This is a genomic window from Enterobacter sp. BWH64 (assembly GCF_001037645.1).
GTDB lineage: Bacteria > Pseudomonadota > Gammaproteobacteria > Enterobacterales > Enterobacteriaceae > Enterobacter > Enterobacter hormaechei_C.
Window position 1 is genome coordinate 2109119 of the sequence record NZ_KQ089922.1, and the last position, 57083, is coordinate 2166201.

Genomic DNA, 57083 nt, shown 5'->3' on the forward strand with positions numbered 1-57083 from the left:
TCATGTGGCTGATGTCGAAAAGTGAGAAACTGGAAGATCTGCTCGAAGGGAAGCCGGTGGTGATTGTCGAAGATGGTCAACTGGCCTGGGAGAATGTGCAAAGCGCCAATATGACGGAGTTTGAGTTCTTTATGGAACTCCGTTTGAGCAGCGTTGAGCAACTGGGGCAGGTGCGTCTGGCGATTATGGAAACGAATGGTCAAATCAGCGTCTATTACTATTTCGACGATGAGGTGAAGCCCGGCCTGTGCATCCTGCCGGATATGCTCATCGAGCGATACAAAACTGTACCTGAAGCGGGCGAGTACGCCTGCATAAAATGTAGTCATGTCGTGGTTATGCAGGCGGGCGATCATCAATTATGCCCCCGCTGTACGAATCCAGAATGGACGAAGGTTAGCCGGGCTAAACGTAACACCTGACAGCGATTTTGTCGGTTTTGTGACAACGGTACGGCAGATTGTATTGTGTGACGAGGGGCACATTTCTTCGGCCATCAGTTTTAGACATTGCGGCGCGTGTCACTGAATGATAAAACCGATATCCACAGTTATAACTTATGGCTTTTAGCGTGGTGAGGGGAAATGGCTCAAGTCTTTAATTTCAGTTCAGGTCCGGCAATGTTACCGGCAGACGTGCTCAAACAGGCTCAACAGGAGCTGTGTGACTGGAACGGTCTGGGTACGTCGGTGATGGAAGTCAGCCACCGGGGTAAAGCGTTTATTCAGGTGGCGGAAGAAGCAGAAAAGGATTTTCGCGATCTGCTGAACATTCCCTCGAACTACAAAGTATTGTTCTGTCATGGCGGTGGACGCGGCCAGTTTGCGGGTATCCCGCTCAATCTACTGGGCGACAAAACCACCGCTGATTACGTTGATGCCGGCTACTGGGCGGCCAGTGCGGTAAAAGAAGCGCACAAATATTGCACGCCGAATGTCATCGATGCCAAAGTGACCGTTGACGGTCTGCGCGCCGTGAAGCCGATGAGTGAGTGGCAGCTTTCTGACAACGCCGCGTATCTTCACTACTGCCCGAACGAAACCATCGACGGTATTGCCATTCACGAAGAGCCAGACTTTGGCGAAAATGTCATTGTGACGGCGGATCTCTCTTCAACCATTCTGTCCACCCCGCTGGATGTCAGCCGCTACGGCGTCATCTACGCGGGTGCCCAGAAAAACATCGGTCCTGCGGGTCTGACTATCGTTATTGTGCGTGAAGACCTGCTGGGGAAAGCCCATAAGTCTTGCCCGTCAATTCTGGATTACACCGTCCTGAACGACAACGATTCCATGTTCAACACCCCACCAACGTTTGCCTGGTATCTCTCCGGCCTGGTCTTCAAATGGCTGAAGCAAAAAGGCGGTGTGGCGCAGATGGATAAGATCAATCAGCAAAAGGCTGAACTGCTGTACGGCGTGATCGACAAGAGCGATTTCTACCGTAACGATGTCGCCAAAACTAACCGTTCGCGCATGAACGTGCCGTTCCAGCTGGCGGACAGCAACCTGGATAATGTGTTCCTGGAAGAGTCCTTCGCGGCGGGTCTGCATGCGCTGAAAGGCCACCGTGTGGTAGGCGGAATGCGCGCCTCTATCTATAACGCCATGCCGCTGGAGGGCGTTAAAGCCCTGACTGATTTCATGATCGACTTCGAACGTCGTCACGGTTAATTGGCTGTTTTTCACCCCCGCAGCGTTCCTGCGGGGTTTTTATTATGTTGAGTTGAGAGTTGAGTTTCATGGAATCCCTGACGTTACAACCTATCGCGCGGGTAGATGGCACCATTAATCTGCCTGGTTCAAAAAGTGTCTCGAACCGCGCTCTGCTGCTGGCAGCTCTGGCAAACGGCACCACCGTCCTCACTAATCTGCTGGACAGCGATGACGTGCGCCATATGCTCAATGCACTGAAAGCGTTGGGCGTTCAGTACGCGCTGTCTGACGATCGTACCCGTTGTGAAGTCACCGGTAACGGCGGCGCGTTACATTCTGCTGAAGCGCTGAAGCTTTTCCTGGGTAACGCCGGTACCGCGATGCGTCCTCTGGCCGCTGCGCTGTGTCTGGGGAGTAACGATATTGTGCTGACCGGTGAGCCGCGAATGAAAGAGCGTCCGATCGGCCATCTGGTGGATGCCCTGCGTCAGGGCGGCGCGCAGATTGATTATCTTGAGCAGGAAAATTACCCGCCCCTGCGTCTGCGCGGGGGATTCACTGGCGGCAATGTTGAGGTTGACGGTAGCGTTTCCAGCCAGTTCCTGACCGCGCTGCTGATGACCGCACCGCTGGCACCACAGGACACCGTCATCAGCATTAAAGGCGACCTGGTTTCTAAGCCGTACATTGATATCACCCTGCACCTGATGAACACCTTTGGTGTTGAGGTGGAAAACCAGTCTTATCAGCGTTTCGTGGTTCGCGGTGGGCAGCAGTACCAGTCGCCGGGCCACTACCTGGTTGAAGGCGATGCTTCATCCGCCTCCTATTTCCTTGCCGCAGGCGCGATTAAAGGCGGTACGGTTAAAGTGACGGGCATTGGCCGCAACAGCGTGCAGGGCGATATCCGTTTTGCTGACGTGCTGGAAAAAATGGGCGCGGTGGTGACCTGGGGCGATGACTTCATCTCCTGCACCCACGGTGAGCTGAACGCCATCGATATGGATATGAACCATATTCCGGATGCGGCGATGACCATTGCCACCGCTGCGCTGTTTGCGAAAGGCACCACCACGCTGCGAAACATTTACAACTGGCGTGTGAAAGAGACGGACCGCCTGTTCGCGATGGCAACCGAGCTGCGTAAAGTGGGGGCCGAGGTAGAAGAGGGCGAAGACTACATTCGCGTCACGCCGCCGGCAAAACTGCAATTTGCAGAAATTGGTACCTACAACGATCACCGCATGGCGATGTGTTTCTCGCTGGTGGCGTTGTCAGATACGCCAGTCACTATCCTTGATCCGAAGTGTACGGCAAAAACGTTCCCGGACTACTTCGAACAGCTGGCGCGCATTAGCACCCTGGCCTGATGATCGTATGCCGCATCACCTGATGCGGCATTTCCTTACGCTTTCTGACACTCATCCTCTTTCATTTCTTCTACACTCTGCTTCAATCATTCCGTAATTTGCACGCAAAGGTAACAGTTGCGCACGTTGGCGCGTATAATGCGCGGCGTTCATGTAAACGGTATGCCTTAATTAAGGAGAAAAAGATGACGGCAATTGCCCCGGTAATCACCATTGATGGGCCAAGTGGCGCAGGGAAAGGTACTCTGTGCAAAGCGATGGCGGAAGCATTGCAATGGCATCTTTTAGATTCGGGAGCAATCTATCGCGTGCTGGCGCTGGCTGCGCTGCATCATCATGTGGATGTTGCGTCTGAAGAAGCGCTGGTACCGCTGGCTGCGCATCTGGATGTGCGCTTTGTCTCGACCGATGGCAACCTTGAAGTGATCCTGGAAGGGGAAGATGTCAGCGGTGAAATCCGTACGCAAGAAGTGGCCAATGCGGCCTCTCAGGTGGCGGCTTTCCCACGCGTTCGTGAAGCGCTGTTACGTCGCCAGCGCGGTTTCCGTGAAGCGCCGGGGCTGATCGCCGACGGCCGCGACATGGGAACCGTGGTATTCCCCGATGCGCCAGTGAAAATTTTCCTTGACGCCTCTTCAGAAGAACGTGCTCAACGCCGCATGCTTCAGTTGCAGGAAAAGGGGTTTAGTGTTAACTTTGATCGCCTTTTATCCGAGATAAAAGAGCGCGATGACCGCGATCGTAACCGCGCCGTCGCACCACTTGTTCCCGCGCAAGACGCATTAGTGCTGGATTCAACCAGTTTAACTATTGAGCAAGTGATTGAAAAAGCGCTACAATATGCGCGCCAAAAACTGGCACTCGCGTAATCGCGACCGATTTAGCAGTACCCCCGCTGCAATGGATTGACGGCGGGTATGTGAAACAACCCCATCCGGCACGGAGCCAGGTGGACGTTAATATTAACCTGAAGATTAAACATGACTGAATCTTTTGCTCAACTGTTTGAAGAATCCTTAAAAGAAATCGAAACCCGTCCGGGTTCCATCGTTCGTGGCGTTGTTGTTGCTATCGACAAAGACGTTGTACTGGTTGACGCCGGTCTGAAATCTGAGTCTGCCATCCCGGCTGAGCAGTTCAAAAACGCCCAGGGCGAGCTGGAAATCCAGGTTGGTGACGAAGTTGACGTTGCTCTGGACGCAGTAGAAGACGGCTTCGGCGAAACCCTGCTGTCTCGTGAGAAAGCTAAACGTCACGAAGCATGGATCACGCTGGAAAAAGCTTACGAAGAAGCTGAAACTGTGGTCGGTGTTATCAACGGCAAAGTTAAAGGTGGCTTCACTGTTGAGCTGAATGGTATTCGTGCGTTCCTGCCAGGTTCTCTGGTAGACGTTCGTCCAGTCCGTGACACCCTGCACCTCGAAGGCAAAGAGCTTGAGTTCAAAGTAATCAAGCTGGACCAGAAGCGTAACAACGTTGTTGTTTCCCGTCGTGCCGTTATCGAATCCGAAAACAGCGCAGAACGCGATCAGCTGCTGGAAAACCTGCAGGAAGGCATGGAAGTCAAAGGTATCGTTAAGAACCTCACTGACTACGGCGCATTCGTTGACCTGGGCGGCGTTGATGGCCTGCTGCACATCACCGACATGGCGTGGAAACGCGTTAAGCACCCAAGCGAAATCGTGAACGTGGGCGACGAAATCACTGTTAAAGTGCTGAAGTTCGACCGCGAGCGTACTCGTGTATCCCTCGGCCTGAAACAGCTGGGCGAAGATCCATGGGTAGCTATCGCTAAGCGTTACCCAGAAGGTACTAAACTGACTGGTCGCGTTACCAACCTGACTGACTACGGCTGCTTCGTTGAAATCGAAGAAGGCGTTGAAGGTCTGGTGCACGTTTCCGAAATGGACTGGACCAACAAAAACATCCACCCATCCAAAGTTGTTAACGTTGGTGATGTAGTGGAAGTGATGGTTCTGGATATCGACGAAGAACGTCGTCGTATCTCCCTGGGCCTGAAGCAGTGCAAAAACAACCCATGGCAGCAGTTCGCGGAAACCCACAACAAGGGCGACCGTGTTGAAGGTAAAATCAAGTCTATCACTGACTTCGGTATCTTCATCGGCCTGGACGGCGGCATCGATGGCCTGGTTCACCTGTCTGACATCTCCTGGAACGTTGCAGGCGAAGAAGCAGTTCGTGAATACAAAAAAGGCGACGAAATCGCAGCAGTTGTTCTGCAAGTTGACGCAGAGCGTGAGCGTATCTCCCTGGGCGTTAAACAGCTCGCAGAAGATCCGTTCAACAACTGGGTTGCACTGAACAAGAAAGGCGCAATCGTAAACGGTAAAGTGACTGCTGTTGACGCTAAAGGCGCAACCGTAGAACTGGCTGACGGCGTTGAAGGTTACCTGCGCGCTTCCGAAGCTTCACGTGACCGCGTTGAAGATGCAACTCTGGTTCTGAGCGTTGGTGACGACGTTGAAGCTAAGTTCACCGGTGTTGACCGTAAGAACCGTGCAATCAGCCTGTCTGTTCGTGCTAAAGACGAAGCTGATGAGAAAGATGCAATCGCAACTGTGAACAAACAGGAAGATGCAAACTTCTCTAACAACGCAATGGCTGAAGCTTTCAAAGCAGCTAAAGGCGAGTAAGTTCAGGTTCGCACCATCATTTGAGCTGTAACGCATTTACAGCGCGAAGGATGGAGAGCAGACTTGACAGATTGCAGGATTCGTCCTGTAATCAATAACAAAGGGCGGCTACGGCCGCCCTTGTTTAATAAGCTGTTCAGCTAATGGGTTTGAAAGGAACCGGAGGAATCATGACCAAGTCAGAATTGATTGAAAGACTTGCCAGTCAGCAACCGCATATCCCTGCCAAGGCTGTGGAAGATGCCGTTAAAGAGATGCTGGAGCATATGGCTACCACTCTTGCCCAGGGCGAGCGCATTGAAATCCGCGGTTTCGGTAGTTTTTCTCTGCACTATCGTGCACCACGTACCGGGCGTAACCCGAAGACTGGCGATAAAGTGGAGCTGGAAGGAAAGTATGTTCCGCACTTTAAGCCGGGTAAAGAACTGCGCGATCGCGCCAATATTTACGGTAACTGAGTTTAATCATCAGGGTTAAACTGAGTTTAAAGAAAGCACCTTAGGGTGCTTTTTTTGTATCCCGCCCCTGCATTTCTGAATACGCGCCGCATTTAAATTTTCTCCTTGCTGTAAACGCTTAAAAAGGTTGCAGCGCCCGCTGTAAATCACGTTTTTTCTGTCTGACGATGCATCAGTCCCGCCGCATAATCGCCTGAAACATGGAGGTGAAGATGGAGATCCACGTTATCAGTATGTGCGCCATTCTGGCCATAATCCCGCTCTATTGGTTACCCGTTTTGCCAGATTTGCATCTTGTCTGGTTGCTGATTGCCGCAGGAATTGCGTTATCCGTACAGCAGAGAAAATGGCTCAGGTTTTCAGGACTCGCATTGCTTTTTATGTGCTGGGGGATCCTGGCCGCTCAGGAAAGCGTGTGGCCGATGAACTATTTAACGCAAGCACCGCAGCAGGCCGAGGTGGTCATTACCGCAACGGACGGCGCAACGATGCATCAGGGAAGGATTGTCAGCCTCAATGGAGAACGCGTGTGGGCTGCCATGGGCGTGGCGCTGTATGGCAACTATCTGCCGCAAAACGTCTGCGTGGGTCAACGCTGGGCAATGACCCTGCGGTTCAGGGCGGTACACGGAGAACTCAACGATGGCGGCTATGATTCACAGAAAAATGCCTTTGCCCGACACCAGACGCTGAGTGGACGGTTTACCCATGCGGCGCTCGTTGACGAAGGCTGTAGTCTGCGTGCGCAATACCTGACATCACTACAGAATACTCTTTCAGCATATCAGTGGGGATCCGTGATCCTGGGGCTGGGGATGGGAGAGCGGCTGTCGGTCTCGCGGGAGATAAAAATCCTGATGCGTGATACCGGAACGATGCATCTGATGGCAATCTCGGGATTACATATTGCGCTGGCCGCTTCTGTCATCTGGTTTCTGGCGCGGGGCATTCAGTTCTTCCTGCCGGGCCGCTGGATTATCTGGCAAATCCCCTTGCTGGCAGGGCTGATTTTTGCCGCGTTTTACGCATGGCTAACGGGCTTGCAGCCGCCCGCGCTGCGCACGGTTATCGCGCTTGTGGTACTGGCTGCATTAAAAATGAGTGGTCGCCAGTGGTCGCCCTGGCAGGTATGGCTTACCTGCGTGGCGGCGATCCTGATTTTCGACCCACTGGCGGTACTGTCACAAAGCCTGGCGTTGTCAGCGTTTGCGGTCGCCGCGCTTATTTTTTGGTATCAGTGGTTGCCTCTCCCGCACTGGCAACGTGGCCGGTGCCTGCGGCCGCTGGCGACGCTAGTGTATTTGCAGGTTGGAATGCTGCTGCTTCTGTTGCCGCTTCAGGTCCTGATTTTCCATGGTTTCAGCCTCTCCTCGCTGGTGGCGAACCTGTTTGCCGTTCCTCTGGTCACGTTTATCTCAGTTCCGCTGATCCTGCTCGGCATGTTTCTGCATCTGTTTCCGGTCGCTGCGCTGGAAAGTATTGTCTGGCTGGCTACTGATAAATCTCTGGCAGGGCTTTTCTGGCTATTGATGCGTTTACCGAATGGCTGGCAGGACGTTGATGAACGCTGGCAATACCTGACGTTACTGCCGTGGCTGCTGGTCATTGGCTGGCGATTCAGGGCCTTCAGCGCAGCACCCGCAGTCTGTCTGGCAGGCAGCGTGGTGCTGGCCTTTCCCCTCTGGCACAGGGTTAAAACAGACAGCTGGTCCCTGCATATGCTGGATGTAGGGCAGGGGATGGCGATGGTCATTGAGCGTCACGGGAAGGCCATTCTGTATGACACCGGGCTGGCATGGCCCGGTGGGGACAGTGCGCAGCAGCTGATTATCCCCTGGCTACGCTGGCATCATCTGAAACCGGAAGGGGCGATCCTGAGCCATGAACATCTCGACCACGCGGGGGGACTGGCATCGCTAAAAGCTGCCTGGCCCGCAATGTGGATCAGGAGCCCCTTATCCTGGTCCGGACATCTTCCGTGCTTTCGAGGACAGCGATGGCAGTGGCAGGGTTTAACGTTCTCCGTGCACTGGCCACCCGAAAACACCTCGGCGAAAGGTAACAACCGCTCCTGTGTGGTAAAAATCGATGACGGCGAACAGAGCGTGTTACTGACCGGAGACATTGAAGCGCAGGCAGAACTGGCAATGCTAAGCCATCGCTGGCGTCAGCTTGCGTCTACACTGATCCAGGTGCCGCATCATGGAAGTAACACGTCATCTTCAACACCGTTGCTACAGCGCGTAGAGGGGCAGGTTTCGTTGGCCTCGATGGCTCGCTATAACGCGTGGCGTTTCCCTTCTATTAAAGTGGTCCGGCGCTATCGAACGGAGGGATATCTCTGGCTTGATACCCCGCATTCCGGGCAGATATCTGTGACCTTTTCGCACCATAGTCGGCAAATTCGTCGCTTACGCGAACACTATTTACCGCGTTGGTATCATCAGTGGTTTGGCGCGCCCGTAGATAACGGGTAGAATATGCGGCTATTTCAACAAATGCTGGTTTTTTGAATGCATAACGACAAAGATCTCTCCACGTGGCAAACGTTCCGCCGGCTCTGGCCGATGATTGCTCCTTTCAAAACAGGCTTGATCGTGGCGGGCGTAGCGTTAATCCTCAACGCAGCCAGCGATACGTTTATGTTATCGCTTCTCAAACCGTTACTGGATGACGGTTTCGGTAAAACGGATCGTTCAGTGCTGCTATGGATGCCGCTGGTGGTTATTGGGCTGATGATCTTACGCGGAATCTCCAGCTATGTATCCAGCTACTGCATCTCCTGGGTATCCGGTAAAGTGGTGATGACCATGCGCCGTCGATTATTCAGTCATATGATGGGGATGCCGGTCTCATTCTTTGACAAACAGTCAACCGGCACCCTGCTGTCGCGTATTACCTACGATTCAGAGCAGGTGGCGTCGTCCTCTTCCAGCGCACTGATTACCGTTGTGCGTGAAGGCGCATCCATCATCGGCCTGTTCGCGATGATGTTCTATTACAGCTGGCAACTGTCGCTGATCCTTATTGTGCTGGCGCCGATTGTCTCCATCGCGATCCGCGTGGTATCAAAGCGTTTTCGCAACATCAGTAAAAATATGCAGAATACGATGGGGCAGGTGACTACCAGCGCCGAGCAGATGCTGAAAGGCCATAAGGAAGTGTTGATTTTCGGCGGTCAGGAAGTCGAAACCAAACGCTTTGACAAGGTCAGCAACAGAATGCGCCTGCAAGGAATGAAAATGGTATCGGCCTCGTCGATTTCCGATCCGATCATTCAGCTGATTGCCTCTCTGGCCCTGGCCTTCGTCCTGTATGCCGCCAGTTTCCCGAGCGTCATGGAAACCCTGACTGCGGGTACCATTACGGTGGTGTTCTCATCCATGATTGCGCTGATGCGTCCGCTGAAATCGCTGACTAACGTCAACGCCCAGTTCCAGCGCGGGATGGCAGCCTGTCAGACGCTGTTCAGCATCCTCGATTCCGAACAGGAAAAAGATGAAGGTACACGCGTGATCGAGCGCGCTAAAGGCGACCTGGAATTCCGTAACGTCACCTTTACCTATCCAGGCCGCGAAGTGCCGGCGCTGCGTGATATCAGCCTGTCCATCCCGGCGGGTAAAACCGTTGCGCTGGTCGGTCGTTCCGGTTCGGGCAAGTCGACCATTGCCAGCCTGATTACCCGTTTCTACGATATCGACCAGGGCGAGATCCTGCTTGATGGTCACGACCTGCGGGAATATACCCTCCAGTCGCTGCGTAACCAGGTCGCGCTGGTCTCGCAGAACGTGCATCTGTTCAACGATACAGTGGCGAACAACATTGCGTATGCCCGTACCGAAGAGTACAGCCGTGAAGAGATTGAGAATGCGGCGCGTATGGCCTATGCGATGGACTTCATTAACAAAATGGATAACGGTCTGGATACGATCATTGGCGAAAACGGGGTGCTGCTCTCAGGTGGTCAGCGTCAGCGTATCGCGATTGCCCGTGCGCTGCTGCGCAACAGCCCGATTCTGATCCTCGATGAAGCAACGTCCGCACTGGATACGGAATCTGAACGAGCTATCCAGTCGGCTCTGGATGAATTACAGAAAAACCGTACCTCGCTGGTTATTGCGCACCGTCTGTCGACCATCGAACAGGCTGACGAAATCGTGGTGGTGGAAGATGGCGTGATCGTTGAACGCGGCAGCCATGCGGACCTGCTGGAACAGCGTGGTGTTTACGCGCAGCTTCATAAAATGCAGTTCGGTCAATGATTGCACGCATCTGGTCGGGGGAATCCCCTCTGTGGGTGCTGCTTCTCCCGCTCTCCTGGCTGTATGGCCTGGTGAGCGGTGCTATTCGTCTGCTTTATCGCCTCGGGATCAAGCGCGCCTGGCGCGCACCGGTACCGGTGGTGGTGGTCGGCAACCTGACGGCGGGTGGAAACGGCAAAACCCCGGTGGTGATCTGGCTGGTAGAACAGCTCCAGAGGCGCGGTATCCGCCCGGGAGTTGTCTCACGCGGTTACGGTGGTAAAGCGGCGCAGTATCCACTGGTGCTGAGCCCAGCTACGACAACCGCTGAAGCCGGCGATGAGCCGGTACTGATTTACCAGCGTACAGGCGCGCCGGTTGCGGTATCGCCGGTGCGCAGTGATGCCGTAAAGGCACTGCTTGCGGAGCATGACGTACAAATCGTTATTACCGATGATGGTTTGCAGCATTACGCGCTGGCGCGTGACAAAGAGATCGTGGTCATTGACGGCGTGCGGCGTTTTGGCAACGGCTGCTGGCTGCCAGCCGGTCCAATGCGTGAGCGTGCGTCGCGCCTGAAGAGCGTCGATGCTGTGATTGTAAACGGTGGTGAAGCCAGAGCGGGCGAAATCCCGATGCATCTTCGTCCCGGACAGGCCGTGAATATGTTGACCGGCGTGCGTAAAGACGTCGCGCAACTGGAACATCTGGTTGCGATGGCCGGTATAGGTCATCCGCCGCGTTTCTTCGCAACGCTGGAGCAGTGCGGCGCAAAGCTTGATAAACGGGTGCCGCTCGCCGATCACCAGGCGTTAGTTGCCGAAGAGGTTGAAAGGCTGGCAACGCCGGGACAGACGCTGATCATGACGGAAAAAGACGCGGTAAAATGCCGGGCCTTTGCGAAAGAAAACTGGTGGTATCTGCCGGTTGACGCTGAACTCAGCGGCGAACAGCCGGAACATTTGCTCAAGGAACTGCTCGCGTTAGTGCAGTAACTTCTACGCGGTTCCGGTGGCGCTTTGACTGACAGGAAAACGCATGTCTCTACCGCAACTCTCACTTGCAGCCGCACGAAACTTGCATCTTGCCGCCCAGGGGCTTCTGAAAAAGCCCCGTCGCCGCGCGCAGCCAGCGGATATCCTCTCTACCGTGCAACGCATGTCGTTGCTGCAAATCGACACCATTAACATCGTGGCGCGTAGCCCGTATCTGGTCCTGTTTAGCCGCCTGGGAAACTATCCTCCGCAGTGGCTGGATAATGCGCTAAGTCAGGGCGAACTGATGGAATACTGGGCGCACGAAGCCTGTTTTCTCCCGCGCAGCGATTTTGCACTGGTGCGTCACCGCATGCTCGCCCCGGACAAAATGGGCTGGAAATACCGTCAGGAGTGGATGGTGGAACACGCGGATGAAATAGAGCAACTGATTGCCCATATTCAGGAAAACGGGCCGGTACGCTCCGCGGATTTTGAACACCCGCGAAAAGGCGCAAGCGGATGGTGGGAGTGGAAACCGCACAAACGCCATCTTGAAGGGCTGTTTACGTCGGGCAAAGTGATGGTGGTCGAGCGTCGCAACTTTCAGCGCGTCTATGACCTCACACACCGCGTTATGCCTCACTGGGACGATACGCGTGACCTGCTGTCTCAGGACGCTGCCGAAGCCATCATGCTCGGGAATAGCGCCCGCAGCCTTGGCATCTTCCGTCCACAGTGGCTGGCGGATTATTATCGTCTGCGTCAGCCGCAGCTAAAACCACTGCTGGAATCGTGGCAGCGCGAACAGCGCGTCATGCCGGTCTCGGTAGAGTCGTTAGGTGAAATGTGGTTGCATGCGGATTTGTTCCCTCTGCTGGCGCAGGCGCAGGAGGGCAAACTCCAGGCGACCCACAGTGCCGTGCTGTCGCCGTTCGACCCCGTTGTCTGGGACAGAAAGCGGGCCGGGCAGTTGTTTAATTTCAGCTACCGTCTGGAATGCTACACTCCGGCGCCCAGGCGGCAGTATGGTTATTTTGTTTTGCCGCTGCTGCACAAAGGCCAGCTAGTCGGGCGCATGGACGCTAAAATGCACCGTAAAACCGGCATGCTTGAAATTATCGCGCTCTGGCTTGAAGAGGGCATAAAGGTGACGGCTGGCCTGGAAAAAGGGTTAACGACTGCGCTCAGTGAATTTGCCCGCTGGCAGGGGGCGCATGAAATTGTACTCGGTCGCGTGCCTGCGGGGCTGTTTACGACCTGTCGAGGTGGCTGGGAAACAGGCACTCCCTGAAAAGGGAATGTGATAAGCTTTAGCGATTACCCATACGGAGGAACTATGGATCACCGTTTACTTGAAATTATTGCCTGCCCGGTGTGCAACGGCAAACTGTATTACAGCCAGGATAAACAAGAGCTGATTTGCAAACTGGACAGCCTGGCGTTCCCGCTGCGTGACGGTATTCCGGTCCTGCTGGAAAATGAAGCCCGTTCCCTGGTGGCAGAAGAGATCAAACCATGAGTTTTGTTGTCATTATCCCTGCGCGTTATGCTTCAACGCGCCTGCCAGGTAAACCGCTGGTGGATATCAATGGCAAACCGATGATTGTGCATGTCCTTGAACGGGCACGCGAATCGGGCGCCGGACGCGTCATCGTCGCCACCGATCACCCGGATGTTGCGCGCGCGGTTGAGGCCGCGGGTGGGGAAGTGTGCATGACCCGTGCCGATCATCAGTCAGGCACCGAGCGCCTGGCGGAAGTCGTCGAAAAATGCGGTTTCAGCGACGAGACGGTGATTGTGAACGTGCAGGGCGATGAGCCGATGATCCCGGCGGCGATTATCCGTCAGGTGGCCGACAACCTGGCTCAGCGTCAGGTCGGGATGGCGACCCTCGCGGTGCCGATTCACCACGCTGAAGAGGCGTTCAATCCGAATGCGGTGAAAGTGGTCATGGACGCAGAGGGCTACGCGCTCTATTTCTCCCGCGCCACCATTCCGTGGGATCGCGATCGTTTCGCGCAATCGAAAGAGACAATCGGCGAAACCTTCCTGCGCCACATCGGTATTTACGGCTACCGCGCCGGCTTTATTCGTCGCTACGTCGTCTGGGCACCAAGCCCGCTGGAGCATATTGAAATGCTCGAACAGCTTCGCGTGCTGTGGTACGGCGAGAAAATTCACGTTGCGGTTGCCCAGGAAATCCCAGGCACCGGCGTGGATACCCCTGAAGATCTCGAGCGCGTACGCGTCGAAATGCGTTAATTCGCTGGCATCCCCTCGTCTGGGGGGATGCTCTCCCGCCAGGCTATTTTCCTTTTCTTTTTCATTATTGATCTCTACCGGGTGACATCCGGGTTTCGCGCGCTCATTATAAAAGCAGTAGTCTTAATGAGGGTAATCTCATATGGAACAGCTGCGTGCTGAACTCAGCCATCTCCTTGGCGAAAAGCTAAGCCGGGTGGAATGCGTGAATGAAAAGGCCGACACCGCACTCTGGTCGTTGTACGACAGTCAGGGAAACCCCATGCCGCTGATGGCCAGAAGTTTTACCTCGCCGGGCGTCGCCAGACAGCTGGCCTGGAAAATGTCGATGCTGGCGCGGGAAGGGACTGTCCGCATGCCGACGGTCTACGGCGTGATGACCCATGAGGAGCATCCCGGCCCGGATGTTCTGCTTATCGAGCGTTTACGCGGGGTTTCTGTTGAAGCCCCGACGCGTACACCGGAGCGCTGGGAACAGCTGAAAGATCAGATTGTCGAGGCTCTGCTTGCCTGGCATCGGCAGGACAGCCGGGGTCTTGTTGGCGCGGTGGACAGCACGCAGGAAAACCTGTGGCCGCTGTGGTATCGCCAGCGTGTTGAAGTGCTGTGGGGCACGCTGAACCAGTTCAACAACACCGGTTTAACGATGCAGGACAAACGTATTTTATTCCGCACCCGGGAGTGTCTGCCGACGCTGTTTGAGGGCTTTAACGACAACTGCGTGCTGGTTCACGGCAATTTCACGCTGCGCAGTATGCTTAAAGACTCGCGCAGCGACCAGCTGCTGGCGATGGTCGGGCCGGGGATCATGCTCTGGGCGCCGCGCGAGTACGAACTGTTCAGGCTGAGCGAGGGCGGGGCGGCGGAAGATTTGCTCTGGCACTATCTTCAGCGCGCCCCTGTTGCGGAGGCCTTTCTCTGGCGACGCTGGCTCTATCTTCTCTGGGATGAGGTGGCGCAGCTGGTCAACACCGGGCGCTTTAATCGCGCCAGTTTCGATCTGGCCGCAAAATCACTCCTGCCCTGGCTTGCCTGACGAACCTTTGAGCCACTGCCAGAGGCGGCCAAGCGTCTCGTAGCCGACGCGATCGCTGTGCATCAGCCATACCGGGGACGGGATTATCCGTTCCCACGGATTGAGCGGGGCGTCAATAGCCATCTGGTTTGCCGGAGCAGGAAGCGGATGCAGGCCCTGCTTCTCAAAGAAAATCATTGCGCGCGGCAGGTGTGAAGCAGAGGTCACCAGCAGGAACGGTACATCACCGATGGCCTGTTTCACCGCCGCCGCCTCTTCTTCGGTATCTTTTGGGCTATCCAGCGTGATGATGGCGGAACGTGGTACGCCAAGCGATTCAGCCACTCTTGCTCCTGCTTCAGCGGTACTGACCGGGTTGGTTTTTGCCGCAGCGCCCGTGAAGATCATCTTCGATCCAGGATTGGCCAGCCACAGGCGGATCCCCTCGTTCAGGCGCGGCAGGCTGTTGTTGATCAGGTTCGAGCTGGGCGCCCAGTTCGGATCCCAGGTATACCCGCCGCCCAGCACGACGATATAGTCCACCTTCTGATTTCCCTGCCATGTCGGGTAGGTGTTTTCAATCGGACGTAATAAACCGTCAGCGACCGGTTGCAGGCTGAGTAACAGCAGCGCCAGCCAGCCCACGGTAACGAGGGATTTACCGCTTTTCTGAAAGCGGCTAAACCATATCAATGCCAGCCCCAGCGCGATGAGAAGCAACAGCAGGGGAAGGGGAAGCATCATGCCTCCGATATATTTTTTTAGGGTAAAAAGCATCCTTTTTGGTTCCTTTTTTAACCATACAGCAGGCGATTGTCGGTGATATTACACCAGAGTGGTTCATTCTCCGCGCGGGTGTGACAAAATAGCGGTTTTGCAGTGAGTGGAACCCTCCCAATGCGGGATCGCAATTTTGATGACATCGCGGAAAAGTTTTCGCGCAACATTTATGGCACCACCAAAGGTCAGCTTCGTCAGACGATCCTCTGGCAGGATCTGGACAAGCTGCTGGCTGAATTCGGTGACCGACCGTTGCGCGTGCTGGATGCCGGCGGTGGGGAAGGTCAGACTGCAATTCTGATGGCGCAGCGGGGACATCACGTCACGCTTTGCGATCTTTCTGCCGAGATGGTTGCGCGCGCAGGGCGAGCGGCAGAAGAGAAAGGTGTGAGCGACAACATGCATTTTATACATTGCGCCGCTCAGGACATTCCGCAGCATTTGGAAACGCAGGTTGATCTGATATTGTTTCATGCTGTGCTCGAATGGATCGCCGAACCACAAGCGATGTTAAAAACGCTGTGGTCGATGTTGCGCCCGGGCGGTGCGTTATCGCTGATGTTTTACAATGCCAACGGCCTGCTAATGCGAAACGTGCTGGTCGGCAATTTTGGCTATGTACAGCAGGGCATGTATAAAAAGAAACGACGCACGCTTTCACCGGATTTCCCCCGTGAACCGCAGCAGGTCTATGGCTGGCTGGAGGAGATCGGTTGGGAAATTACCGGCAAAACCGGCGTGAGGGTGTTTCATGATTATCTGCGTGATAAACAAAAACAGGATGACTGTTTAGACGCCTTAACAGAAATAGAGACGCGGTACTGCCGCCAGGAGCCTTATCTGAGCCTTGGCCGCTATATACACGTCACCGCGCGCAAGCCGCAGATGCAAGGATAATCTATGAGTGAATTTTCCCAGACAGTCCCCGAACTGGTTGCCTGGGCCAGGAAAAACGATTTCTCCATCTCGCTGCCGGTAGACAGACTCTCATTCCTGCTGGCGGTTGCGACGCTAAACGGCGAACGCCTGGATGGCGAAATGAGTGAAGGCGAACTGGTGGATGCGTTCCGCCACGTCAGTGATGCGTTTGAGCAAACCAGCGAAACCATTAGCGTGCGTGCCAACAACGCAATCAATGATATGGTGCGTCAACGTCTGCTGAACCGCTTTACCAGCGAGCAGGCGGAAGGAAACGCCATCTATCGTCTTACGCCACTGGGTATTGGCATTACCGACTATTACATCCGCCAGCGCGAATTTTCCACGCTGCGTCTCTCCATGCAGCTCTCTATTGTTGCAGGCGAGCTGAAGCGTGCCGCTGACGCGGCTGATGAAAACGGTGACGAATTCCACTGGCATCGCAACGTTTACGCGCCGCTGAAATATTCGGTTGCCGAGATTTTCGACAGTATCGATCTGACTCAACGTCTGATGGACGAACAGCAGCAGCAGGTGAAAGACGATATCGCTCAACTGCTTAATAAAGACTGGCGTGCGGCCATCTCCAGCTGTGAACTCTTGCTGTCAGAAACGTCCGGTACGCTGCGTGAGTTGCAGGATACGCTGGAGGCGGCGGGAGATAAGCTACAGGCTAATCTGCTACGCATTCAGGACGCGACGATGGCGCACGACGATCTGCATTTTATCGACCGTCTGGTGTTTGATTTGCAGAGCAAGCTTGACCGCATTATCAGCTGGGGCCAGCAGTCGATCGACCTGTGGATCGGTTACGACCGCCACGTGCATAAATTTATCCGTACCGCCATCGATATGGATAAGAATCGCGTCTTTGCTCAACGTCTGCGCCAGTCGGTACAGACCTATTTCGATGCGCCGTGGGCGCTGACCTACGCCAACGCCGATCGTCTGCTGGATATGCGCGACGAAGAGATGGCGCTGCGTGATGAAGAGGTCACCGGTGAACTGCCGCCGGATCTGGAATACGAAGAATTTAACGAAATTCGCGAGCAGCTTGCGGCGATGATCGAAGAACAGCTCGCTGTCTACAAAACCAGACAAGCACCGCTGGATCTTGGCCTCGTGGTACGCGACTATCTGGCGCAGTATCCGCGCGCGCGCCACTTCGATGTTGCCCGCATTGTTGTAGACCAGGCGGTGCGCCTGGGCATCGCACAAGCCGATTTCACCGGACTGCCGCCGAAGTGGCAGCCGATTAACGATTACGGAGCCAAGGTACAGGCGCATGTCATTGACAAATATTGAACACGTGATGCCAGTTAAGCTGGCACAGGCGCTGGCGAATCCGTTGTTTCCGGCGCTGGATAGCCAGCTGCGTGCCGGTCGTCACATTGGCCTTGACGAGCTGGATAATCACGCCTTTTTGATGGACTTTCAGGAGTACCTGGAAGAGTTTTACGCTCGCTATAACGTTGAGCTGATCCGCGCGCCGGAAGGTTTTTTCTACCTGCGTCCGCGCTCTACCACGCTTATTCCGCGCTCGGTGCTTTCCGAACTGGATATGATGGTCGGCAAAATTCTCTGCTACCTCTATCTCAGCCCGGAACGTCTGGCGAATGAAGGGATCTTCACCCAGCAGGAGCTTTACGATGAGCTGCTGTCGCTGGCGGATGAAAGCAAGCTGCTCAAGCTGGTGAATAACCGCTCAACGGGGTCCGATCTGGACCGTCAGAAATTACAGGAAAAAGTTCGCTCTTCCCTGAACCGTCTGCGCCGTCTGGGAATGGTCTGGTTCATGGGTCACGACAGCAGCAAGTTCCGTATTACCGAATCGGTCTTCCGTTTTGGCGCCGACGTGCGTGCGGGTGACGATGCGCGTGAAGCGCAGCTGCGCATGATCCGTGACGGTGAAGCGATGCCGGTGGAAAACCATTTGCAGCTCAATGACGAGCACGAAGAGAATCAGCCGGATAGCGGGGAGGAAGAGTAATGATTGAACGCGGTAAATTTCGCTCACTAACGCTGATCAACTGGAACGGCTTCTTTGCCCGAACATTCGATCTGGATGAGCTGGTGACAACGCTCTCCGGCGGTAACGGGGCGGGTAAATCCACCACCATGGCGGCCTTCGTGACGGCGCTGATCCCTGACCTGACCCTGCTGCACTTCCGTAACACCACTGAAGCGGGCGCCACGAGCGGCTCTCGTGATAAAGGTCTGCACGGTAAGCTGAAAGCGGGCGTCTGTTATTCAGTGCTGGACGTGATCAACTCCCGCCATCAGCGCGTGGTTGTAGGCGTGCGTCTGCAACAGGTTGCTGGCCGCGACCGTAAAGTAGATATCAAACCGTTTGCGATCCAGGGACTACCAACCTCCGTACAGCCGACCGCGCTGCTGACGGAAACCCTGAATGAACGTCAGGCGCGCGTCCTCACGCTCCAGGAGCTGAAAGACAAGCTGGAAGCTATCGAAGGCGTGCAGTTTAAGCAGTTTAACTCCATTACCGACTATCACTCTCTGATGTTCGATCTCGGCGTGGTAGCCCGTCGTCTGCGCAGCGCGTCAGATCGTAGTAAATACTACCGTCTGATTGAAGCCTCCCTGTACGGCGGTATCTCCAGCGCCATTACTCGCTCCCTGCGCGACTACCTGCTGCCGGAAAACAGCGGCGTGCGTAAGGCCTTCCAGGATATGGAAGCCGCGCTGCGTGAAAACCGCATGACGCTGGAAGCGATTCGCGTCACACAGTCTGACCGCGACCTGTTTAAGCACCTGATCAGCGAAGCCACCAACTACGTGGCGGCGGACTATATGCGCCACGCCAACGAGCGCCGTATTCATCTCGACCAGGCGCTGGAGTATCGCCGCGAGCTGTTTACCTCCCGCAAACAGCTGGTGGCTGAGCAGTATAAGCATGTCGAAATGGCGCGCGAACTGGGCGAGCACAACGGTGCGGAAGGGGATCTGGAAGCCGATTACCAGGCGGCCAGCGATCACCTGAACCTGGTGCAGACCGCGCTGCGTCAGCAGGAAAAAATCGAGCGCTATGAAGCCGATCTGGATGAGCTGCAAATTCGTCTTGAAGAGCAAAATGAAGTGGTGGCCGAAGCTGCCGAATTGCAGGAAGAGAACGAAGCCCGCGCGGAAGCCGCCGAGCTGGAAGTGGATGAGCTGAAAAGCCAGCTTGCTGATTACCAGCAGGCGCTGGACGTGCAGCAGACGCGTGCGATTCAGTACAACCAGGCGTTGCAGGCGTTGCAGCGTGCCAAAGAGCTGTGCCATCTGCCGGACCTGACCCCGGAAAGCGCTGACGAATGGCTGGATACCTTCCAGGCCAAAGAGCAGGAAGCCACTGAGAAACTGCTTTCTCTCGATCAGAAAATGAGCGTGGCGCAAACGGCGCATAGCCAGTTTGAGCAGGCGTACCAGCTGGTGGTGGCGATCAACGGTCCGCTGGCGCGTAACGAAGCGTGGGACGTTGCCCGTGAGCTGCTGCGCGACGGCGTCAATCAACGCCATCTGGCCGAACAGGTGCAGCCGCTGCGCATGCGCCTGAACGAGCTGGAACAGCGTCTGCGTGAACAGCAGGAAGCCGAGCGTCTGCTGGCGGAATTCTGCAAGCGTCAGGGTAAAAATTACGATTTCGACGAGCTTGAGGCCCTGCACCAGGAGCTGGAAGCGCGTATTGCGGCCCTGTCGGATACCGTATCGAACGCCAGCGAACAGCGCATGACGCTGCGTCAGGAGCTGGAACAGCTTCAGTCGCGTTCGAAGACGCTCTTACAGCGTGCGCCGATCTGGCTGGCTGCACAAAGCAGCCTGAACCAGCTCAGCGAACAGTGTGGCCAGGAGTTTGCCTCCAGCCAGGACGTCACCGAGTACATGCAACAGCTGCTGGAGCGCGAGCGTGAAGCGATTGTTGAGCGTGACGAAGTGGGTGCGCGCAAGCGTGACGTCGATGAAGAGATCGAGCGTTTAAGCCAGCCTGGCGGCTCAGAAGATCCGCGCCTGAATGCCTTAGCCGAGCGTTTCGGCGGCGTGCTGCTGTCTGAAATTTACGACGATGTCGGCCTGGACGATGCGCCGTACTTCTCCGCGCTGTACGGTCCATCCCGTAACGCGATTGTGGTGCCGGATCTGTCGCTGATTTCGGACCAGCTTGCAGGGCTGGAAGACTGCCCGGAAGATCTCTACCTCATCGAAGGGGATCCGCAGTCGTTTGATGACAGCGTATTCAGCGTCGACGAGCTGGAAAAAGCGGTGGTGGTGAAAATCGCCGATCGCCAGTGGCGCTATTCGCGCTTCCCGGAACTGCCGCTGTTTGGCCGCGCCGCGCGTGAAAACCGTATTGAAAGCCTGCACGCTGAGCGCGAAACGCTTTCTGAACGTTTTGCAACCCTGTCGTTTGATGTTCAAAAAACGCAGCGTCTGCATCAGGCGTTCAGCCGCTTTATCGGCAGCCACCTGGGCGTTGCCTTTGAGCCCGATCCGGAAGCTGAAATCCGCAAGCTCAACACCCGCCGTGGTGAGCTGGAGCGTGCGCTTGCCAGCCATGAAAATGACAACCAGCAAAGCCGCGTGCAGTTCGAGCAGGCGAAAGAGGGCGTTGCGGCCCTTAACCGCATCCTGCCGCGCCTGAACCTGCTGGCGGACGATACGCTCGCCGACCGCGTGGACGAAATTCAGGAACGTCTGGACGAAGCGCAGGAAGCGGCGCGCTTTGTGCAGCAGCACGGCAATCAGCTGGCAAAACTGGAGCCGATGGTTTCCGTTCTCCAGAGCGACCCGGAACAGTTTGAGCAGTTAAAAGAAGATTACGCCTGGTCACAGCAGGTGCAGCGCGAAGCGCGTCAGCAGGCGTTTGCCCTGACGGAAGTGGTGCAACGTCGCGCACACTTCGGCTACTCCGATTCAGCAGAAATGCTGAGCGGGAACAGTGATCTTAATGAAAAGCTGCGCGAGCGTCTTGAGCAGGCCGAAGCAGAGCGTACGCGCGCCCGTGAAGCGATGCGTACTCACGCCGCACAGCTGAGCCAGTACAGCCAGGTCATGGCCTCGCTGAAAAGCTCCTTCGACACCAAGAAAGAGCTGTTAAACGATCTGCATAAAGAGTTGCAGGACATCGGCGTGCGCGCCGACAGCGGTGCAGAAGAGCGGGCGCGTATTCGCCGCGATGAGCTGCATGCTCAGCTCAGTAACAACCGCGCGCGTCGTAATCAGCTGGAAAAAGCGCTGACCTTCTGTGAAGCAGAGATGGACAACCTGACGCGACGCCTGCGCAAGCTGGAGCGTGACTATCATGAGATGCGTGAACAGGTTGTGACCGCGAAGGCGGGGTGGTGCGCGGTGATGCGCATGGTGAAAGATAACAACGTGGAGCGTCGTCTGCATCGTCGCGAGCTGGCGTACCTGTCAGCCGATGAACTGCGCTCTATGTCGGATAAGGCGCTGGGGGCGCTGCGTCTGGCGGTGGCGGATAACGAACACCTGCGCGACGTGCTGCGTATGTCCGAAGATCCGAAGCGTCCTGAGCGCAAAATTCAGTTCTTCGTGGCGGTTTATCAGCACTTACGCGAGCGTATTCGTCAGGACATCATCCGTACCGACGATCCGGTGGAAGCGATCGAACAGATGGAGATCGAGCTGGGCCGACTGACGGAGGAGCTGACCTCCCGCGAGCAGAAGCTGGCAATCAGCTCCCGCAGCGTGGCGAATATTATTCGTAAAACCATTCAGCGCGAGCAGAACCGTATCCGTCAGCTGAACCAGGGCCTGCAAAGCGTGTCGTTTGGCCAGGTCAACAGCGTGCGGCTGAACGTGAACGTGCGTGAGGCGCACTCCACGCTGCTGGACGTGTTGTCTGAACAGCAAGAACAGCATCAGGATCTGTTCAACAGTAACCGCCTGACCTTCTCCGAAGCGCTGGCGAAGCTATATCAGCGTCTGAATCCGCAGATTGACATGGGCCAGCGTACGCCGCAAACCATCGGCGAGGAGCTGCTGGACTACCGCAACTATCTGGAAATGGAAGTTGAGGTTAACCGTGGCTCAGACGGCTGGCTGCGCGCGGAATCCGGTGCGCTCTCTACCGGTGAAGCCATCGGTACCGGTATGTCGATTCTGGTGATGGTGGTGCAGAGCTGGGAAGATGAAGCGCGTCGTCTGCGCGGCAAAGACATCTCGCCATGCCGTCTGCTGTTCCTCGATGAAGCCGCGCGTCTCGACGCCCGCTCCATCGCCACGCTGTTTGAGCTTTGCGAGCGACTCGATATGCAGCTCATCATCGCGGCGCCGGAAAACATCAGTCCGGAAAAAGGGACAACCTATAAGCTGGTGCGTAAGGTGTTTCAGAACAGTGAACACGTACACGTCGTGGGCCTGCGTGGTTTCGCCCCGCAGCCACCGGAGTCATTACCGGGCACGGCTGACGCCTCTTAACCCGGGGTGCGACAAATAGCGGCGCTCATGCGCCGCTTTTTTTATTCACTTAACTTGTGTTCAGGGCTGCGTTATCTTTAAACTTCTTTACATAAGGTAAGGCAGCAGCGAGTATGCCTTTCTATACTGAAGGAAAGCTCCAGAATAATGGGCATGTCGTGAAAAACAGGGGGCAAGGGATGTTGCTTAAGAAAAATCGTGGTCGTCAGCTGTCTGCGCTGAGTTTGTGCCTGACAGTGATGTTTGCTCCACTGTTTACCGCTCAGGCCGATGAGCCTGAAATTGTACCGACTGACAGCTCCGCGACGATGGGCGCGCAGCCGACGTCGCTGTCACAACCGCTGGATCAGTCTCCGGCGACGGCCATCATGGCCGGCATTAAACCGCTGCCGGAAGGCATCGATACTGAATCATTACGCCAGCAGCTTATGACCGGCCTGCCCTCGGGCTATACTCCCGCTTATATTAACCAGCTCACGCTGCTTTACGCTGCGCGCGATATGAAACCGATGTGGGAAAATCGCGAGGCGGTACGTGCCTTCCAGCAGCAACTGGCTGAAGTGGCGATTGCAGGTTTTCAGCCGCAGTTCACGACCTGGGTTGAGCTCCTGACCGACCCTGCCGTTACCGGACAGGCGCGTGACGTGGTGCTGTCTGATGCCATGATGGGCTACTTACAGTTTGTGGCGGGGATTTCGGTGAACGGCAACCGCTGGTTATACAGCAGTAAACCGTACAAGCTGGCGACGCCTGCGCTGTCCGTCATTAATCAGTGGCAGCTGTCGCTGGATAACGGCGAACTGCCGCGCTTTATCGCAAGCCTTGCGCCTGCCCATCCGCAATATGCCACGATGCATCAGTCGCTTCTTGAGCTGGTTGCGGATTCCCGCCCGTGGCCTCAGCTGCGTGGCACCACAACGCTGCGTCCGGGGCAGTGGAGCAGCGATGTGCCTGCGATCCGCGAAATTATGAAACGCTCCGGCATTCTCGACAGCGGCCCTAAAATTGCGCTGCCCGGTGACGAGACGCAAAATGCGGTCGTCAGCCCGTCGGCGCCGGTAAAAGAGAAAACGGCCGTTGCGTTGAGCAATAAGCCCGCCGCTTACGATCGCGAGCTGGTCGCCGCAGTGAAGCAGTTCCAGGCTGGGCAGGGGCTTGGCGCTGACGGCGTGATTGGTCCATCTACTCGCGACTGGCTGAACGTCTCTCCGGCCCAGCGGGCAGGGGTGCTGGCGTTGAATATCCAGCGCTTGCGCTTGCTGCCGGGCACGTTATCCACCGGCATTATGGTCAACATTCCGGCGTACTCCCTGGTCTACTATCAGGACGGTAGCGAAGTGCTGGCGTCCCGCGTGATTGTCGGCCGACCTGACCGTAAAACGCCAATGATGAGCAGCGCGCTGAATAACGTGGTGGTTAACCCGCCGTGGAACGTGCCGCCGACGCTGGCGCGCAAAGATATCCTGCCTAAGGTATGGAATGACCCGGGTTATCTGGAGCGACATAACTATACGGTGATGCGGGGCTGGAACAGCAAAGAAGCGATTGATCCCTGGATGGTCGACTGGTCAACGATTACGCCATCGAACCTGCCGTTCCGTTTCCAGCAGGCACCGGGCGCCCATAACTCGCTGGGACGTTACAAATTCAATATGCCAAGTTCGGACGCTATCTACCTGCATGATACCCCGAACCATAATCTGTTCCAGAAAGATGCACGCGCGCTCAGCTCGGGCTGTGTTCGGGTGAACAAGGCCTCCGAGCTGGCGAATATGCTGTTGCAGGATGCAGGCTGGAACGATGCGCGGATATCAGATGCCCTGAAGCAGGGGGATACGCGTTACGTCAATATTCGCCACAATATTCCGGTCAATCTTTACTATCTGACGGCGTTTGTAGGCGCGGACGGACGCACCCAGTATCGCACAGATATTTACAATTATGATCTGACAGCGCGATCCGGCGCACAAATTTTGCCAAAAGCGGAACAATTAATCAGGTAAATGAAGTAGTTCGGTAAAAATGATTGTCGTAAGTTATGGTGAATATGAGGCGATCTGTCTGCAAGCCGCGTATTCACTGGGGTTGGGTGCCTTGACGTAGCAGGCTTTGCCAGTTATGGTGCCCTTCGTGCGCTAAGCATATTGACAATTTCTTTTACCTGTAGACCTGATTATCATGGACAAATTTGACGCTAATCGCCGCAAATTGCTGGCGTTAGGTGGCGTTGCGCTGGGCGCAGCAGCCATCCTTCCGACGCCAGCATTTGCCACCCTCTCGACACCTCGTCCGCGTATTTTAACGCTCAACAATCTGCATACTGGTGAGACGCTTAAAGCGGAATTTTTCGATGGCAGAGGCTATATTCAGGATGAATTAGCAAGACTCAACCATTTTTTCCGTGATTTCCGCGCGAATAAAATCAAAGCCATCGACCCTGGATTATTCGATCAGCTTTACCGCTTGCAGGGACTGCTGGGGACCAAAAGGCCGGTGCAACTCATTTCTGGCTATCGCTCTCTGGATACCAACAATGAACTGCGCGCCCACAGCCGTGGGGTAGCGAAAAAAAGCTATCACACTAAAGGGCAGGCGATGGATTTCCATATTGAAGGCGTTTCGTTAGCCAATATTCGCAAAGCGGCGTTATCTATGCGCGCAGGTGGTGTAGGATACTACCCACGTAGCAACTTTGTGCATATTGATACCGGGCCGGTTCGGCACTGGTAATAACGAAACACAGGAGCAGTATGAACTATCGTATTATTCCGGTTACCGCGTTCTCACAGAACTGTTCATTGATCTGGTGTGAACAAACTAAACTGGCCGCGCTTGTCGATCCCGGTGGAGACGCAGGGACAATCAAGCAAGAAGTCGCTGCCAGCGGTGTAACGCTGATGCAGATTTTACTCACCCATGGCCATCTCGACCATGTGGGTGCAGCGGCAGAACTGGCTGAACACTACGGTGTGCCGATTATCGGCCCGGAAAAAGAAGATGAGTTCTGGCTTCAGGGGCTACCTGCCCAAAGCCGCATGTTTGGTCTGGATGACTGTCAGCCACTGACACCGGACCGCTGGCTGAACGAAGGCGATCGCGTTAACGTAGGGAATGTAACTTTACAGGTGTTGCATTGCCCAGGGCATACGCCCGGCCATATCGTCTTCTTTGATGACGTGTCGCGCCTGCTGATTTCCGGTGACGTGATTTTCAAAGGGGGCGTAGGACGCAGCGATTTCCCACGCGGCGATCACGGTCAACTGATTCAGTCGATTAAGCAGAAGTTATTGCCGTTAGGTGATGATGTGACGTTTATCCCTGGACACGGACCAATGTCGACGCTGGGCGATGAGCGGTTGCATAACCCGTTCCTTCAGGATGAAATGCCTGTCTGGTAAACCCGGTAAAATAAAAAAGCCTGCGCGATGCAGGCTTTTTTTATGGGTGCAGGTTACAGCACCGCGACAATGGCTTCGCACAGCGGCGCCATGTTGTCAGGCGTCATACCTGCAACGTTCACGCGGCCAGAGGCAACGGCATACACGCCAAACTCTTCACGCAGGCGCAGCACCTGCTCTTTGGTCAGGCCGCTGAAGGAGAACATGCCGTTCTGCTTGATGATGAAGCTGAAGTCACGGTCAGCGCCTTTCTCAGCCAGCGTGTTCACAAACAGCAGACGCATGCGCTGAATGCGCTGACGCATATCGTTCAGCTCTTGTTCCCAGATTGCGCGCAGCGCATCGTTGCTCAGGATCGTCGCGACCACAGACGCACCGTGTGCCGGTGGGTTAGAGTAGTTAGCGCGGATCACGGACTTCATCTGGCTGAATGCGCGATCGACGGTTGCTTCGTCAGCAGCCACCAGCGTACAGGCGCCGACACGCTCGTTATACAGACCAAAGTTCTTGGAATAGGAGCTTGCGACAATCAGCTCCTGATGCACGGCGGCGAATGCGCGCAGACCTTCTGCATCTTCTTCCAGACCACGGGCAAAGCCCTGGTAAGCGAAGTCGAACAGCGGCAGCCAGCCTTTATCAACGGACAGCTTAGCCAGCTGTTCCCACTGCTCAAGCGTAGGATCGATACCGGTTGGGTTATGGCAGCAGCCGTGGAACAGCACCACATCGCCCGCCTGGGCTTCGCTCAGGCTGGCCAGCAGACCGTCGAAATCCAGCGCGTGGTTTGCCGCGTCGTAGTAGGCGTATTCACGCACTTCCAGACCCGCAGAATTAAAAACGCTCTTGTGGTTCGGCCAGCTTGGATTGCTTACCCACACACGCTTCACAGAGGTGTTTTTCGCCAGGAAATCTGCCGCCACGCGCAGTGCGCCGGTACCGCCTGGGGTCTGCGCCGTGCGGGCGCGTTTTTCGCTCACAATGGTGCTGCCTTTGCCGAACAGCAGCTCCTGGGTGCAGCGACCAAATTCAGGGATACCATCAATACCGAGGTAGTTTTTGGTGGTTTCGTTTTCCAGCAGATACTGCTCAGCTTTTTTGACGCTGGTCAGTACCGGAGTTTTGCCGGTTTCATCTTTATATACACCAATACCCAGGTTGATTTTGCCAGGGCGGTCGTCGGCACGAAACAGATCGGCCAGGCCCAGAATTGGGTCGGCAGGAGCGGCAGTAATGTTCTCAAACATGACGAAGTTCCATTGTGATTACAGAAGTGAAATCCGCTATCAGGTTAACGGTAGATTTACAAAATGCCAACCGTTTGCGACGAAAAGCGTGCGGCTTTTCAAAAGTCGCTATTATTTTCTCTCAGGAATAAAAAAACAGGGCCGAAGCCCTGTTCATTAAGCATATAACAACGAGGTGTGCTGATTAGAACTGGTAAACCAGACCCAGAGCCACGATATCGTCATTGTTGATGCCCAGCTTGTTATCGTCTTTCAGCTGGTTGATCTGATAGTCAACATAGGTAGACATGTTTTTGTTGAAGTAGTATGTCGCACCAACGTCGATGTAGTTGATGTAGTCTTCGTCACCGATACCTTCTACGTCTTTCGCTTTAGATTTGTAGTAAGCGATGGATGGACGCAGACCGAAGTCGAACTGGTACTGAGCGACGACAGAGAAGTCCTGAGACTTGTTAGCGAAACCACGGCTGCCCAGACGCGCTGCGTTACGCATTTCGCCATAAATAGCTGCCAGGTAGATGTTGTTCGCGTCATATTTCAGGCCGGTTGCCCACTGTTCAGCTTTGTCACCTTTACCCCATTCCAGCGTCTGTTGGTTGTTGGTACGGTCAGCTGCACCATAAGCACCCACAATGCCGAAACCGTCGAAATCATAGCTCAGAGAGGTTGCCCAGCCGTCACCGTTGGAACGTACTGCGTCATCACGTTCATTTTTGCCCAGGTACTGAACACCAAAGTTCAGACCGTCAACCAGGCCGAAGAAGTTGCTGTTACGGTAAGTCGCCAGACCACCCGTACGGCCTGCGAAGAAGTTATCGCTCGCGCCGGTGTCGCCGCCGAACTCAGGCAGCATATCGGTGATGCCGATTGCGTCATAGACCAGACCGTAGTTACGACCGTAGTCGAAGGAGCCTGCGTCACCAAATTTCAGACCTGCGAATGCCAGACGGGTTTTGTTGCCGTTCTGTGCATCGCCACCTTCAGAGTTGTTACCCTGGAAGTTGTATTCCCACTGACCGTAGCCAGTCAGCTGATCGTTGATCTGAGTTTCACCTTTGAAGCCCAGACGCGCGTAAGTGTTGTCGCCATCGTTGCCCGCGTAATCAGAGAAGTAATGCAGGCCAACTGCTTTCCCGTAAAGATCTAATTTGTTGCCGTCTTTGTTATAGATTTCAGCAGCGTTTGCTGCACCGGCTACCAGCAGGGCAGGGACTACCACTGCCAGGATATTGCGCTTCATCATTATTTATTACCCTCATTGGTTTTTTTATGACACTCGCCACTGCCGCCAATAAATTCTGTCAATAAATATTTCCGGAACTATTGATGAGAGTTAGGTGTCTTTATGTGTCTGACAGGCATCTTTCCATTCATAGAACCGTTTCGCTACACTGAAAGTGCTACAATCTTCAAGATTCAGTTACCAAAAGAAAATATGTGTAACTAAATATGTATTTTTGGGAACTTTGTGAAGCACCTCAAATTTCAGTGCCGCCTGGCGAATTAAACATCCGCTTTATTCTTATATATATGATTTCCTTATGTTTAATTTAGCTAAAGGCCTTTCGTATAAACAGAAGTTAAACGGCTCATTTTTTCTTATGATCGACAAAAGCCATCCAGATGGCTGTGAAATTGGTTGTTTTTTATGCTAATGCGTAAGAATTGTTTTAAGCGCAATAAGAATGGGGTTATTTTTTTGTCTCAGGATATTTCGTGGAAACAAAACGTAACAGGTAGAGGTAATAGCGGGGTTGTGGTTTAAAGACGCTTACTTCTGACTGACGAAAACTGACATTGCAGGATAAAATAATGGCCAGCATTTGCTGGCCATTAATGATTTGGTCGGTTAGAAACTTGCGTTACGCGGTGTGCGTGGGAACGGAATCACATCACGTACGTTCTGAACACCTGTTACGTAAGCAATCAGACGTTCGAAGCCCAGGCCAAAGCCGGAGTGTGGAACGGTGCCGTAGCGACGGAGATCGCGATACCAGCTGTAGTCCGCCGGGTTAAGGCCCATCTCCTGCATACGCGCGTCCAGCACATCCAGGCGCTCTTCACGCTGGGAGCCACCGATGATCTCACCAATGCCCGGCGCCAGGACATCCATCGCGGCAACGGTTTTACCGTCTTCGTTAAGGCGCATATAGAACGCCTTAATGTCTTTCGGATAGTTTTTCACCACAACCGGTGCTTTAAAGTGCTTCTCTGCCAGATAACGTTCGTGCTCGGAGGAGAGATCCACGCCCCAGTAAACCGGGTTTTCGAATTTCTCACCGCATTTTTCCAGGATAGCGACCGCGTCGGTGTAATCCACCTGCGCGAAGTCTGCGGAGACGAAGCGCTCAAGACGGGCGATGGCGTCGTTATCGACACGCTCAGCGAAGAATTTCATGTCGTCTGCGCGCTCTTCGAGAACGGCTTTAAACACGTATTTCAGCATCGCTTCTGCCAGGGCTGCCGCGTCATTCAGATCGGCAAAGGCCACTTCCGGCTCCAGCATCCAGAATTCCGCCAGGTGACGGCTGGTGTTGGAGTTTTCCGCACGGAAGGTTGGGCCGAAGGTATAGATCTTAGACAGCGCACAGGCGTAGGTTTCACCGTTGAGCTGGCCGGAAACCGTCAGGAAGGCTTCTTTACCAAAGAAGTCTTTGTCGTAATCGACTTTACCTTCCGGCGTACGCGGCAGGTTTTCCATATCCAGCGTTGAAACGCGGAACATTTCACCTGCGCCTTCGGTATCGGAAGCCGTGATCAGCGGAGTAGAAACCCAGAAGTAACCCTGCTCGTCAAAGAAACGATGCAGCGCCTGCGCCAGCGTATGACGCACGCGGGCAACCGCACCAATCAGGTTGGTGCGCGGACGCAGGTGCGCGACTTCACGCAGATATTCGATGCTGTGACGCTTTGCAGCCATCGGGTAGGTGTCAGGATCTTCAACCCAGCCGGTCACTTCCACCGAGGTCGCCTGAATTTCGTAGCTCTGACCCTGGCCCGGAGAGGCCACCACAACACCGGTGACGATCACGGAACAGCCGGTTGTCAGGTGCAGAACGTCATCATTGTAATTGGGCAGAGAATTATTAATGACGGCCTGTACAGGATCAAAGCAGGAACCGTCATAGACGGCGAGGAAGGAGATGCCAGCTTTAGAATCTCGGCGAGTACGCACCCATCCGCGCACGGTGACCTCCTGGTCAACGGCGACACGGCCCTGGAGTACGTCGGCTACAGGCACAACGCTCATAATATTCTCTCTGTTAATAGTCGGAAAAAATAAACACTTGTCCGCCCTTATAGGGGGGATATCTATGTTACCTGCCATCCGCTATCAGACAAGTAAATTTCACCGTCTTATGAGAAGAAATAAGAAATTAATAAGAGAAGGGGAGCCATGAAGGCTCCCCCGAAGCCGTTAACTGGCTTTTTTAACCTGAGGCAGATCGAAGGCTTTACGTAATGCGCGGACAAACGCTTTGTCATGGCAGATGGTTTTGCCCGGACTGTCGGAGAGCTTCGCGACCGGCTTACCGTTACATTCCACCAGTTTTATGACGATGTTCAGCGGTTTCACCTGAGGAATATCACAGGTTAACCGCGTACCAATCCCGAAACTCAGGTTCACCCGCGATGAGAAATGGCGATAAAGGTCGACGGCTTTCGCCAGGTCAAGGTTATCGGAGAAGACCAGCACCTTACTCATGGGGTCGATGCCCAGTTTTTCGTAATGGGCGATGGCTTTCTCACCCCATTCAACCGGGTCCCCGGAATCATGGCGCAAACCCTGGTAGCGTTCGGCAAACTCAGGGCCAAAGTCGCGCAGGAACGCGTCCATGGTAATGCAGTCGGTAAGGGCAATACCCAGCCGATCCGGGTATTCCTTTAGCCACGCGGCGAGGGCGGCGCGCTGGCTGTTGGCAAGGTCAGGGCTGATCTGCTGGTGCGCCTGGAACCATTCGTGCGCCTGGGTGCCCATAGGCGTTAAATCAAGGCGACGTGCCAGATCGTAGTTACTGGTGCCAACGAACCACGGCTCCTGTTGCAGACGTCTGACAATGGCTTCCTGAACCTCGCGAGAGAAGCGGCGGCGCGTGCCAAAGTCCATCAGACGGAATCGGGACATATCCAGCCCTTCGGTCAGTCTGGAAAACTCAACGAGTTTATTCTCCAGAGCGGCAACCGCCTGCGTCACACCGGTTTCAGGGGAGCGATAGCGGTGGGCCAGCTCGCTGATCACGGCCAGAAGCGGCACTTCCCACATGATCACCTCACGCCACGGGCCGGTCAGACGAATGTCCAGCTTGCCGTTATCATTGGTGACGGTGACCTGTTCCGGGTTATAGCGGAACTCACGCAGCCAGTTCAGATAATCCGCTTTAAAGAAAGGCAGGCCTGAAAGCCACTGATATTCGTCATCGGTGAGCGCCAGATGCTGCATGGCCTCGACCTGTTCACGAATGGAATCTGCGTAGATACCCAGCAAGTCGTCACCCCGGCAGCGAAATTCCGCCGCAACATGGACATCATGATAGTGGTGAAACACGGCTTGCTGCATATGCAGCTTGTACGCGTCGGTATCCAGCAACGTATGCAGAACCGGAGAAGCGAATTGAGTCATAGGTGCGCTGTAGCATCCTCTCACGGGAGCGTTTAGTACAATAAACAACTCCGGAGTATACCCTGTTTAGTGATTTATTGAACCCCGATCACAACATAAGCACACTTTATGGTCGAGAGCATTTCGTGCCCCGTGTTATAAAAATGTAGCGATACGACTGCTAACAACTTGAATTTCAGGTTTTCTACTGCGCTATTACCATGCTTTGGGGCAGTGATGGGGCAAAGCGTGAAAGCGTCTGGTTGAGCAGAGAAACCTGATCGGCGCTCTTCTCTGACATCCACTTTCCATACACCTTGTAAACCATCTGTGCATCGGTATGCCCCATCTGAGTTGCTATAAAGTTTGGGTTAGCACCAGCTGATAATGACCAGCACGCATAGGTATGTCGTGACTGATACGCGTTGCGGTAACGAATACCGGCTCGCTTGATTATCGGGGCCCAAATTTTATTAATCGAATTAACCGCGTAGTGATATCCTGTGCGAGGTCCACGTTTGACGCATTGAGGGCTGAACACGAAAGTGCAGGGTTGAATGACAGATTGTCCGTACTCCCGCAGCTTCACTTCAACCTCAAACTGCCGGCCAAGGCGTGTCAACTGGGCCTGATTCCTCAGGGCATCAATAGCTGGTTGTATGAGATAAATCACCCTGTCAGTGCCCGCCTCGGTTTTTGGCAGGGTGAACTCATACGTTTGGGTCAGGTTACGCTTAACCGTAATGGTGCCCGCAGTGAGATCGATATCTTCCCATGCAAGACCACATAATTCCCCATGCCTCATTCCGGTATAGACGGCAACAGTCCAGAGGTTTCGCATCTGCTGGTGTCCGCATGCCTGAATGAACCTGATGAACTCGTCTGTCGTGAGTGGATCAGGTTCGTCTTTTGCCTTCCTGAGACGGTTAATTCCGCTAAACGGGTTTTCCTTTGCGTAGCCGTTATCAGCTGCAAACTGGAAGATCTCGGCCATCAGCATCATGTAATTATTCACCGTGGACGATTTCCGGCCTTTTACCTGTGTCCGGTGATCCTTCTTCATTACATGGAAACCCGTCAGCAACTCCTTTCTGACATACAGCAAATCTTCAGTGGTCACCGCAGAAACCATTTTATTTTCGCCGATGCGCGGAAGCATATTTTTTATGATGGACTCGTACCTACTCATGGTATTAGAGCTGATCTCCATTCTCTTCAGTTCCGACCATCTTTCGGTAAGCTCCAGCACAGTAACTTCCTTTCTATCCTGACCGAACCGGGCAAGGTTCGGTGAGTTTGGGAATTTTTCTGCATAGTTAAAATTCCCCATTCTTATCGCAAAACAAACCGAAGAACGCAGCTCACCAGCTATCTTGCGATTTTTTGCAGTGTCAGGGACACCGAGGTTTTCCCTGACACGTTTACCTTTATATAGAAACCAGATGCGGAGCGAACCGCCATGGTTTTCGACGCCTGTCGGGTATGATGCATTAGCCATTGATCCCTCCTGACGTCCAGGAGCGTGGACGAGTGTACTGCTTTTCATGCTGTCTTCGCACCTGGTTGATTTTTTTTCTGCGCCTCGATCCACTGATCAACGGCTTTCCTGTTGTACATGCATTCGCTCGAAGGCTTGGGATTGCCATCTGGTGAAATGTGCAGGTACTCGCGGCCGAGCATCCAGGATTCTTTTCTGGCGCGGGTGATGGTTCCGGGCTTGAGCCCGGTAACCGCAATCAGAACCTTTTCGCTAACCCAGTCATTCGGTACCAGAAGAACAACGTTGCTCATAATCACCTCACACTACATCCAGGCCACGGCAGTGGCACCACACTTCAAACATCCGCTTAACCACTTCCCGGCAATAAAGCCCCTGAATATCCCGTGTCAGGTCGTAACGATTTCCGTATCGCATACGTACCCATATTTCAAACGCTGTATTCATCGTGCCGCCTCCCTGATTGCAGTTCTGTAAGCGCGTAATGCATCACGGCTTTTACCTGAAATAACCGTTTTCAGGATGAAAGTTCCGTGCCGTGAACTCACTACGGTTGGCACCAGAAACAGAGTGTTTTCAACTACCCTGTTATGCTTCCGGTACTCGAATACGGTGCTGGAGATAACGATATTTGCTACAGCGCCATAGTCCTGGTATTGGATTTTCATTCAGCGTACCCCGGCAGGCTTTGTTGCTTTGAGTTCGTCACGTTCTTTGACGTAGCGCTCGTGCATCGCGTCCCATTTTTCACACCATTTTTCCATTTCTCGCTTGCGCGCCAGAATACGGCGCAGACGGCGAACACAACGCTGGTGGGCGGCCAAATACTCAGCCTTTGTTTCACCGTCTCGCCAAACCTCCATATCAGCCCGATCAATACGCTCCCGCGGGTGACGCTGCGGAAACCCTGAACGCTCAAAAGCCTCGGTGGTCATGAAGAAAGCCAGATAGCGAATCGCCGTATCTCGCGTGAAGCATTTTTTAGTGCGGCCGTGACGTACTGCCACGAACAGTGGGCCAACTGGCGTATCGTGTTTCTGTAATGCCAGGTCAATCATGCTTACGGTGCGTTTATCGTTCATTTCCGGTCCTTAACTTTGCTGTATCGTTCGTGACTCATTACTTCCCAGTTCTTTCCGCCATCGCGGGAGAGTAGCCGCCAGCGATGGTTAACTTTGAGGCTCAAATTCCCGGAGCCGTGCATTCGGCAGGGGTGAATGCGCCTTGCCCTGAACTGGCTTAAAACGTGTACCGCTTTGAGGTGAACCCACTCAGGAATTCGTATCGCTGTAAGTGCCATCAGATCCCCCCATTTCATGACCCTCCGTTTTCAGAGCCTCCACTTTTTGTTTTTTGACGAACTCAACCAGCTCAGAAATGTGCTCGTCGATTAACTCCTTCCCGCTATCCGTAAGGAATTCACCGCTGCCATTAACATCAACAGCGCTGCTGTAAATTCCCTTGATAGCTTTTACGCCTTCGACATTCCCGTACTCACTGATCGCAAGCCTTTCGAATTTTCTCAATAATCCATCGAGAAGAATCTCTGTTAACTCGACCGTGTTAATGCCGCCTTTATTGAGTTTAATAACAAGGCAGTTACTGCCTGTTTTACGCTGGTGGCGTAATAACGCTGCTTTTAAAATTCGGCGGCGATATGTCTCGATTAATTTATCCATTGCGGCGAGCCTCCTCCTCTAAGCTCATAACAATTTCCTCTTCTTTTTCGGTCCAATCATGAATTTCGCCAGCAATGTCATAAACAAGAGAGCAAATAGTTTTAAGTTGGAAATGGTCCAGTTTGTCGTGGTATTCAAATAAAGTTTGCGATAGACCAGCCAGTTGCTCGGCTTTGATATTAACCCCCTGAATGTCTTGGCGTTGCTGTATAGTCATGATTATCTCCCATAAGCTTTTTTTAAAAATAAAATTGCTATATCCCAATAACCTGCGCTGCACATCATCGTTGCTGTCTTAAAGGCGTCTTTATTTCTCATAATGCCCACCCAAAAAAAGTGTGTGAGATTCCACAGCAATTAAGCTGAAATAAATGGTTAAAATTAGTTTTTTTATTACTTCGATTTTATGGCTTGTTCTTCTATGAACCAAGCGCATACATCGCCAGTTAACTTGCTAAGTAGCGAAGCTATAGCTTCAATTTCTGTGCAGTCCATTTTGTTAGGGTACACTTCCATCATGCGGCAAATTATTTCTGCTTGATGGGCCTTTTCTTTTGCTTGTTCTAAAGAAAATTCATGCGCCATGAGTGCCATCCTTTACGCCAGAAAGATAAGTTGCGGTTTGTGAGATTTTATTAGTAGCAATTGCCAGGTCTGCCAAGTCATAAATAATGGCTGATAGATTGCGAATTTTTTCATTATCTTTCTCTTCTTCCAGAGACATACTGAAAATCGATTCGCTTAAATGACGAATTGCTTCGATAGTCGAAATGGTTTTTGAATCACAATCATCTGCAACATCAGCATAGTTAATATCCGGATCTTGATTGGTAAATCTGAAATCAGGGATATCAATAAGCTGAATAATATTTCTAGTGGTCATAGGGTGATACCTCTTGTTTAAACCGCCAATCACTTAGGTTGTAATTAGAATGGCCTGGATGAAACGAGGTGTCAACTACTTAAGTAATTTTTTATTAATCGCTATGGTAGTTTGTTGTGTTGTAAGGATAAAAAAAAGGCCGCTAAAGCGGCCCGAGCAGTGGGGTGGGAGAGGGTTATCCGAAGCGTTTAAATTCTGCTGATTGTTTGATTAGTACTTTGCCAAGGACGTAGAACTGACCTTCATCGCTCTCCTCAATCTCCCAAGAGTTATATAGCTTGTTATCAGAAAGGACCATCAAACTTGTTTTAAGCATTTGTAATCGCTTGATATGAATAGTCTTCCCAAAAATAAAGACATAGATCCCATCGCCTTCGAAATGATTGACCGAAGTATCGACGAAAACAAAATCACCAGGGTCAATGGTTCCCTCCATGCTGTCGCCATTTACAGTAATGACCTTGATAGCATGGGCTGGTCGGTTACCAAACATAAGCCTTGCCTGCTCTTCGGTGTACTCTATAGCCCTTATTGTCTCTATAAACTCAGAGGACACGAAGGTTCCGGGACCTGCGCTGGCTTGAACATCCAGAACGTCCACACGATAGGTGTCTCTTGCTGGCTCGTGTGAAATAGACTCCTCGGCCTCAGTAAGCCCTACCACGTATTTGGGGCCTTCACCTGAGGAAAGCCACTCAGGTCTAACCCCAAGGACCTGGGATAACTGGACAGTCTTTCGTGATCCGCTCGCCGCGCCTGAAGTAAGCTTCCAGATGCTGGATTGAGACATCCCCACCGCTTTTGCAAGGGATGCTTGTGTAAAGCCAGCTTCTTTCATTGCTTCGACTAACCGGGCTGAGTATGTGTTGTTGTTCATTCTAATTACTCCATAAGTTGTTAAAAACTTAGCTTAAACGACCTTTTAAGTCAAAAAGTAATTAGACACCTTGCTTACAACTAGTATAATCGCTAAAGTAATATTTAATTACTAAGGGGGTTTTATGATTTCAGAGCCAATCGACATTGCCATCCGGCGGGCAGGTAGCCAGGGGGCGCTGGCTAAGCTTTGCGGCGTCTCTCAGGCAACAGTATGGAAATGGCGCCATGGAAAAAAAGTTAAAGCAGAGCACGTTCTAAGAATTGTAGCCGCTGCTGAAGGACAAGTTGCCGCATATCAAATCAGACCTGACTTACCGGAGCTATTCCCAAAGCCAGAAAAAGAGCAGTGATATGGCACTTGATTATCAACCGGTTGATATGCCAGTGGCTTTTAGCCAGGCCGATGCCGAATGGATCAAGCAGCAGTTACTGAGCCTAACGGCAGCAGCACGACAAAAAGCCATTCAGCGTTATGCAGCTGTGTATCAGGAATCGTTCGAAGCCGAGCCCGCTTCATACCGCAAGGAGAACCGGGCAAGGCATGAAGCAAATATGCGGCTTCGCCTGTTTGTGAGAAATCACGGCAGGGCTTTACAGGGGTATACCGCCGAACCTCCCCTGGCCGGAACGCCAACGCGTTCCTGATTGTTGCGGGTTTAAAGGTACCCGGACAAGAACAGGCTTAAAGGTGCCTGTTCAGGTTGGCAACCAACTGACCCAACTCCTCATTCGTACTAGGCAGGTAGTACGTTTTTATGGGGGAGAGGGAAAGGGGGGGTAAGGGGGGGATTGGGTGCAGGGGCAGGAATAGGGTCTTTTCCAACAGGAGAGATCCATTGGTTAAGTAGATCACTGTCTTAAAGGCGAAATTAAAAAAACGCCTGTATCAGCAAGGTAGTACAAAGCGCTCAGGCGCTGAGAAAAAAGGGTTCTTTCTGGAAGAGTGATTTTTCAGGGGAACTGATTCAGAAGGGAGGCTGGCAGCCTTTGGGGAGGCCACCAGCCATGTGAGGGGGAATCCATGAAAACCACATCACAAAATTATTATCTCATTACCGCGGGGTCCGCACAATGCAGCTGACGATCACACCTAATTTTGCACAGGAACGAGCCCTTAACCAGCTGCGCCGTAACTGGAAGGATACAGAAACCTTCATGGTGTACTCGCCGACGGGCAGTGGTAAAACAGGACTTGCCGCCTTCATCGTTGCCGGGTTCGTCAGTCGTGGCATGCGGGTAATGTTTTGCGCGCCTTACCAGATCCTCATTACCCAAACCGCAAAGCGTTTTGTGGAGTACGGGTTGCCGGGTGATGAAATCGGCTATGTCTGGGCGGATCACCCAAACTACGATCCTTCCCTCAAAATACAAATTGCCAGCGCTGATACGCTTATTCGTCGCGTGTTCCCTGACAATATCGATCTGCTGATTATCGACGAAGCGCACCTGCGAAAAAAACGCATTCTGAAGGATATCGAACGCCTGCGCGAAAAAGGCGTGAAAGTGATTGGCCTTTCGGGGACACCATTTTCCCCGTTCCTGGGCAAATACTATGACCGACTGATTAAGCCAACCACCATCGGCGAGCTGATCCAGCGCGGCGACCTTAGTAAATACGAATTTTACGCGCCAACTAAGCCGGATCTGAAGGGCGTTAAAACCTCTCCGTCTCTCCAGTACGGCACCGACTACAACGAGACTCAACTGGCGGAGATCATGTGTGGTTCCACGCTGGTTGGCGATATCGTCCAGAACTGGCTTGAGAATGGCCGGGATCTGCCGACAATCGCTTTCTGCGTCAATGTGGCCCATGCCAATTATCTGACCATCCAGTTCAACCAGGCTGGTGTTAATGCCGAGGTGATGACCGCAGACACTCCGGCCGAAGAGCGACAGACCATCATCCATCGCTTTGAGACTGGGGCCACAAAAATCATAGTCAGCGTGGGCGTGCTGGTGGCCGGGTTCGACAGCGATGTTCGCTGCATCATCTACGCCAGGCCAACTAAGAGCGAAATTTGCTGGTTACAGGCGATCGGGCGAGGCCTGCGCACGGCGCCAGGCAAGGATTCCTGCCTTATCTTCGATCACAGCGGCACTGTGCACCGCCTCGGTTATCCGGACTCTATCGAATATGACGATCTCCCGGGCAAATCTGACGGGATGGAAGAGGGCGCGCGCCGGGCCGCTGAGGAAAGAGCGGAGAAGCTGCCGCACGAATGTTCGCAATGCCACTTCATGAAACCTGCTGGTGTTTATGTATGCCCGAACTGTGGTCACAAACCTCTGGCCGGTGAGGACATTGATACCGACACCGGGCGAAAACTCAAAAAGCTGGGTGGCGAGCAGCGACAGCCAACCAAGGCAGAGAAACAGGCCTGGTGGAGCCAGATCAAATTTTATCAGCGCCAGCGCGTATCGATGGGGAAAAAGCCTGTCAGCGATGCCTGGTGTGCTCACACCTTCCGTGAACGCTTTGGGGAGTGGCCGAACGGCCTGAGTGATTACCCCATGGATATCACACCGACAGTTTCAAACTTCATTACGCACAAGCTGATCGCCTTCGCTAGGCAACGTGAAAAAGAGCAGCGCCTGCAAAAGCAGGCAGAAGAGCAGCCGAACCCGGCAAGAGTTCAGCAGGCGCTTAAACACGTCAGCGACATCAGACAGCAGTTAGGAAAAAGAGCATGAAAACGGTAGAAGCAGCAAAAGGCCATTGGGCCATGATTTTTGAGCATTACGGACTGCCGCCGATCACCGGGAAAAACCACTTTAGGGGGAAATGCCCGCTCTGCGATTCGATTGGTAAATTCCGTATCGATGACCGTGACGGAGCTGGAACATGGATCTGCACCTGCGGTAGCGGTGATGGTATCAAGCTGGTGACCCAAACCCAGGGAAAACCATTTAATGAGGTTTGCCGCGAAATTGATGAGCTGATTGGTAATACGTTCCGCCGCGAAAGTATCCCTAAAACCAGCAACGCTGGCAGCCTGCGTAAAAGAGTGCTGAGCAAATTTGCAAAACTGGCGCCGCTGCGAGGATCTTCTGGAGCTGATTATCTTAATGCGCGCGGCATTTACCAGCTTCCTCAAGAGGCTATCAGGTTTAACGAAAAGGAACGCTACGGAGGGAAGGTTTTTCAGTCGCTGTATTCTCTCGCCACTGATGACAAAGGAGAACTTTGCTATCTGCACAGAACTTTGCTGGACGGTAATCGGAAAGCTCAGCTGAAGGATTCAGTTGGTGCAAAACGCCAGAAATCTCTTCAGGAAGAGAGCTATCTGGATCACGCTCGTTCAGTTGCAATCCGGATGTTCCCGGTCGCCAGCACGCTTGGCATTGCGGAAGGTATCGAAACCGCTTTGTCATGCAAGCAACTCTACAAAGTAAACACATGGGCAACCATGACCAGCGGATTCATGAAGAAATTCCGTGTGCCAGCTGGCGTAAAGAACTTCATCATTTTTGCAGACCGTGACATCAACAGTGCTACCGGTTTAGCGGCTGCTATGGAATGTGCTCATGCCAATTTGATGGCAAAAAACGACCTCGATAAGGTCAGTATCTACTGGCCGGATAACGGGGACTTTAACGACATGCTCATGAACGGCGATCAGGTTCGTGAAATGGTTTTCTATAAAAAACAGCAGGTGGCCGCATGAAACTGGAAGCAGCACTCAAACATTTTAGTCCTCAGGGAATGCATATCAGCGACGATGTAAAGGGAACCTCTCCGGATCGTCTCACGGGCACTGATGTTATGGCGGCGATTGGTACCACCAGCAGCCGTGCACGCTTCGGCCTGGCTGCTTTCTTCGGCAAGTCCGGCATCAGCAAAACAGATGAACAGCTCGCAGTTCAGGCGCTGGCGCAGGTTGCTATCAAAAACGCTCCTAAAAATGTCCGCAAAGCCGCTGGCGACAAGCTCGGAGCATGCATGTTGACGCTGGCGCAGTTTGCCTTTGCTGATTACTCCCGTTCGGCGGCTACCAGCGTGACATGTCACAGTTGCAGCGGTACCGGTTTTATCTCCGGGAATGAGGATGTGGTTAAACATCCTGGTATCTTCGACGATGACGGTGCCGAAGTGGTGGCCCCGAAGATTAAAAATGAGCTGGTGAAAAGGGTTTGCGAAACCTGCGGAGGGAAAAAGGTAATCCTTGCGCGGTGCAGATGCGGCGGTAAAGGTGAAGTGCTGGATCGCAAAGCGACCAAAGAACGTGGCGCACCGGTTTTCAAAACGTGTGAACGTTGCTCTGGTAATGGCTTCTCTGCTATCTCCTCGGCGACGGTACACCGTGCCATTCTGAAGCGTCTCCCGGACCTCCATCAGTCCTCATGGTCACGCAACTGGAAACCCTTTTATGAAATGCTGGTGGACACCCTGCGCCAGTGGGAGCGTCACGCGGCAGTAGAATTTGAGAAGGCAACAACTTATTAATAGGATCGGAGCAAATGGCGACACTTTTTTGCACGTTAGTGTTGACTTTGCATAAAAATGTCCTGTATGCTTTCCATCGTGGGATATTACGCCTACACGACACCAAACCCGCCTCAGTGCGGGTTTTTTTATGTCCGAAATTCTTCGCGCCACGCTCGGCGCAATTCAACCACAGAGCCTTTCAGGGGTGAGCCATAGGGAACGGTCGGTGTGACTGTCTCTGTGGGCTGATCATTCCTGAGCGCTGGCTCACCCGCTAAAAGGAAAGTCACTATGTTCGGTATCTTCAAAAAGAAAGCACGTAAAGCTGTTGTCGAAGTTAAGAAAATGGAAAACCGCGACGCGGTTGAAGCTACGGTGTGGGGTGCTTACTCCATTGCGTATGCCGACGGCACATGCGATGCGAAAGAAATCGCCACTCTGGAAAAAACCATTTCAGCATTGCCTGCTTTCGCACCGTTCGCTGGTGAGATCGCACAGATGAGTAGCAATATCCGTGCTCGCTATGAAGCTTCGCCGCGCTCTGCTAATGCTCAGGCGCTGCGCGAACTGGCTGACGTTGCCGGTACAAACGATGCTGTTGATGTTCTTTGCCTGTGCCTTGATGTCGCTGACAACGACGGCATCGGGGAAGAAGAAGAGAAGCAGCTCAAGAAAATTGCGCAGGCGCTGCAACTCCCACTGGACCAGTACCTGTGATCGGGAAATTGCGCTGGGTAGCCGCCGGGGTATTGATGTTCCTGGTGGTTGCCATCGACTTTACCAGCAAAATGATGTCCATCCTTGCTGATGGCGTGCTGGTAGCCGGGGTAATTGCTTTACTCTGGCCCCTGTTTAAATCCAGTAAATAACACTTTGCAAAAGGTCATTTCTGATGGCCTTTGACAGAGTGAATTTTTTCTTCGGTGCTATAGTAAACTGGCATTCGATAATGCTCTCGATACTGATAACACTTGGTGGGGATACACCAACTTCGCAGAGACAACTGCATGACCCATGACCAGCAACCCAATGCTGGTCTTTTTTTTCCGCCATTAGCTCAACTGGAAAGAGCACGGAGCTTCTATCTCCGTGGTTCGGGGTTCGAATCCTCGATGGCGTACAATTAAGCACAACAACATTAGTTTACTGAAGGCTACCATCCAGCGGCCTTTTATATGCTCTTGACTATGCAAGCATAAAATAGTGAAAAATGCTTGCATATGTCAGACGATAAGAAAGATCCAAAGGGTAAAGCTAAGGGCGGGATTGCTAGGGCGAAGTCTCTTACTAAAGAGCAGCGTTCTGACATTGCCAAAAAAGCAGCGGCAGCAAGATGGAAAGACAAGCCGTTGAAAGCAACCCACAAGGGAAGCTTTATGGAAGAGTTTGGCATTGATACTGAGTGTTATGTTTTAGACAATGAATCTAAAACGGCTGTGGTAACTAAAACCGGGCTGGCAAAACTCATTGGTCTAGGGGAGCGAGTAAAAGATATCGACCGAGTTCTTAACGCTCAATATATGCAAGATTACGTAGACGCAGTTTTGCTTGAGAAAATGGAAAATCCTTATATTTTTCAATGGGAGAACGATGGCGCAGTACTCGGTTCTTTTACTGGCGGACATGGATATGATATTTCAGTAGTAATTGATATTTGCAAAGCCCTTACGGCAGCTAAAGATAGTGGCGATCTTCCAGCATCTAGACTAAATGCAGCTATGCAAGCTCAAGACTTAGTTAACTCGGCGGCAAAGGTTGGTATTACTAACGTTGCTTACGCTGTAGCTGGATTCAAACCTGAAGTACAGCAAGTAATTGATCTCTTCAAAGCATTTGTTAGGGAAGAAGCTAGGCAGTATGAGAAAGAGTTTCCCAACGAACTTTATGAGGCTTGGTACAAAATTTATCAATTAAACAAGCCAGGACGAGGGCGTCCATTCTTATTCAAAAAATTGACTATTGAGCAAATTTACAAGCCCTTGGCCAAAAGCGAAGGTAAGATTCTTGACCTTGCTAAAAGTAGCAAAGATGAATTCGGAAAACCCGGAGACAAGATCCACCAGTTCCTATCTGAGGTTGGCGTCAAGGCGCTCAAGCAGCAGATTGGTAAGGTTTTAGCGGTAACGGCTCTATTTGATGAGAAAGACGCTTACGAATCTGCATTGGAAAAAGTAAACAAGTGATCATCAACGCGGCCACCGCGCCGGGTTTTTATTGTCTAAAGTATTTCCCAAGACTGCCGATAATCTTCGTTCTGAAATTGAAAAAAATAAATATCTGCATTCGTTGCCCGCTCCCGTGCGGGCTTTTTTTATTCCCCTCATTACTGAGAGGATACACAGCTATATGAGGGGAGACCTATGTCCGATCCATTTTCCGGCACAGGGCTGGCCGGTTTAGCTTTGACTGGAGCAAGTGTTTACGGTCTATTGACCGGAACTGATTACGGTGTTGTTTTTGGAGCATTTGCAGGCGCAGTATTCTACATAGCGACAGCAGCTGACCTGAGTGTGTTACGTCGCCTGGCCTACTTCTTCGTGTCGTATATCGTCGGCATTCTTTGTTCGGGGTTATTGGGGTCAAAACTCACATCCTGGACGGGGTACACCGAGAAGCCTCTGGATGCTATTGGTGCCGTAATAGCTTCTGCATTAGCCGTTCAAATCCTTACGTTCCTGAACAAGCAGGACATCGGCTCGCTGGTGGCGCTGATAACGCGCCGGGGAGGTTCAGGTGGTACTAAATGACCCAACAGCAACTATCAACGCGCTGCTCTGCGCCGGAGTTGTAATTACTCTGATGTTTTACCGCCGTGGTGATTCGCGGCATCGGCCATGGATTTCGCGTTTAGCCTGGCTGATTACCGTCACTTACAGCGCTGTACCGCTGGCGTACCTGTGTGGGATCTACCCGCATTCATCATGGGCCACCATTGCGGCCAATATCATATTCCTTTCCGTGCTGGTGGCCGTCAAAGGTAACGTTGCACGTCTGGTTGATCATCTGAGGCACTAATGAACCAATCACAATTTCAGAAGGCGGCTGGTATCAGCGCCGGATTAGCTGCGCGCTGGTTTCCGCATATCGACGCCGCCATGAAGGAATACGGCATCACCGCACCGCTTGACCAGGCCATGTTTATTGCCCAGATGGGGCATGAAAGCTCCAGATTTACCCGTGTGGTGGAAAATCTTAATTATGCGGCAGAAAACTTAGTGCCGACGTTCGGCAGCCGCCGCATCACTCCACAGCAGGCCGCCGCACTAGGCAGAACGGCAGAGCACTCGGCTAATCAGAAAGCGATCGCTAATCTGGTTTACGGCGGTGAGTGGGGAAAAGAACACCTGGGCAATCAGGCTGCCGATGATGGATGGAAATACCGCGGTCGCGGGCTGAAACAGGTTACCGGCCTGAGTAACTATCGCAGTTGTGGTCACGCGTTGAAACTGGACCTTGTTACCCATCCGGAGCTGCTTGAACAGGATGAATACGCCGCGCGCTCTGCTGCATGGTTCTATGCCTCCCGCGGTTGCCTTCTTCATTCCGGCGACGTGGAACGCGTGACGCTTCTTATCAATGGGGGCAGAAACGGGTTGGATAAACGCCGCGCACTATTTAACCTGGCGAAATCCGTTCTGGTGTGATGTGAATGTGGGGATCGAAACGATAATTGGGCTGGTCGCATTGGTTATTTCCGCTATCGCCGGCGCTTTTGGCCTGGGCCATATTCGCGGCACCAGCAAAGCTGAAGTGAAAGCCGACCAGCAGCGCACCGAAGATAACGCAGCGGCAACGGTCGCAGCAGCCGAACGCCGGGTAGAAGCAACGAAAGAGGCCAGCAATGTACAGCAGACTGTTAACCATATGTCTGACGACGATGTTGATCGCGAGCTGCGGGACAACTGGACCCGTAAGGGTTGAGGTAGCCGATACGTCTTGCGACTGGGTTAAACCCATCTACTGCACAGCGCACGACTGGGATGTACTGGACAGGCAGACGAAGCGCGACATCCTGGCGCATAACAAAGCGTGGCAGGCGAACTGCAAGTAGGCCTTAATTGAAAGATAACTAAATAAATTTTCCAAATGGTCGTTATATAGAGAGTGTGTTTAATTAAGGGGGCAAACAATGCCTTTTCTCATGGTGTTCTTTGTTGTCATTATGGTGTTACTCCTCTGGAAGGCAGGAATACCCCAGGCTATCATTATGTTAATCATACCCATCATGTTTAGTACTTTGGGAGGTATGGTTGCCGCCGTGGGAGTAAGCGCGTTCGCTACACCTATTGTTGGAATGCCTGTTGGAATCGTTGTATTTTTAATGTTGATGGGTAAGTTTTTATCCAGAAGGTAACCTAAATCCAATACTGAGGACAGGCATGTCACATGAATAGCTATGGCTTTCTTATGCGCATTCTTCATCTATTACAAAGCTCATCTGCTGGTTGCTAATGATGATAAAATGCAGAGTCCCATGGATTTTGGGGTAGGAAAAGCCTGGATATGATGCTAGAAATCATAACATTAAAAAGACCGTGAGATGCAGTATGAAAATCTTAGGATTGGATGAGTACAGAACCCTTCGTGAGGGAGGGACAATGAAGTATTTTGAACTGGAACGCATGCCTAACAGCACTTGGGCTGCCATTTTCGAAAGTTTGTTTGCCGAAAAGGATGAAAAGGCATGGGTAGAGGGTTACTGCATTGTAACGAACTGCTCAAACAGTGAAGTATCCACCCGGTTCATATACTTGAAAGAAAAGTGCGAAGAAGCGAACTCTATATACAGGGTTAAGCATTCTGCACTATAACTAATTAAAGAAAGTTAAACTCCTGGTGATTTGTTTGCTGCCATTTTCACTTCTTTCAGAATTGAATTCAGGTGAATGAATTAAAAAAGACTTTTGGGCTATTAAAGGTAACGTAAATCACAGGCAAAAGATTCGTCAATGTGATTGAGTGTTCATGGGACTAACAATCTTCTCTTGTAAGGAATTATGTGTAGAAGGAGATTTTATGGCACAGCTATTGATTTTTGCTGATGATGAGCCTGCTAAGTTGCTGAAAATTCGAAGTTATCGGAGCAAGATTCTTTATCTGTATGCTAATGATGAGGTGAGGTGTTTGGATGTGGTGATTTTTTTTTCAACTTTTCTGAAAGGCGAAAGTGGAGCCATATTGGTGGCAGCCGACAGATACGTGAGCAGGAAAGAAATTATCGAGGCTTATGATGCTCTGATTGGTTGAAAGCAGCGAGACTGGCGCGTAGCAGTAGGATGGGGCATGCTTGGTTCTATACGTCAGTAGAGTGATACAGGAGTTCATATCGGCCAGACGAAGCGTGATGCTACTTTAATCCAGCGGGTGAGCGCTTAATATTGTTTGTCCCAACGGTTCGAACCCATTTCTGATTACCACATTCAAGCCACTGGCACTCGCTGGTGGCTTTTTTTATTGGAGTGAATAATGGCAAAACCGGACTGGGGAGAGCTTCAGCAACGGTTCCTGTCCGAACATGCCGCAACCGGCGTATCACCAAAGGAATGGTGTGAAGCGCAGGGACTGAACTACGCTACCGCCCGTCGATATATCAAAAAAACTTCTGCGCAAACTGCGCAAAAATCTGCGCAGAAAAAAGTGCGCATTGCGCAGAAAGAACAAAGCGCAAATGAGCTGATGGATGATGATGGACTTACTGCTCAGCAACGCTTATTTGTTGCGGAATACCTAAAGGATGGTAACGCCACACAAGCAGCTATCAGGGCGGGTTACAGCAAAAAATCCGCTGAACAAATTGGTTATCAACTCCTTCAGAAAACTTCAGTTGCCCAGGCTATTGCACAACAGCAGAAAGCCTCCATTGCGCGCACGCTTGGCAGTGCCGATGAAGTCCTCGCGCAGATGTGGCAGCTTGCCACCTTCGATGCAAACCAGCTATCGCAGTATCGCCGCGGCGCGTGTCGTTACTGCTGGGGATTCGGTCACCAGTACCAGTGGCGCGATATGGTGGAGTTCGAAGAGAAACGACTCGAAGCGCTTGAGCGGAAAAGTCGCGAGCCCGCTGATGTTGGTGGCTATGGCTATGACCATAATCGTGAGCCTAACCCTGCCTGCCCACGCTGTAACGGCGATGGTATCGGCCAGCCTTACTTCGCTGATACGCGTAAACTCTCGCCAGTCTCGCGACTCGCTTACTCCGGCGTAAAGGTCGGAAAGAACGGCGTCGAGATAACCGCTATCAGCCGTGAGCGTATGTTCGAAGCCGTAATGAAACGGCTTGGCCTGGCGGATAGCGAGTTCGCTCAGCGTCTCCAGCAGATCGAAATCGACCGCCGGCAGCTGGAGGTTGAGAAACTCCGCAAAGAGCTGGCCGGTGATGGTGATGGTGACGAACCGACCCAGTTCAGATCAATATCAACGTAGTGGACGCGAGGGCGGAAGATGGGGATCAGCCCGACACTTAACATTCCTCAGGCGCGTTTCCTCGCGATGCAGCACAAATTCAAAGCCTACGTTGCCGGGTTCGGTTCCGGTAAGACGTGGGTGGGTTGTGGCGGCATCTGTAAGGGGATGTGGGAGCACCCTAAAATCAACCAGGGTTATTTCGCGCCGACGTACCCGCAGATCCGTGACATCTTCTACCCGACGATTGAGGAAGTGGCCTTTGACTGGGGGCTGAGCGTCATAATCAATGAGGGGAACAAAGAGGTTCACTTCTACGAGGGGCGACGATACCGCGGAACCACAATCTGCCGCTCAATGGAGAAGCCAGGCTCGATAGTTGGTTTCAAAATCGGTAATGCGATGGTGGATGAACTGGACGTCATGGCGGCTGCCAAAGCGCAGCAGGCCTGGCGAAAAATCATCGCCCGTATGCGTTACAAAGTCGACGGGTTGCGTAACGGCATCGATGTAACGACTACGCCGGAGGGCTTCAAGTTCGTCTACCAGCAGTTCGTGAAGGCGGTCCGCGAAAAGCCTGAGCTTTCTGCTCTGTATGGGCTGATTCAGGCCAGCACGTTCGACAACGCGAAGAACCTGCCCCCGGATTACATTTCCTCGCTGCTGAGTTCTTATCCTGATGAACTGATTCAGGCATACCTGCGCGGGAAGTTCACCAACCTCAACAGTGGGACCATTTACCACACCTTTAACCGTAAACTGAACAACTGTTCTGACGAGATTCAGGATGGGGATCCGTTGTTTATCGGTATGGACTTCAACGTAGGGAAAATGGCCGCGATTGTTCACGTAAAGCGTAACGGGCTACCGCGCGCGGTTCGCGAACTGGTGAAAGTCTACGACACGCCGGCGATGATTAAGCGTATCCAGGAAGAGTTCTGGCGATATGAGGATGGGCGTTATGTGAAGAGCCGGGAGATTTACATCTACCCGGATGCGTCAGGCGACTCCCGCAAATCGCAGAACGCCAGCAAGACGGATATTGCCCAGCTTAACGATGCCGGCTTCAGTGTCATCGTTGATGATGCCAACCCGCCGGTTAAAGACCGCATTAACTCAATGAACGCCATGTTCTGCAACGCCAACGGTGAGCGCCGCTATCTGGTCAACGTCCAGAATTGCCCGGTCTACACCGAGAGCCTCGAGCAGCAAATCTGGGCGGCTAATGGCGAACCGGATAAATCAGCGGATAACGATCACCCCAATGATGCTGGTGGGTACTTCATTGTGAAGGATTACCCCATCGTGAAACCGGCATACTCAATCACCATGGACACCACTTTCTGATATGGCAAACGACGACATCACCTGGGTTCGACCAGAACACCGGGCGGCTTCTGCTGCCTGGCGGAAATACAGAGACTTTTGCAAAGGCGCTGAGGCCGTAAAAGCGGCGGGCAATAAGTACTTGCCTTATCTCGATCCAACCGATAAATCCACGCGCAACCGTAAGCGCAACGAGGACTATCTGCGCCGCGCTGTATTTTACGCCATTGCCGGCAATACGAAGATCGGCATGCTTGGCATGGCGTATCGCAAAGACCCAACGTTTAACGGCCCGGAGAAGCTGAAATACCTGCTGGATAATGCTGACGGGGCGGGTACCAGCATTTATCAGCAGTCGCAGCTGGTGGTTGAGAACGTGCTGGAGGTGGCGCGTGATGGGCTTTACGTTGACTATGCAGAGGCATCAGACGAAGCGATCATTCTCCGCTATCCGGCAGAGAACATCATCAACTGGCGAACAAAGCGAATTAACGGACGCGATCAGCTGGTACTGGTGGTCCTGCGCGAATGCGTAGAAGAGCCGGATGGTTACGCTTACAAGGACGAAATTCAGTACCGCGAGCTGGCGCTGGAAGAAGGGAAGTTTATCTGCCGTGTATGGCGCCGGGCAGGTGGCACCGCAAGCGGAACCTACAGCGTTGACAGTGAATACCACCCTAAGCCGAAAGGGAAGGACTACTGGGACGAAATCCCGTTCACCTTTGTCGGTGCTCAGAACAACGATCCCACTATCGATGATTCACCGCTGGCCGCGCTGGTGGAGATAAACCATGGCCATTATCGAAACAGCGCTGACTATGAGGACAGCGTGTGGTTCTGTGGTCAGGTGCAGCCGTATATGACTGGGCTTGATACCAACTGGCGAGATCACCTTGAGAAGACCGGAGTAAAAATTGGTTCCCGTTCACCGCTAATGCTTCCCAAAGATGGCTCGTTTGGCTATGCCCAGGCGCAGCCGAACATGCTGGCTAAAGAGGCCATGGACAGCAAACGCGATTACATGGTGCAGTTGGGCGCCAGGTTAATTGAGCAGAACGCCACGGCGAAGACTGCAACGCAGGCAAGCGGTGAACAGAGCGCATCAACATCAGTGCTGGGTATCTGCGTTTCAAACGTTTCCGAGGCTTACACGCTGGCGCTGGGCTGGTGTGCGAAGTACCTCGGAATTAAGGACGAATCGACGAGCTACACCATCAACCAGGAATTTATCGCGAAGGTTGCCGAATCCGGGATGGTTACCGCGATTGTTAATGCATGGCAGTCCGGCGCACTGCGCGATACTGACATGATTCGGGCGCTTCAGAAACTCGACCTCATCAACCCGGCAGACAGCCCGGATGATGTGATTGATGCGCTCCGCAATCAGGCGCCCTCATTGACCGGGGGCTGAGATGGCAACAGTCAACGAAAGTTTGCGGGATGAGGCCATTGCCCATTCCGTCTGGATTAGCCGCTATGCGACGGGTGTCGCTAACCGGATGGTGAAGCTGCTCAACGAGACGGACGCAGAACTGTCTGCCCGTCTGCTGGATGCACTGGATCGGCTCCCGGCTGATAGCTTCACGGTTACACGTCTGGAAAGCTTGCTCGGCAGCGTACGCGAACTTAACCATCAGGCTGTCGCTTCGATGCAGTCCGGGCTGGAAGGGGAACTGCTTGCGCTTTCCAGGAATGAGGTCAGTTATCAGCTGAGCCTGTTCGATTCCCTTCTTCCCTCACAGGTGCTGGCACGCTACCCGTTACAGGGAATCACCGCCGATATGGTTTATGCCGCGGCGATGGCTCAGCCATTTCAGGGGCGCCTGCTGAGTGAGTGGGCGGAGAATCTGGAATCGGACAGGCTGGCGCGGATCGTAAACGCTGTACGCCGTGGCTATCTTGCTGGCGACACGGTTGAATCCATCTCCCGAAGCGTGCGCGGTCATGCCAATAAAGTCTATCGCGACGGCGCGCTTCAGATGAGCAGGGCAAACGCCGCAAGCATCGCTAAAACAGCCGTTAATCATCTGGCTGCCACCGCGCGCAACAGCTTCACCAGCGCCAACAGTGACATCGTGAAGGGTAAGCAGTGGCTGTCTACGCTGGACAATAAAACCAGCCACGACTGCATTATTCGCGACCTGCTGCGATACACGCTGGATAATAAACCGATCGGGCATAAAGTACCTTACCTGCAAGGGCCCGGGAAAATTCATTTCTGCTGCCGTTCTACCGAAACCCTGATTCTTAAGTCGTGGCGCGAACTCGGTATCGATATCGATGAAATGGACGATGGTACCCGCGCCAGCATGGACGGACAGGTACCGGCGAAAACCACGTATCTGGAATGGCTGAGGCGACAATCGGCGCAGCGACAGGATCAGGTTCTGGGTGCCGAGCGTGGCCGTCTGTTCCGCGCGGGTGAAATCGACCTGGCTGATATGTTCACTGACAAAGGCGAGTGGATCAGCATGGAGCGTCTTAAGCAGCTATCAGGCGCTTGAACCTGACAACCATCACTTTCTACACGCCCTGGCATCCGCCGGGGCTTTTTTATGGGCGAGGCCCGACAAAATCCCGAGGGGAAATTATGTTAATTCGAAACATGCTTCTGAAATATTACGCACCTGAAAGCGGCGGTGAGGGCAGTGGTGGCGGTGGTATCGAAATCACCCCCGAAATCCAGAAGCTGATTGATGAGCGTGTGACCAGTGAAGTCACTGGCCTGAAATCGAAAAACTCTGAACTGCTGGGCACCATCAAACAGCAAAAAGAAAACCTGTCGCGCTTTGACGGTATCGATCCAGACGCTGTACGCGGCATTCTCCAGCGTTTTTCTGACGATGAAGAGGCGAAGCTTATCGCCGCCGGAAAAATTGACGAGGTGCTGGATAAGCGTACCGAGCGTCTGCGTGCTGACGTTGATAAGCAGATCAAAGCGGCAAACGAGCGCGCGGAAAAAGCTGAAGCGTTCTCCAACAAATTCCGGGATCGGGTCCTCGGGGATGCAATCCGGGCAGCAGCCTCTAAAGCGGGCGCGCTGCCTGAAGCTTCTGACGATCTGATTCTGCGTGCCAAAGGCACATTCCAGCTCAACGACGAAGGCGAGGCCGTAGCGGTTGATGCAAATGGCGATGTTCTGTTCGGCAAAGACGGCAAAACCCCACTAAGCCCGCTTGAGTGGGCGGAGTCACTCAAGGAGACGGCTCCGCATCTGTTCCCTCGCGCAGAAGGCACGGGCGCGGGCGGACACAAGCCAAACGGTGGTGGAAGCCTGAAACGTTCCGAAATGAGCGCCAGCGACAAAGCGGACTACATCCGCAAACACGGCCAGCAGGCCTTCCTCAAACTTCCGAAATAAGGGATTTAAACCATGGCAACGACTGTTAATACCGACCTGGTTATTTATGACGATCTGGCGCAGACCGCGTTTCTTGAGCGTCGCCAGGACAATCTGGAAGTGTTCAACGCTTCCTCCAACGGTGCGATTTTGCTGGATAACGAACTGATTGAAGGCGATTTCCGTAAACGCGCCTTCTACAAAGTTGGTGGTTCCATCGAATCGCGCAATGTGAACTCTGTCGATAAAGTCACAGGTAAAAAAATCGGTGCCGGTGAAGCGGTATCCGTTAAAGCACCGTGGAAATACGGTCCGTATGAAACCACGGAAGAGGCCTTTAAACGCCGTGGCCGCTCCGTTGATGAGTTCTCCGAAGTGATCGGCGTTGATGTCGCAGATGCCACGCTGGAAGGCTATGTGAAATATGGCCTGAAAGCGCTGACTGCGGCGATTGGTGCTAACGCCGACATGGTCGTAACCGCCGACATTGAGACCGACGGTAAAAAGACCCTGACGCGTGGCCTGCGCAAATATGGCGACAAGTTTAACCGAGTGGTTCTGTTCGTGATGCACTCCGCGACCTACTTCGACATTGTGGATGAGGCGATTGCCAACAAAATTTACGAAGAAGCGGGCGTGGTGGTTTACGGCGGGCAGCCGGGCACGCTGGGTAAACCTGTGCTGGTGACCGACACCATGGATGCTGATGCGATCCTTGGGCTGGTGGCCGGCGCAGTGACCGTTACCGAGTCTCAGGCGCCGGGCTTCCGTTCCTACGATATCAACGATCAGGAAAACCTTGCGGTTGGCTATCGCGCTGAAGGTGTGGTGAACGTCGATCTGCTGGGCTACAGCTGGGATACTGCCAAAGGTGATAACCCTGACCTGACCGCCATCGGCACTGCGGGCAACTGGAAGAGGCATTTCACCAGCAACAAATCAACGGCAGGCGTGCTGATCAAACTGGAATCCGCAGTGGGGGAGTAACGCTGTCAGCGGATAAAACCTCCGCAACCGCTGACAGCACAGATGCGGTAACTGTTTCTCTGAAGTACACGCTGAACGGCTCCGGTGTATCCGGTAAAACCGTCGTGTGGACGTCTACAGGCGGCACGCTTAGCACGGCCAGTTCTCAAACCGGCTCTGCTGGTGGTGCAACGGTGAAACTCACATCAGACGTTGCTGGCACCTTCACGGTAACCGGCACGGTTGAAGGAGTGGCGAAAACCACTGATGAGATCACCTTCACTGCGCCTTCCGGAGATTAAAGAATGGGGTGAAAGCCCCATAAACAGGATGATTAGATGATCAATACCGATATCACCTCTCCTGATGCCAACAGCTACGCCAGTGAAGAGGAACTTGCCTCGTTTGCGGAAATACGTGGCATTAAACTGCCTGACAAGCTCACTCCTTTGTTGATTAAGGCCATGGATTACCTTGAGGGGCTGGAGTGGGTAGGCTCAAAAGCTGACCCGAGACAGGCTCTGGCATGGCCACGCGTGAATGTCGTTCTGGATGAACATGATTTCCCGCCGGATGAAGTTCCACGGCAGGTTTTAACCGCGCAGTGCATGCTGGCGGTAGAGGCAATCGACGGAGATTTACTCTCCAGCGTGCGCGAAGCCGCTGTGAAAACTGAACGTGTGGAAGGTGCTGTCACCATGACCTATGCGGTCGCAGATGGTGAAGTTTTCACGCCGTCCTATCCTGCTGTCATGGCGCTGCTAGGCGACCTTGCTGGTGGTCGAGGTTTCGCCATCAATGCATTTGTAGAGAGGGTCTGATATGGCGATTGATTACCTACGTATGCAGGCCAGAACAACGCGCATGCTCAGGCAGAACGGAGCGTTATACAACGTCACCCGCAAGGGTTCAGTAACGGTTATCGGTGGCGTTGAGCATAAAACTGAAGCGGTCCGTTTTACTGCTGTGGGCGTGAAGACTGAATACGCGCCAAGCGAAATTGATGGAACGGTCATCGTTAACGGCGATGTGCAGATCGATTTTACGGCAGAGCAGGAAATTAAAATCGGCGATGTGGTTGATATTGACGGCACAGCCTACCGTGTTGTCAAACCGAACCCGGCAAAACCCGCCGCACTGGTACTCTGCTACAAAGCGCAACTGAGGGCTTAACATGGGCGAGAACGCGGCTTTCCTGGCTGAAATCACGGCTTTCGTTAATAAGGCGAAAACGAATCAGGAGGCAGTGGTACGCGCCGTCGGAATCAAAATCCTCAACCAGCTGGTGGTGATGTCCCCAGTGGGCAACCCGGAGTTGTGGGAAGTTAACCAGACAGCTGTTTCCTATAATCGCGCTGTTTACGACAATAACGAGGCGCAGCGGGCAAATCCCGACAACCTGACCAAAACCGGGCGACTGAAGAAAAAAGCCCGGGTTGTGGATGGGATGGATATCAAAGCACCGCCGGGGTATACGGGCGGACGCTTTCGCGGTAACTGGCAGGTATCGTTTGATGCTCCGACAACTGATGAAACAGGGCGAATAGACAAGACCGGCGACCTGACAAAAGCGGCCGGGAACTACACGCTGTCGCTTTTCAAAGTCGGGATGAAGGCCATTTATTTCTGCAACAACGTGCCCTATGCCTACCCGCTGGAAATGGGGCATTCCACACAGGCACCGCGCGGAATGGTCCGTATAACCGCTGCTGAGTTTCAACGCTTCTTTGAGGAAGCTGTCAGGGAGGTGTCCAGGTGAATCCTGATATTGCATCTGCACTGGCCGCCAGACTGGGTACCTGGGCCGATGCCGAGGGCATTTCGGTTGCATGGGAGAACGTGCCGTTTACACCTCCTGCTAACGAGATGTACCTGGCCGTTCACGATATGCCCGTTACGCCGCGAACAATCGATCTCGGCTTGCGCTGCCGGACTTATTCTGGCGTGTACCAGATTAATGTCGTGGCGCCAGCCGGCTCCGGCCGTACCTCCGTCGTTGCCCTGGCGAGCAGAGTGGCGGAATTGTTCCCCGAGGGGCAGGAAATTGCAGGCAAAGACTTTACCTGCTGGATTAGCAGCGCGCCTGGCATATTCCGCGGCGTCCCTACACCTGTGTCCTACACCGTTCCTGTCAGCCTGAATTATCGGGCAGACATTACCAGCTGATTCCCTCTCTGACATCCCACACCTGACCGGCTTAACGCCGATTATCTTGTTTCTGAAGGAGAAACCATTATGGGCTTTGCACTGCCTAACGGCTCTCATGTCTATTTGGCTTCGGGCTACGGCCCGGCCATTACTTTCACCGGCGCGACGAATGCTGAGCACGCGGTGATCACCGTCAGCGCCGCGGACGATATTGCGGTCGGCGATATCGTTCACGTGAACTGCAACTGGTCGGGTATTGATAACGTTATCGCGAAAATCGACGCGATTGCGGAGAATGCTGTCACTCTTCGCAACATCAATACCACCAACAAAAACAAATACGCGGAGGGCGGCGGTACCGGCTCTATTCGCAAAATTGAAGAATGGACCGAACTGCCACAAATCACTGAGGTATCGAAATCGGGTGGTGATCAGAACACCACGCAGATTCAGTTCCTCAGCGATGATCGCCAGCGCAACCTGAACACCTATAAATCCGCAGTCTCTCAGACCTACTCGATCGCGCATGACTCCACGCTCCCGGTATACCCGCTGCTTCGCCAACTGGATGAAGACGAAGAGACAGTCGCAGCGTACATGTACGTGCCGAAGGCGAAGGAGAACCGTTACTGGGCGGCCACGGCATCTTTTGACGACACGCCGACTACTGCGGTTAACGAGGTAGAGACAGTGAGTGTGGTGCTGAACCTGCAGTCACCGGCGATGACGTTCTACAAGGTGACTGACGCTGCCGCCTGACCCGTCAGAGCTTTCACCATTCCATGCCTCCCATCACGGAGGCTTTTTTTCGTTAAGAGGTATCGATGGCGACCAAATTCACTCTTCAGCCTAAACCAACATTTAAGGCCAATGTCTCGATCCCCCGAGCCGGCGATGAGGATGGCGTGCTGACGTTCACATTCAATCACAAGCCACTCAAAGAACTGGCGGATCTGGAGAAAATGGAAGGCAAAACCGCCACTGATTTTCTGATGGAAATCATTGCTGGCTGGGCACTTCCCGATGCATTCAACGCGGAAAACCTGTCGGTGCTGCTGGAAAACTATCCGGCTGCAATGAAGGCTATCCCTGAAACCTACTATCGCGAACTGATGGGGCAGCGCGAAAAAAACTGATAGCGGTTGCCTCTGCATTCTATACGCCTGAACCCACAGCGGCAGACCTGGCACCCTATGGGCTTACGCCGGATGACTACGACGATCAATACATCGACGTCTGGCCAGATGTATGGCCTTCATTCCTGGTGTTTCAGGCTGTCAGCACGCAGTGGCGCACGGGCATGGGAGGCGCATCAGGGCTTGATTACAACGTGCTGCCCTGGGTGATGCGCCTGCACCACGTCGACGACGAGGCAACCGCGCTTTCGGACATCCGAATCATGGAGAGCGCCGCACTAAAAGTTATGCATAAAGAGAGGGCGGAATGAGTAACGACATCGCCACGATTTCCCTGCGCGTAAATACCACTGAGCTGGAGCGTGGTAACCAGGCACTGGATCGCTTTCA

The 57083-nt window shown here is 53.2% G+C and carries 62 protein-coding genes, 1 tRNA gene and 1 pseudogene (2 of these 64 running past the window's edge); 49 read left to right on the plus strand and 15 right to left on the minus strand.

Features of this window, described 5'->3' with window-relative positions; genetic code table 11:
- The 13 genes from SK50_RS09940 to SK50_RS10000 form a co-directional block, all read left to right on the plus strand.
- Nucleotides 1-422, plus strand: partial view of a DUF421 domain-containing protein gene (locus SK50_RS09940; protein ID WP_048229346.1) — the 3' portion only. 271 nt of this gene lie to the left of the window's left edge; 422 of the gene's 693 nt are visible here — the last part of the coding sequence; its start codon lies off the left edge, out of view; the stop codon is at nt 420-422.
- 162 nt (nt 423-584) lie between these two features.
- Nucleotides 585-1673, plus strand: coding sequence for a 3-phosphoserine/phosphohydroxythreonine transaminase (serC, locus tag SK50_RS09945; protein ID WP_017384829.1), 1089 nt, complete (start codon nt 585-587; stop codon nt 1671-1673).
- A 68-nt stretch (nt 1674-1741) separates the two neighbouring features.
- Entirely contained in the window at nt 1742-3025 is a 1284-nt protein-coding gene (gene aroA / locus SK50_RS09950) for a 3-phosphoshikimate 1-carboxyvinyltransferase (protein ID WP_017693699.1), read from the plus strand.
- A 185-nt stretch (nt 3026-3210) separates the two neighbouring features.
- Nucleotides 3211-3894, plus strand: a complete 684-nt coding sequence (gene cmk / locus SK50_RS09955; RefSeq protein ID WP_015570968.1) for a (d)CMP kinase — start codon at nt 3211-3213, stop codon at nt 3892-3894.
- 111 nt (nt 3895-4005) lie between these two features.
- A complete protein-coding gene (gene rpsA / locus SK50_RS09960) occupies nt 4006-5679 on the plus strand; it encodes a 30S ribosomal protein S1 (protein WP_003858235.1) in 1674 nt (557 codons plus the stop codon).
- A 170-nt stretch (nt 5680-5849) separates the two neighbouring features.
- Nucleotides 5850-6137, plus strand: coding sequence for an integration host factor subunit beta (ihfB, locus tag SK50_RS09965; RefSeq protein ID WP_003858233.1), 288 nt, complete (start codon nt 5850-5852; stop codon nt 6135-6137).
- Between the two features lie 212 nt (nt 6138-6349).
- Nucleotides 6350-8614 (plus strand): ComEC family protein, encoded by a 2265-nt coding sequence (locus SK50_RS09970; protein WP_017693698.1) that lies wholly within the window; start codon nt 6350-6352, stop codon nt 8612-8614.
- Between the two features lie 36 nt (nt 8615-8650).
- The gene (gene msbA / locus SK50_RS09975) at nt 8651-10399 is read left to right on the plus strand and encodes a lipid A ABC transporter ATP-binding protein/permease MsbA (RefSeq protein ID WP_017693697.1); all 1749 of its coding nucleotides are present in this window, start codon (nt 8651-8653) and stop codon (nt 10397-10399) included.
- Nucleotides 10396-11373: a tetraacyldisaccharide 4'-kinase gene (gene lpxK / locus SK50_RS09980; RefSeq protein WP_048229348.1), complete on the plus strand. Its 978-nt coding sequence runs from the start codon at nt 10396-10398 to the stop codon at nt 11371-11373. The genes msbA and lpxK overlap by 4 nt, the downstream gene beginning before the upstream one ends.
- 43 nt (nt 11374-11416) lie before the next feature.
- Nucleotides 11417-12646, plus strand: coding sequence for a winged helix-turn-helix domain-containing protein (locus SK50_RS09985; protein WP_032671220.1), 1230 nt, complete (start codon nt 11417-11419; stop codon nt 12644-12646).
- Between the two features lie 45 nt (nt 12647-12691).
- Nucleotides 12692-12874 carry a protein YcaR gene (gene ycaR, locus SK50_RS09990; RefSeq protein ID WP_003858220.1) on the plus strand — a complete coding sequence of 61 codons (183 nt, stop codon included), beginning with the start codon at nt 12692-12694 and terminating at the stop codon, nt 12872-12874.
- Nucleotides 12871-13617 carry a 3-deoxy-manno-octulosonate cytidylyltransferase gene (gene kdsB / locus SK50_RS09995; protein ID WP_017693695.1) on the plus strand — a complete coding sequence of 249 codons (747 nt, stop codon included), beginning with the start codon at nt 12871-12873 and terminating at the stop codon, nt 13615-13617. The genes ycaR and kdsB overlap by 4 nt, the downstream gene beginning before the upstream one ends.
- A 142-nt stretch (nt 13618-13759) precedes the next feature.
- Nucleotides 13760-14653, plus strand: a complete 894-nt coding sequence (locus SK50_RS10000; RefSeq protein WP_003858216.1) for a YcbJ family phosphotransferase — start codon at nt 13760-13762, stop codon at nt 14651-14653.
- Here SK50_RS10000 and elyC read toward each other — a convergent pair.
- On the minus strand, nt 14630-15409 hold the full coding sequence (gene elyC / locus SK50_RS10005; protein WP_017693694.1) for an envelope biogenesis factor ElyC: 780 nt from the start codon (nt 15407-15409) through the stop codon (nt 14630-14632). The two genes, SK50_RS10000 and elyC, sit on opposite strands and share 24 nt — an antisense overlap.
- A gap of 120 nt (nt 15410-15529) precedes the next feature.
- Between elyC and cmoM the strand changes: the two genes are divergently transcribed.
- The 7 genes from cmoM to SK50_RS10040 all read left to right on the plus strand — a co-directional run bounded on the left by cmoM (nt 15530) and on the right by SK50_RS10040 (nt 26166).
- The gene (cmoM, locus tag SK50_RS10010) at nt 15530-16309 is read left to right on the plus strand and encodes a tRNA uridine 5-oxyacetic acid(34) methyltransferase CmoM (protein ID WP_003858212.1); all 780 of its coding nucleotides are present in this window, start codon (nt 15530-15532) and stop codon (nt 16307-16309) included.
- Nucleotides 16310-16312: 3 nt separating this feature from the next.
- Nucleotides 16313-17635, plus strand: a complete 1323-nt coding sequence (mukF, locus tag SK50_RS10015) for a chromosome partition protein MukF (RefSeq protein ID WP_015570962.1) — start codon at nt 16313-16315, stop codon at nt 17633-17635.
- Nucleotides 17616-18320 carry a chromosome partition protein MukE gene (mukE, locus tag SK50_RS10020; RefSeq protein ID WP_017384823.1) on the plus strand — a complete coding sequence of 235 codons (705 nt, stop codon included), beginning with the start codon at nt 17616-17618 and terminating at the stop codon, nt 18318-18320. Before mukF ends, mukE begins: the two co-directional genes overlap by 20 nt.
- On the plus strand, nt 18320-22768 hold the full coding sequence (mukB, locus tag SK50_RS10025) for a chromosome partition protein MukB (RefSeq protein WP_048229350.1): 4449 nt from the start codon (nt 18320-18322) through the stop codon (nt 22766-22768). Before mukE ends, mukB begins: the two co-directional genes overlap by 1 nt.
- A gap of 179 nt (nt 22769-22947) precedes the next feature.
- Entirely contained in the window at nt 22948-24771 is a 1824-nt protein-coding gene (ldtD, locus tag SK50_RS10030) for a L,D-transpeptidase (RefSeq protein WP_017693692.1), read from the plus strand.
- 175 nt (nt 24772-24946) lie between these two features.
- Complete coding sequence (locus tag SK50_RS10035) at nt 24947-25498, plus strand: YcbK family protein (protein ID WP_003858202.1); 552 nt, start codon at nt 24947-24949, stop codon at nt 25496-25498.
- Nucleotides 25499-25518: 20 nt separating this feature from the next.
- The gene (locus SK50_RS10040) at nt 25519-26166 is read left to right on the plus strand and encodes an MBL fold metallo-hydrolase (RefSeq protein ID WP_017693691.1); all 648 of its coding nucleotides are present in this window, start codon (nt 25519-25521) and stop codon (nt 26164-26166) included.
- Nucleotides 26167-26219: 53 nt separating this feature from the next.
- On the opposite strand, the gene SK50_RS10045 is transcribed toward SK50_RS10040, so the two are convergent.
- From SK50_RS10045 to SK50_RS10105, 14 genes are all read right to left on the minus strand, one after another.
- Nucleotides 26220-27410, minus strand: coding sequence for an amino acid aminotransferase (locus tag SK50_RS10045; RefSeq protein WP_017693690.1), 1191 nt, complete (start codon nt 27408-27410; stop codon nt 26220-26222).
- A 184-nt stretch (nt 27411-27594) separates the two neighbouring features.
- Nucleotides 27595-28653 (minus strand): porin OmpF, encoded by a 1059-nt coding sequence (gene ompF, locus SK50_RS10050; RefSeq protein WP_017384819.1) that lies wholly within the window; start codon nt 28651-28653, stop codon nt 27595-27597.
- Between the two features lie 606 nt (nt 28654-29259).
- The gene (gene asnS, locus SK50_RS10055; RefSeq protein WP_015570955.1) at nt 29260-30660 is read right to left on the minus strand and encodes an asparagine--tRNA ligase; all 1401 of its coding nucleotides are present in this window, start codon (nt 30658-30660) and stop codon (nt 29260-29262) included.
- 168 nt (nt 30661-30828) lie between these two features.
- On the minus strand, nt 30829-32031 hold the full coding sequence (gene pncB, locus SK50_RS10060) for a nicotinate phosphoribosyltransferase (RefSeq protein ID WP_045344713.1): 1203 nt from the start codon (nt 32029-32031) through the stop codon (nt 30829-30831).
- 184 nt (nt 32032-32215) lie between these two features.
- Nucleotides 32216-33508 (minus strand): tyrosine-type recombinase/integrase, encoded by a 1293-nt coding sequence (locus SK50_RS10065; protein ID WP_032665345.1) that lies wholly within the window; start codon nt 33506-33508, stop codon nt 32216-32218.
- A gap of 44 nt (nt 33509-33552) precedes the next feature.
- Complete coding sequence (locus SK50_RS10070) at nt 33553-33801, minus strand: excisionase family protein (RefSeq protein WP_015570952.1); 249 nt, start codon at nt 33799-33801, stop codon at nt 33553-33555.
- 7 nt (nt 33802-33808) lie between these two features.
- Complete coding sequence (locus SK50_RS24005; protein WP_086523924.1) at nt 33809-33955, minus strand: hypothetical protein; 147 nt, start codon at nt 33953-33955, stop codon at nt 33809-33811.
- A complete protein-coding gene (locus SK50_RS24130) occupies nt 33952-34176 on the minus strand; it encodes a hypothetical protein (protein ID WP_032665346.1) in 225 nt (74 codons plus the stop codon). Before SK50_RS24130 ends, SK50_RS24005 begins: the two co-directional genes overlap by 4 nt.
- On the minus strand, nt 34177-34590 hold the full coding sequence (locus SK50_RS10080; RefSeq protein ID WP_015570950.1) for a hypothetical protein: 414 nt from the start codon (nt 34588-34590) through the stop codon (nt 34177-34179).
- 189 nt (nt 34591-34779) lie between these two features.
- Nucleotides 34780-35187 (minus strand): hypothetical protein, encoded by a 408-nt coding sequence (locus SK50_RS10085; protein ID WP_048229352.1) that lies wholly within the window; start codon nt 35185-35187, stop codon nt 34780-34782.
- Nucleotides 35180-35404 (minus strand): hypothetical protein, encoded by a 225-nt coding sequence (locus SK50_RS10090; protein WP_032665858.1) that lies wholly within the window; start codon nt 35402-35404, stop codon nt 35180-35182. Before SK50_RS10090 ends, SK50_RS10085 begins: the two co-directional genes overlap by 8 nt.
- Before the next feature lie 176 nt (nt 35405-35580).
- Nucleotides 35581-35772 carry a hypothetical protein gene (locus SK50_RS10095; RefSeq protein WP_015570948.1) on the minus strand — a complete coding sequence of 64 codons (192 nt, stop codon included), beginning with the start codon at nt 35770-35772 and terminating at the stop codon, nt 35581-35583.
- Nucleotides 35762-36070: a hypothetical protein gene (locus SK50_RS10100; protein ID WP_015570947.1), complete on the minus strand. Its 309-nt coding sequence runs from the start codon at nt 36068-36070 to the stop codon at nt 35762-35764. Before SK50_RS10100 ends, SK50_RS10095 begins: the two co-directional genes overlap by 11 nt.
- 175 nt (nt 36071-36245) lie before the next feature.
- The gene (locus SK50_RS10105) at nt 36246-36947 is read right to left on the minus strand and encodes an XRE family transcriptional regulator (protein ID WP_015570946.1); all 702 of its coding nucleotides are present in this window, start codon (nt 36945-36947) and stop codon (nt 36246-36248) included.
- 124 nt (nt 36948-37071) lie between these two features.
- Between SK50_RS10105 and SK50_RS10110 the strand changes: the two genes are divergently transcribed.
- The 29 genes and pseudogenes from SK50_RS10110 to SK50_RS10255 all read left to right on the plus strand — a co-directional run.
- Complete coding sequence (locus SK50_RS10110; protein ID WP_015570945.1) at nt 37072-37299, plus strand: transcriptional regulator; 228 nt, start codon at nt 37072-37074, stop codon at nt 37297-37299.
- A 1-nt stretch (nt 37300) separates the two neighbouring features.
- Nucleotides 37301-37594 (plus strand): hypothetical protein, encoded by a 294-nt coding sequence (locus SK50_RS10115; protein WP_015570944.1) that lies wholly within the window; start codon nt 37301-37303, stop codon nt 37592-37594.
- Nucleotides 37595-38020: 426 nt separating this feature from the next.
- Nucleotides 38021-39640 (plus strand): DEAD/DEAH box helicase, encoded by a 1620-nt coding sequence (locus SK50_RS10120; protein WP_048229354.1) that lies wholly within the window; start codon nt 38021-38023, stop codon nt 39638-39640.
- On the plus strand, nt 39637-40614 hold the full coding sequence (locus SK50_RS10125; RefSeq protein WP_015570943.1) for a toprim domain-containing protein: 978 nt from the start codon (nt 39637-39639) through the stop codon (nt 40612-40614). Before SK50_RS10120 ends, SK50_RS10125 begins: the two co-directional genes overlap by 4 nt.
- Entirely contained in the window at nt 40611-41393 is a 783-nt protein-coding gene (locus tag SK50_RS10130; protein ID WP_015570942.1) for an antitermination protein Q, read from the plus strand. The genes SK50_RS10125 and SK50_RS10130 overlap by 4 nt, the downstream gene beginning before the upstream one ends.
- Before the next feature lie 273 nt (nt 41394-41666).
- Nucleotides 41667-42092, plus strand: a complete 426-nt coding sequence (locus SK50_RS10135) for a tellurite resistance TerB family protein (protein ID WP_015570939.1) — start codon at nt 41667-41669, stop codon at nt 42090-42092.
- Entirely contained in the window at nt 42089-42244 is a 156-nt protein-coding gene (locus SK50_RS23840; protein WP_017384388.1) for a DUF3927 family protein, read from the plus strand. Before SK50_RS10135 ends, SK50_RS23840 begins: the two co-directional genes overlap by 4 nt.
- Nucleotides 42245-42421: 177 nt before the next feature.
- A tRNA-Arg gene (locus SK50_RS10145) sits at nt 42422-42495 on the plus strand.
- 100 nt (nt 42496-42595) lie between these two features.
- Nucleotides 42596-43558 (plus strand): P63C domain-containing protein, encoded by a 963-nt coding sequence (locus tag SK50_RS10150; RefSeq protein ID WP_048229356.1) that lies wholly within the window; start codon nt 42596-42598, stop codon nt 43556-43558.
- 177 nt (nt 43559-43735) lie between these two features.
- Complete coding sequence (locus SK50_RS10155; protein WP_015570936.1) at nt 43736-44122, plus strand: phage holin family protein; 387 nt, start codon at nt 43736-43738, stop codon at nt 44120-44122.
- Nucleotides 44109-44390, plus strand: coding sequence for a phage holin family protein (locus SK50_RS10160; protein ID WP_022651286.1), 282 nt, complete (start codon nt 44109-44111; stop codon nt 44388-44390). Before SK50_RS10155 ends, SK50_RS10160 begins: the two co-directional genes overlap by 14 nt.
- Nucleotides 44390-45019: a glycoside hydrolase family 19 protein gene (locus tag SK50_RS10165; RefSeq protein ID WP_048229358.1), complete on the plus strand. Its 630-nt coding sequence runs from the start codon at nt 44390-44392 to the stop codon at nt 45017-45019. The genes SK50_RS10160 and SK50_RS10165 overlap by 1 nt, the downstream gene beginning before the upstream one ends.
- A gap of 7 nt (nt 45020-45026) precedes the next feature.
- Complete coding sequence (locus SK50_RS10170) at nt 45027-45296, plus strand: hypothetical protein (protein WP_032637826.1); 270 nt, start codon at nt 45027-45029, stop codon at nt 45294-45296.
- 1095 nt (nt 45297-46391) lie between these two features.
- Entirely contained in the window at nt 46392-46622 is a 231-nt protein-coding gene (locus SK50_RS10185) for a hypothetical protein (protein WP_003859853.1), read from the plus strand.
- A gap of 219 nt (nt 46623-46841) precedes the next feature.
- A pseudogene (locus tag SK50_RS10190) lies at nt 46842-47839 on the plus strand (terminase small subunit).
- Nucleotides 47817-49124: a terminase large subunit domain-containing protein gene (locus SK50_RS10195; protein WP_045349479.1), complete on the plus strand. Its 1308-nt coding sequence runs from the start codon at nt 47817-47819 to the stop codon at nt 49122-49124. Before SK50_RS10190 ends, SK50_RS10195 begins: the two are co-directional and overlap by 23 nt.
- Before the next feature lies 1 nt (nt 49125).
- Nucleotides 49126-50514: a DUF4055 domain-containing protein gene (locus SK50_RS10200; RefSeq protein ID WP_045911871.1), complete on the plus strand. Its 1389-nt coding sequence runs from the start codon at nt 49126-49128 to the stop codon at nt 50512-50514.
- A gap of 1 nt (nt 50515) precedes the next feature.
- Nucleotides 50516-51607 (plus strand): structural protein, encoded by a 1092-nt coding sequence (locus SK50_RS10205; RefSeq protein WP_048229362.1) that lies wholly within the window; start codon nt 50516-50518, stop codon nt 51605-51607.
- Between the two features lie 86 nt (nt 51608-51693).
- On the plus strand, nt 51694-52464 hold the full coding sequence (locus SK50_RS10210) for a hypothetical protein (RefSeq protein ID WP_048229364.1): 771 nt from the start codon (nt 51694-51696) through the stop codon (nt 52462-52464).
- Between the two features lie 12 nt (nt 52465-52476).
- Entirely contained in the window at nt 52477-53430 is a 954-nt protein-coding gene (locus SK50_RS10215) for a major capsid protein (protein WP_048229365.1), read from the plus strand.
- Nucleotides 53431-53432: 2 nt separating this feature from the next.
- Nucleotides 53433-53711: an Ig-like domain-containing protein gene (locus tag SK50_RS24010; protein ID WP_255353973.1), complete on the plus strand. Its 279-nt coding sequence runs from the start codon at nt 53433-53435 to the stop codon at nt 53709-53711.
- Nucleotides 53712-53747: 36 nt separating this feature from the next.
- The gene (locus SK50_RS10220) at nt 53748-54230 is read left to right on the plus strand and encodes a DnaT-like ssDNA-binding protein (protein WP_048229367.1); all 483 of its coding nucleotides are present in this window, start codon (nt 53748-53750) and stop codon (nt 54228-54230) included.
- A 1-nt stretch (nt 54231) separates the two neighbouring features.
- A complete protein-coding gene (locus tag SK50_RS10225) occupies nt 54232-54582 on the plus strand; it encodes a hypothetical protein (RefSeq protein WP_048229368.1) in 351 nt (116 codons plus the stop codon).
- Nucleotide 54583: 1 nt separating this feature from the next.
- Nucleotides 54584-55168, plus strand: coding sequence for a hypothetical protein (locus SK50_RS10230; protein WP_048229369.1), 585 nt, complete (start codon nt 54584-54586; stop codon nt 55166-55168).
- Nucleotides 55165-55575, plus strand: a complete 411-nt coding sequence (locus tag SK50_RS10235; RefSeq protein WP_048229370.1) for a DUF4128 domain-containing protein — start codon at nt 55165-55167, stop codon at nt 55573-55575. Before SK50_RS10230 ends, SK50_RS10235 begins: the two co-directional genes overlap by 4 nt.
- A gap of 69 nt (nt 55576-55644) precedes the next feature.
- Nucleotides 55645-56316: a phage tail protein gene (locus SK50_RS10240; RefSeq protein WP_048229371.1), complete on the plus strand. Its 672-nt coding sequence runs from the start codon at nt 55645-55647 to the stop codon at nt 56314-56316.
- Between the two features lie 65 nt (nt 56317-56381).
- Nucleotides 56382-56693 carry a phage tail assembly chaperone gene (locus SK50_RS10245; RefSeq protein ID WP_022651271.1) on the plus strand — a complete coding sequence of 104 codons (312 nt, stop codon included), beginning with the start codon at nt 56382-56384 and terminating at the stop codon, nt 56691-56693.
- Nucleotides 56694-56740: 47 nt separating this feature from the next.
- Nucleotides 56741-57004, plus strand: a complete 264-nt coding sequence (locus tag SK50_RS10250; RefSeq protein ID WP_044704725.1) for a DUF1799 domain-containing protein — start codon at nt 56741-56743, stop codon at nt 57002-57004.
- Nucleotides 57001-57083, plus strand: the 5' end (the start) of a protein-coding gene (locus tag SK50_RS10255; protein WP_048229372.1) for a phage tail tape measure protein. Its footprint extends 2830 nt past the window's final position; only the first 83 of its 2913 coding nucleotides appear in the window; it begins with the start codon at nt 57001-57003; its stop codon lies off the right edge, out of view. The genes SK50_RS10250 and SK50_RS10255 overlap by 4 nt, the downstream gene beginning before the upstream one ends.

Bases quoted from the DNA above. Each gene is read 5' to 3' on its own strand.
- serC (WP_017384829.1), top strand. From the start codon at position 585: ATGGCTCAAGTCTTTAATTTCAGTTCAGGTCCGGCAATGTTACCGGCA.
- aroA (WP_017693699.1), top strand. From the start codon at position 1,742: ATGGAATCCCTGACGTTACAACCTATCGCGCGGGTAGATGGCACCATT.
- cmk (WP_015570968.1), top strand. From the start codon at position 3,211: ATGACGGCAATTGCCCCGGTAATCACCATTGATGGGCCAAGTGGCGCA.
- rpsA (WP_003858235.1), top strand. From the start codon at position 4,006: ATGACTGAATCTTTTGCTCAACTGTTTGAAGAATCCTTAAAAGAAATC.
- ihfB (WP_003858233.1), top strand. From the start codon at position 5,850: ATGACCAAGTCAGAATTGATTGAAAGACTTGCCAGTCAGCAACCGCAT.
- SK50_RS09970 (WP_017693698.1), top strand. From the start codon at position 6,350: ATGGAGATCCACGTTATCAGTATGTGCGCCATTCTGGCCATAATCCCG.
- msbA (WP_017693697.1), top strand. From the start codon at position 8,651: ATGCATAACGACAAAGATCTCTCCACGTGGCAAACGTTCCGCCGGCTC.
- lpxK (WP_048229348.1), top strand. From the start codon at position 10,396: ATGATTGCACGCATCTGGTCGGGGGAATCCCCTCTGTGGGTGCTGCTT.
- SK50_RS09985 (WP_032671220.1), top strand. From the start codon at position 11,417: ATGTCTCTACCGCAACTCTCACTTGCAGCCGCACGAAACTTGCATCTT.
- ycaR (WP_003858220.1), top strand. From the start codon at position 12,692: ATGGATCACCGTTTACTTGAAATTATTGCCTGCCCGGTGTGCAACGGC.
- kdsB (WP_017693695.1), top strand. From the start codon at position 12,871: ATGAGTTTTGTTGTCATTATCCCTGCGCGTTATGCTTCAACGCGCCTG.
- SK50_RS10000 (WP_003858216.1), top strand. From the start codon at position 13,760: ATGGAACAGCTGCGTGCTGAACTCAGCCATCTCCTTGGCGAAAAGCTA.
- elyC (WP_017693694.1), bottom strand. From the start codon at position 15,409: ATGCTTTTTACCCTAAAAAAATATATCGGAGGCATGATGCTTCCCCTT.
- cmoM (WP_003858212.1), top strand. From the start codon at position 15,530: ATGCGGGATCGCAATTTTGATGACATCGCGGAAAAGTTTTCGCGCAAC.
- mukF (WP_015570962.1), top strand. From the start codon at position 16,313: ATGAGTGAATTTTCCCAGACAGTCCCCGAACTGGTTGCCTGGGCCAGG.
- mukE (WP_017384823.1), top strand. From the start codon at position 17,616: ATGTCATTGACAAATATTGAACACGTGATGCCAGTTAAGCTGGCACAG.
- mukB (WP_048229350.1), top strand. From the start codon at position 18,320: ATGATTGAACGCGGTAAATTTCGCTCACTAACGCTGATCAACTGGAAC.
- ldtD (WP_017693692.1), top strand. From the start codon at position 22,948: ATGTTGCTTAAGAAAAATCGTGGTCGTCAGCTGTCTGCGCTGAGTTTG.
- SK50_RS10035 (WP_003858202.1), top strand. From the start codon at position 24,947: ATGGACAAATTTGACGCTAATCGCCGCAAATTGCTGGCGTTAGGTGGC.
- SK50_RS10040 (WP_017693691.1), top strand. From the start codon at position 25,519: ATGAACTATCGTATTATTCCGGTTACCGCGTTCTCACAGAACTGTTCA.
- SK50_RS10045 (WP_017693690.1), bottom strand. From the start codon at position 27,410: ATGTTTGAGAACATTACTGCCGCTCCTGCCGACCCAATTCTGGGCCTG.
- ompF (WP_017384819.1), bottom strand. From the start codon at position 28,653: ATGATGAAGCGCAATATCCTGGCAGTGGTAGTCCCTGCCCTGCTGGTA.
- asnS (WP_015570955.1), bottom strand. From the start codon at position 30,660: ATGAGCGTTGTGCCTGTAGCCGACGTACTCCAGGGCCGTGTCGCCGTT.
- pncB (WP_045344713.1), bottom strand. From the start codon at position 32,031: ATGACTCAATTCGCTTCTCCGGTTCTGCATACGTTGCTGGATACCGAC.
- SK50_RS10065 (WP_032665345.1), bottom strand. From the start codon at position 33,508: ATGGCTAATGCATCATACCCGACAGGCGTCGAAAACCATGGCGGTTCG.
- SK50_RS10070 (WP_015570952.1), bottom strand. From the start codon at position 33,801: ATGAGCAACGTTGTTCTTCTGGTACCGAATGACTGGGTTAGCGAAAAG.
- SK50_RS24005 (WP_086523924.1), bottom strand. From the start codon at position 33,955: ATGAATACAGCGTTTGAAATATGGGTACGTATGCGATACGGAAATCGT.
- SK50_RS24130 (WP_032665346.1), bottom strand. From the start codon at position 34,176: ATGAAAATCCAATACCAGGACTATGGCGCTGTAGCAAATATCGTTATC.
- SK50_RS10080 (WP_015570950.1), bottom strand. From the start codon at position 34,590: ATGAACGATAAACGCACCGTAAGCATGATTGACCTGGCATTACAGAAA.
- SK50_RS10085 (WP_048229352.1), bottom strand. From the start codon at position 35,187: ATGGATAAATTAATCGAGACATATCGCCGCCGAATTTTAAAAGCAGCG.
- SK50_RS10090 (WP_032665858.1), bottom strand. From the start codon at position 35,404: ATGACTATACAGCAACGCCAAGACATTCAGGGGGTTAATATCAAAGCC.
- SK50_RS10095 (WP_015570948.1), bottom strand. From the start codon at position 35,772: ATGGCGCATGAATTTTCTTTAGAACAAGCAAAAGAAAAGGCCCATCAA.
- SK50_RS10100 (WP_015570947.1), bottom strand. From the start codon at position 36,070: ATGACCACTAGAAATATTATTCAGCTTATTGATATCCCTGATTTCAGA.
- SK50_RS10105 (WP_015570946.1), bottom strand. From the start codon at position 36,947: ATGAACAACAACACATACTCAGCCCGGTTAGTCGAAGCAATGAAAGAA.
- SK50_RS10110 (WP_015570945.1), top strand. From the start codon at position 37,072: ATGATTTCAGAGCCAATCGACATTGCCATCCGGCGGGCAGGTAGCCAG.
- SK50_RS10115 (WP_015570944.1), top strand. From the start codon at position 37,301: ATGGCACTTGATTATCAACCGGTTGATATGCCAGTGGCTTTTAGCCAG.
- SK50_RS10120 (WP_048229354.1), top strand. From the start codon at position 38,021: ATGCAGCTGACGATCACACCTAATTTTGCACAGGAACGAGCCCTTAAC.
- SK50_RS10125 (WP_015570943.1), top strand. From the start codon at position 39,637: ATGAAAACGGTAGAAGCAGCAAAAGGCCATTGGGCCATGATTTTTGAG.
- SK50_RS10130 (WP_015570942.1), top strand. From the start codon at position 40,611: ATGAAACTGGAAGCAGCACTCAAACATTTTAGTCCTCAGGGAATGCAT.
- SK50_RS10135 (WP_015570939.1), top strand. From the start codon at position 41,667: ATGTTCGGTATCTTCAAAAAGAAAGCACGTAAAGCTGTTGTCGAAGTT.
- SK50_RS10150 (WP_048229356.1), top strand. From the start codon at position 42,596: ATGTCAGACGATAAGAAAGATCCAAAGGGTAAAGCTAAGGGCGGGATT.
- SK50_RS10155 (WP_015570936.1), top strand. From the start codon at position 43,736: ATGTCCGATCCATTTTCCGGCACAGGGCTGGCCGGTTTAGCTTTGACT.
- SK50_RS10165 (WP_048229358.1), top strand. From the start codon at position 44,390: ATGAACCAATCACAATTTCAGAAGGCGGCTGGTATCAGCGCCGGATTA.
- SK50_RS10185 (WP_003859853.1), top strand. From the start codon at position 46,392: ATGGCACAGCTATTGATTTTTGCTGATGATGAGCCTGCTAAGTTGCTG.
- SK50_RS10195 (WP_045349479.1), top strand. From the start codon at position 47,817: ATGGGGATCAGCCCGACACTTAACATTCCTCAGGCGCGTTTCCTCGCG.
- SK50_RS10200 (WP_045911871.1), top strand. From the start codon at position 49,126: ATGGCAAACGACGACATCACCTGGGTTCGACCAGAACACCGGGCGGCT.
- SK50_RS10205 (WP_048229362.1), top strand. From the start codon at position 50,516: ATGGCAACAGTCAACGAAAGTTTGCGGGATGAGGCCATTGCCCATTCC.
- SK50_RS10210 (WP_048229364.1), top strand. From the start codon at position 51,694: ATGTTAATTCGAAACATGCTTCTGAAATATTACGCACCTGAAAGCGGC.
- SK50_RS10215 (WP_048229365.1), top strand. From the start codon at position 52,477: ATGGCAACGACTGTTAATACCGACCTGGTTATTTATGACGATCTGGCG.
- SK50_RS10220 (WP_048229367.1), top strand. From the start codon at position 53,748: ATGATCAATACCGATATCACCTCTCCTGATGCCAACAGCTACGCCAGT.
- SK50_RS10225 (WP_048229368.1), top strand. From the start codon at position 54,232: ATGGCGATTGATTACCTACGTATGCAGGCCAGAACAACGCGCATGCTC.
- SK50_RS10230 (WP_048229369.1), top strand. From the start codon at position 54,584: ATGGGCGAGAACGCGGCTTTCCTGGCTGAAATCACGGCTTTCGTTAAT.
- SK50_RS10240 (WP_048229371.1), top strand. From the start codon at position 55,645: ATGGGCTTTGCACTGCCTAACGGCTCTCATGTCTATTTGGCTTCGGGC.
- SK50_RS10245 (WP_022651271.1), top strand. From the start codon at position 56,382: ATGGCGACCAAATTCACTCTTCAGCCTAAACCAACATTTAAGGCCAAT.